The organism is Brevibacillus sp. MER 51, assembly GCF_023714195.1.
Classification (GTDB): domain Bacteria; phylum Bacillota; class Bacilli; order Brevibacillales; family Brevibacillaceae; genus Brevibacillus.
In genome coordinates, this window is the sequence record NZ_JAMAUS010000011.1 from 115,166 (window position 1) to 172,581 (window position 57,416).

Sequence of the window (57,416 nt, forward strand, 5' to 3'; positions counted from 1 at the left end):
TCATGAGCAGTGCTACCTCAACTTGCTCGTAGCTTAGCTGCCGTACCGTATACTCTTCTATCGCATCAGACGAGGCAATGACAGCCCGACGGATGAAATCAGGAAAGACCGATATCCATCGCGCTTCGTGTTCATGGCGAAAAACAAACAGATCATCTGCCCTGCCCTCAATCGATTCCAGTGCCATAAACACCGAGCCACATGGACAAGGCGTACGCTTTTCCGTCAAAATGTCGTTCAATCGATAACGGATAATCGGCTGTGTCGTCCGGGAAAAGTCTGTGATGATCGGAAAGAATCGCTCCTTTTGCTCATCGAGATATTCCTTTTCCACCACCACGAGGTCTTCATTGACATGCAACGTCCCGTGTGAGCAGCTCACCGCAAGCAGCCCTTCTGTGCATTGATAAATTTGATGCACGATCTGCCCGAACACTTCTGCGATGTACGCTTGATCCAACGGGTCCAGCACTTCAGCCACCGAGATCACCTTGATCGGAGATATCCGCAGCTTCCCTTGACGCTGGGCGGTCGCGAGCATTCTCAACATCGAGGCTGGCGCAACCAACACCGTCGGCTGATACTGATTCAGGTGATCAAGATGCTGATCGAGCGGTATTTGCAGATCAAAGAACGAAAATTGAATGCGACGCCTGTTGACCGCCGTATACAGATTGCTATTCGCTCGCAAGAAAAAAGCAATCCGATGTGTCGACCATAGCTGGCCAGGCAATGCTTTCGCCAAAATCACACCTGCCCATTTCGCCTGCTCCTGCGGTCCCACGAGAAAAAGCCCGCGATTGCCAGATGTCCCAGAAGATAAACCCACGGTCACGCCGTTTAATTGGGGAGTGAAATCGCGTGTCGTTTCTGCTTTCAGTGCAATCGCAAATGCTTCTTCTTTCTTGACCCCGCACGTATTCAGCTCGTCAAAATGGTCCATCATGCGCTTTTTATCAATCGGCTCCATCTGTCTCCATTGTTCTGGCATTCCCAATCTCTTTCGGTAAAAAGGTGAGGCTGGCAAAATGCGTGACAGCATCGCTCTGACCTGCGCGTCTTGCCATTTCACCAGCTGCTCGCGCGAGGAAAACCGACGGGCAAGCAGCTTCGTTTTTACATACTGCTTCAAGAGCGTCATGATCTCCATGTGAATGCTCCTCTGCTGGCCTGCCAGACTTCCCCGCAGTGTGTCGGCATGATTTTTATGTCGGGACATTGGCGGGACAGTAGATGCAGCTTGTGTAAATGCTCGCGATATGCCTGTCGATCCGCCATAATCAACATAGCCAACGGATGAGGCAACAGGTTGCCGCGGTAGGCTTCACTCGACCAAGCCGCATCCGCGCACAACAATACATCCCCATGATCCTGATCGCGCAGGAACACACCAAACTGCCCGATTGCATGTCCGTTCAGATCGACGATGTACAGACTCTGATCGGCAAACAAATCGTAGCCTTCCGTGTAAGGCGCGTAAGCTTCAGGCAATGCCACCAGCGCTCCTCGATCAATGAAAGTCACCCGTTCTTCAAAATCGTCCGGCATCAAATCAGGCAAATACGCCTCCCGCAGCGCGGCCCAACCCGTCTTTCCCTTTACGTGGTTGTAGGCACTCTCGAAGCAGTATAGTCGCGCATGCGGAAAATCACCCAAACCGCCGATATGGTCGGCATGAAAATGGGAAATGAGAATACCCGCAATGTCTGTCGTTTTGATTCCGCGTGCCGCGAGCTGCTCAGCAATACTCTCATGTGCTTCTGAGAATACGGGCGTTATTTTGCCATACAGCGAATAAGGAAGCTTGCTCGTGGCTTCAAAAAAGCGCTGTGAATAGCCCGTATCAAAGAGGAGCAAGCCGTGGACGGGATGCTCGATAAGCCCTGCGATGGCGTGAAACGGAATATTTTTCATCCGACCGCCCTTTCGTGAAAACATCTCGAGCTGCTGGCAGTAGCCTGTGTCCATCAGCGTCAGTTTAACGTCCTTCATGCGTTCTCCACCAATCTGTAAACGTCTCGATGCCCTCGGCAATGCTCACCCGGGGTTCATAGCCCAGATCGCGCTTCGCCTTAGAGATATCCAAGGTTTGTGATTTGGCGAGCACACCGACCGAGTAACGCGTCAAAATCGGCTCGCGATAGCCCAAAACGGTCTTGGAGAGTGTCTCAAGTACCCATGCTGCCGCATACGCCTTCCAATATGGCAACTCGCGCGTTTTCAGAGGAACTCCCAAGCGACGAAACACATCTGACAACACCTCGATCATCGTCACTGGCTCCCCATTTGTAATGTTGTAAGCCTGTCCCAATGTGTGCGCTGGAGAATCCATACACAAGATCAGCGCGTCCACGACATTTTCCACATAGGTCAAATCAATGATCGCCTTGCCTCCATTGATCAGCGGAACGAACTTCTTTTCATTGGCGCGGATCAATCTGGGAAGGATTGCATTGTCCCCAGGACCAAACAAGGCACGAGGACGAATCGTAATCGTCGGAAGCCCTGCAAGATACGCCTTGTCGACCTCCAGCTCCGCCTGGTATTTGGTCTGTGCGTATGTATTGGCAAACCGTACGGGCATCGGCTCATCTTCGCGGATTCCCAGCTTGTCTTCAAAAGCAAAATAAATACTCGGCGTCGATACATGGATCAGACGCCGGATACCGTGCTGCTTGCAACCCTCGATGACATGAATGGTTCCTGTCACATTCGTCTGGTACATGTCATGGTACGTCCCCCACGGGGATGAAAAAGCAGCCGCGTGATGCACGATATCCTGATGGCGGCAAGCCTTCACCATGGCTTCTCTGTCTCTTAGGTCTGCCCGAAGGAATCGAATGCCTCGATCCTGCAATTGTCGGCCGACTCGCTCATCTCGTCCTTGCGCTGTTACGTCATAGCCCATTTCATGCAGTCGTGTAGCCAGCTTCTGTCCGAGAAACCCCGTCGCCCCTGTTACTAGAACCCGCTTGTTCATTTCTTCCTCACTTCCTTACGCCTCTTCTCCGTTCCATTCGATATCGCTCGTACTGCAAGCGATCATGCTCTTTCCCGTTCGAAAACTTTGCCAAGCCAAATCAGCCAGCATGGAAAACTGATCAAAAAAAGGCCGTGGATCCTCCCATCTAAACAGAACATCCCTTGCAGAAAGCAAGTCGCTCACCCAACGCTTTGCCTTCATTCCATTCTTCATGCCAAGAAGGCCGTATGTCAGCATCGCCATCCCTAGCATGCTCGCTTGTTTTCCAGCAGGAACAATGGTTTTTCCCCGATCAGACAAATAGGCAGTAGCAGCTTCCTCCTGTCCTGCAAACAAATGCACACCGCTTGTCAGGCGTGGATTGCACTCGAGCACGTACAGCTCTCCCTGCTCATTCTCAATGAAATCAAATGCGATTTGTCCGCTAAACGCATGCCGTTGCACGAAACGACTAACAAAATCTCTTACTTGTGGATGATCCGAATAGGCGAAGTAAATCGAGGCACCCTGTCCTGCTGTATGTGTTGTTTCGTAATCGGCGTACAAGGTGAGCTGTCCCTCCCGAGCAACCGCGTAGCTGCACACCTGTTTCCCTTTTATAAACTGTTGGACTAGCCATGGTTCCCTGACTGTCGGCTCGGACAGCATGGACTGCCCTGCCGCTGATAATGGGTCTGCGACGATTTTTACATGAGCGGCGAAACGAGAATAGACGGGCTTCAGCACCACAGGTCCCCTTGCTTGCAGCATGGCCTCCCGCAACTGAGCAGGAGATTGTACCTGAACCGTCTGTGGGACCAGTGCTCCCACCTCGCGCGCCATTTCGGCAAAAAGCCATTTGTCATGCAGCGAACGCAGTACCTCGATCCCTTCCACGAGCACTTCACCATAGTCAACCAATTGATCCCGCCCCCGCGATACGTAAAAGATCTCCTCGCAAGTCGGGATCAACAGATCGATGCGTTCACGCTGCATGATTTCACACAGCTTTTCGATATAAGCACCGGACTGCTGTCGGGGAGAAGGTACTTGGTAGGAGAGCTCTACATAACGAGAGTGCTGGCATAAATGTCGCCGCGCACTCTCCGCTACAATGACTCGATGTCCCGCAGAACCCAGCAAGCGCGCCAACTCCAACGTAGCTGGCGCTCGTCCTCCTGTCAGCAAGACTGATTGTTTAGTATTCAAGCACAATTCCTCCGAGAGACAAGCCAGCAGATGTGCCAAGCAGCATCAGGTAGTCGCCTCGCTGTACCCGCTTTTGCCCAATCGCTTCATGCAGCGCCATCGGGATTGAAGCTGCAATGACATTGCCGTGCTCTGCCAAAATGTTCACCATTTGCTGGTCGCTAAACCCGAGCTTGCCTGCCATGATCCGCATCGCCATCCCACTGGCCTGATGAGGAATGACTGTACGGATTTGCTCCTTGGTTACGGAGGCAGAGGACAGCAAACGATCCACAAATCCGGTAATCAACTGCGAGGTCAGGCGAAAAATTTTCCGTCCGTCCATATCAAATGCAAAGTCTGCTTCTCTTCCTTGCGCAAATTGGCTTGGGTGGATCAGCGTACCGCCACCCCTTATTTCGGAATAGTGCGCGCCTTCACTGTATGTTTTCATGCTTGAACCCAAGATACGGGAGCTTTCTGTTTCGGGCGTCCTGCCGATGACAACAGCCGCAGCCCCATCTCCGAACAGCACGCAGCTCTCTTTCTGCTCCCAATTCAAACCTGCCGAGGATATCTCTGATGAAATGATCACGACTCGCTCGTAAATACCAACTGCCATTTGGCACGACATCACATCCAGCGCAGTGACAAAGCTGAGGCATGTCGCATTTATATCAAAGCAGGGAATACCTGATTTGCTTAGTTGAAGCTCTTCTTGTATCAAAGCAGCCGTGCATGGGATTTCCTGCTGGGCCGTCCCGCTTGCACATACGATACAATCGATATCGTGAAGGGACAGTCCCGCCGCTTCCAAGGCACGCCTAGCAGCGATGGCTCCCATCTGTGCTGCCGTTTCGTTCGTCACAAAATGCCTGACGCTAACCCCGGACTTTTTCTCTACCCATCCTGCCGCAAGTCCCAGCTTTTCTTCCAGTTCTGCCGCTGTCACTTGCCGAGTGGGCAAGTATTTCCCTGTTCCGAGGATTTTGATTTTTCTCTCCATAATCTGTGTCTCCCTTAGCTCGCTCGCATTACTCACACACTTTTCGACATCTGCCATTTATTTTACCTAAGTTTGTCGATTTATGGTAAACAGAATAAACACTTGGTACGAAATACCCAAGTGTTTATGTATGCCGCATTTCTTCTGTTCGTTTCCACCTGTTATAGTAAAAAGCGATAACCGACACCCCACACCGTCTCGATGTATTGCGGCTTAGCCGGATCACTTTCTATTTTTTCCCGCAGCTTGCTGATATGCACGGTCACCGTCGCGATATCCCCGTACGAATCGAGACCCCAAATTTTTTCAAACAGCTCTGTTTTGCTAAATACCCAGTTGGGATGGGTCACCAAAAAGAGCAGGAGGTCGTATTCCTTGGAAGTGAACGCCACTTCGTTTCCGTTGATATAAACTCTCCTCGCCAGCTTGTCGATGCGAATCCCACGAAGCCTGATCTCCTCTTTTGCCGTATGCGGTTTGGAATCGGAGACAAGACGGTCGTAACGGGCCAAATGGGCTTTGACCCTCGCTACCAGTTCTCCCAAACTAAAAGGCTTGCTTATATGATCATCGGCGCCCAGACCCAGTCCACGGATCTTGTCGATGTCTTCCTTTTTCGCGGAGACGAGCAGGATCGGAATATTTTTGGCTTTCCGTACTTGCTTGCAGATTTCGAAGCCATCCACGATCGGGAGCATCAGGTCAAGAATCAGGAGGTCATACTCCTCTTGCAGCGCCTTTTCCAAGCCCATATCGCCGGAAGTAGCAACATCGACCGAGTAGCCGTTTGCCTCCAAGTAATCCTTTTGCACCTCTGCAATCACCGTGTCATCTTCAATGATTAAAATGTGCTTCATTTCGTGTCACCCCCGACTCTCTTCAAATCTGGCAAGGTAAAACAAATGCGGGTCCCGCGTCCGCTCTCACTCTCCGCCCATACACGACCACCGTGCCCCTCCACAATTTGTTTGACGATGGCGAGTCCGAGACCGGTGCCGCCCATGGCCGAATTACGTGAAGGGTCCGCCCGATAAAAGCGGTCAAAAATATGGGGAATTGCTTCTTTTTCAATCCCGGTCCCATTGTCGGAGATCGCCACGATCACTTCACCGTCGGCTTTCTCCACCTCCAATCGGATCAGCTTCTCGTCCTTGTTCAAGTACTTCAGGCTATTGTCTACCATATTCATGAGCACGCGATGGAGTTTTTCCTGATCAGCCATGACTGGAATCGGACTCGTATTCTCCTCGTCATAGCGAATAGAAACGTCGTTCATCCGCGGGTCTAGCCGCAGCTCATCGGCAAACTGAGCCATATATGCTCGCACATCGACTTCTTCAAAGTGAAAGGGAAGCTTGTTCAAATCCAGTCTCGAGAATAAAAACAGCTCATCAATCAGGCGGTCCATCTGTTCTGATTTGATGGCAATCATCTTCATATATTTTTCCCGCTTCGCTTCCGTATCCGCAATCCCTTCCTGCACCGCTTCCACACATGCTTTGATTCCTGTTATGGGTGTTTTTAGATCATGCGAAATACTGGAAATCAGTTGTTTACGATTTTCCTCATACTGAAGCTGCAAGTGGATAGAAGCATGCAATCTGCCGCGCATTTCTTCAAATGCTTCTCCCAGCTCCCCCAGCTCATCCTTGCGATGGAGTTGAACAGGACGCTCCAGATTGCCTTCTTTGATTTCGTTCGCTGCCTGCTTTAAAGCGTACAAAGGTCGAATGATACTGCGTGAAACAAGAAACGTTAATACACCGTTCGTCAGCGCCACAATCGTTAGAAGACTGAGAATCAATGCGATGAAAAAATAAATGCCAGTCTGCATAAAGGGGAAAGAATTCGCAAGGAAGTAAAGCTTTCCTTTACTTTGATCAGCAAAAGTGAACTCGTACGTATCAAACGTGTAGCCGTCCTGTTTAAACTGCTTCCAGCTATGCATGCGCCCCTGATCCGGCTGATCTTGCAAATAATCAGGCACGTCAGCGCTATCAATCGACGGGGAAACAAATAGCACATGATCGCCCTTTGTCAGAATCAATGCTCCGCCAACTGCTTGTAGCTGCTCATCCGTCTCTGTCAGCATCTTCTGGTTCGTCAATTCGTTGGGAGCGTATTTGGCCATAAATGAGACACCAGCAAACAACTCGTCTCGTTTATTGAGCGTATCACGAATGAATGGTTTGCCTGCCTCCCGTTCCTCCCAAAAGTAATTCGCCAATCCCGATGCCACCAATCCAAACAAAACAAGGGGGATGATAATCATGGCAATATAGGAGAGCAAAAGTCTTGTTTTGATCGACATGGTTCATTCCCCCCTTGCAGTCATGGTTTACTCGGAATCGGAATACTTCGCCCAGCCTTTTCTCCATTTGTTCTTCATGTCCTCACGGGAAACCTTCTCGACTTGCTTGCCAGTAAGTTCGATGCGGTCAGGTGTGGTCGTACCCAAATCAGACAGGCGGATATCCAAAGAAAGCTGGAGCTTGTGCTCTTTTCCAGACGCATCCGTTCCCGAGAGGTGTACCACAGAGGTTTGCTGTTCGATTTGATTTTTTTCGTTGATCTCGGCGTTCAACAAAACTTGGTCCACTTGAAAATCCTCTTGCAAGCGAGGAAGCTTGACAGCTAGATGGTTTTCAGAGGAAGCAGCTTCTTGACTATGTTCGGCGAGCTTATCGTAGAAAATAGGCCCCGCTGCCTGAATAAATGCCGGAATTTGCTCTTTGGAGAGCTGAAGCGACGTACGCTTGCCTCCGTCCGGTAGATTTTCAACGGTCGCGTTTTTTCCGAGATCGCCGAATACCGTAGCAAACAGCTTATGCATCATGGCCCCGCGTTTGTTATCCGCATTATTTTCTGGTTGTTGTCTACTATCCATTTTTTCCATGACCCGATAAACGTTACTATCCCCTTTTTTAACCACAACTTTATCCTTTTCCAAAAAGGCTTGCATGCTTTTCTCGCCCAGCGAGTCTATAAAAGTCGCATTCACATTTCCGATGTGCTGGTTGTGATCGATCTTTGCGACTCCCTCGAATGTGAGCAGCTTCGCTCCGTTGTCTGTGAGCGCTAGCTGCGCGTGGGCCGTCATGCTCTTCGCTTCCTTCGTTTGATGCAGGGCTGATTCATACACGTCCATCGTCGTGCTATCCGCACTCGCTGAAGCCCCGTATCCCCATATCAATGCCCCTGTGATTCCAACCGACAAGCCGATACCCAGCCATTTTTTTCGCATGATGATCCCTCCTATTTCATCGAAAGCAACTGTCATCGCTTTCTATACTCGTGATGATAAAGAGAGGGTCTAAACACGCTCTAAATCAATTCTAAAAAAAGTGTAAAAACGATTCCATATGCTATATTGAAAGGAAGAAAAATCAGTCTGAACCTGAAGTGGAGGCATTATCGATGAGTATGCAAGAAGGCTATATTGACGTTCCTGGTGGAAGAGTATGGTACAGTCGCGTCGGCGAGGGGAAGAAAACGCCTCTGATCGTCCTTCACGGCGGACCTGGCAATACGCATGATCCACTCAAATCAACGCTCCATGTCTTAGGCAACGACAGACCCGTCATTTTCTACGATCAGCTGGGTTCAGGAAATTCCGATCGCCCGACTGATCTGACTCTTTGGAAAACCGAACGCTTTGTGGAGGAGCTCGCTTGCATCAGACAAGCCCTTGACTTAAAAGAGGTTCACATTCTGGGGCATTCGTGGGGTACGATGCTAGCAGCAGCTTATTTGGTAGATGCCAAGCCGGAAGGGGTACAAAGTATCATCTTCTCCAGCCCATGCCTGAGCGCAGAGCGTTGGAAACAGGACGCAGATCGTTTAATCGAGCAATTGCCAGTGGATGTGCAACAAACCATCGCCACACACGAGGAGCAGGGTACAACTGATTCACAAGAATATCAGGATGCCATGAAGGAATACTACAAGCGCCATGTGTGCCGCCTTGATCCAATGCCAACAGTCATGACAGAAAGCCGTCCAAAAGCGAACAAAGAAGTGTACATGACGATGTGGGGACCGTCTGAGTTTTGTCCAACAGGGAATCTGAAAACATTCGACTACACACCCCAGCTGCATCAAATCAACATCCCTTCCCTGTTCGTTTGCGGCCGTTATGATGAAGCGACACCTGAATCGACAGGTTATTATCAGTCTCTGGTGCCAAACGCCGAGCTCCATGTCTTTGAAAACAGCTCGCATGTCGGCTATTTGGAAGAGACAGACGAATACGTGAAAGTGATCCGCCGTTTTTTGCAAAAAGCAGATACAAAATAAAAAAACGGAAAAACTTCGTATCGCCGACGATGCGAGTTTTTCCGAACCCTCATTCTTTTTTTAAGTAAAGAAGGAAATTAAGGATGTTTAGCCCTACAATGATTAAAAACATATAGGTAGACATAGCGTCTCCACCTAGGTTCAATTCATCAGCTATATAACCCATCATCATAAGATTCGTTCCAGAAACGGTTACTGAAATTGCTGAAATCATGCTCAGTGTGAATCCATTGACAAGATTACCTTGTTTCTTTTGAAGCAACAAAGCAACGGAAATAACTGCTAAACTTATGATAAAAGTAATCAAAACGAATCTTAATAAATCGTTTATCTCCACCCCGGCCATAATCATCCCCCTAGTCTGTCAAATGGAAAAACGCAGCTGTCCGAAGTAGATCCTCGGCAGAATCACTTCGAACAGCCTATTTTTCTCCCTATCTATCCTGTTATTTCAATCCAATATACTTGTCATACACATCGTACACGGAACGTGAGATGATCGCAGCCGATCTTCCCCCATAACCACCCTCTGGAACGATTACGGCTACTGCCAGGACCGGATTGTCGACAGGCGCATACGAAATGCTGACACCATTCGTAATGCGGGCATGCATTTTCCACTTTGTCTTTTTCTGTCCTGTTTTCTCATCTGTCACCGTTACCGGTACATAAATGTCTTGCTCAGATGTACCCGTTTTTGCAGCTACCTGAAACGGCATTCCCGCATACGCGCGGACTGCTGTTCCCCCTGGCTTCGCCACCATCACCATGCCTTGCTCCAAAATGTCCCAATATTTATCTGAGTGAGGAAAGGTACTCATCGTTTTTGGCGTGTGCGTTTTCACCAGTTTTCCTTTTGCATCTGTAATCTTATCTACCATCTGCGGCTGCAAACGTACCCCTTTATTTGCAAGTGTCGCTGCATACTGAGCCAATTGCATCGTCGTCGCCCGAACTTGTTGCCCAAAGGAAGCCTGCACCATCGCGGCTAATGGTCCGTAGTTTTCATCCATCACCAAATAGTCTTCTTTGCCTTTGTTTTCATTCGGCAAATCCACGCCAGTCTGAACGCCTAATCCGAACGCATGATAGTACGATTGCAGTACAGACGCTGACTCTTTTCCTTTTCGACGGGACAGCTCCTCCCCAATTCTCGCCATGTACGTATTCGATGATTTTTGCAGGGAAATCGGAGGGGTAATGATGCCATGCGCTTTGGAATTGTCGTTCTTAATCCGATCTGTACCACGTCCATAGTGATACACACCTCCATCATTCCAACGGTCGGAGGGAGTAATGATGCCTTCCTGCAAACCGAGCAAAACTGTAATGGGCTTGAGGACAGACCCTGATGGCACGATTGAGCCCGGGTGCTTGTAGCCCTCCTGGATCGCCGACTCGCCATTTAATGGCCGCGTGTCGTAAGGTGCTTCCCGAATCGTCCCATTCGTCACCGCCAGCTTGATCTGGTCATACATTTTTTGATCGGGTCCCTCAATCCATACGTTTGGATCGTATTCAGGATAGCTGACCATCGCGACGACCTTGCCTGTCTTAACCTCGACCGCCACGACGTATGCTCCCTTTGCCCCCCTCGCCTCAGGGATGGTTGCACGCATCTTCGGAAGAAACTCTCGGATCGAATCCCGGATACCTAGCTGTACCCGTTGATCAATGGTGAGATACACATGATTGCCCGGAATAGATGGAACTTCCTCCACTTGCTTCACTACCGTTTGATCTGCTGCGACCTCATACATCCGGTAACCGTTACTCCCGCGAAGCTCTTTTTCGTAAGACAATTCAATCCCATCCAGCCCGACTAACTGGTTCGGTAAATACTGCGTACTCTCATCCTTGTAGGAGGCGAGCTTCACATTTTCAGCAATGTGAAAGGGCCGGACATACCCAACCGCCTGTACAGCGATTTGCTTCGGATCATATTTTCTGATCGGTTTTGTCACGACTTCAATCCCCGGCAAATCGCCGCGATGCTCACCCAATACCGCGATTTCTTTATTCGTCAAATCCACCTTCAGCTCTTTCTCCAAATAGCGCGGCAATTGTCGCGCCGCTTCCACATACTTGCCTTTCTCGTAGGCATAGCCGACATCCATCTTTTTTAACAGCGTGGCCTTGTCGAGGCTCAGTATTTTCTCCAGCTTTTCCACCAGGTCAACGTACGCTTTCTGCTCCATGATCTCTTGTTCACGGAAGACGGCGAGATGGGAAGGCCGACTTTCGGCAATGACATATCCGTTGCGGTCATAAATGTTTCCACGCATAGCGGGAATGTAATCTTTTTTATACGATCTGTCTGCCAGCTCATTTGCATAACTGCTCCCTTGCTGGATTTGGATTTGCGCCAATCTCAAAATGATAACCACAAACATCAGAAATACGACGATATAGACGATTTGCAGCCGTTTCACACGATCGTTTTTTTCTTCCTTCATACTTGCTCTCCCTAATTTTTCAGTACCTTCGTGAAAATCCGTTTGATACGTGCATCGAGTACATGACTGCCACCCCGACCACGAACATCTTCTATCATCATGGTAACCAGCAAACGCGGATCATCTACATTAAAAACGGCGTACCAACCGTTTTCCAGCCCAAGCTCGCCTTTTTTCTGCTTTAGCTCAGCAGTTCCAGTCTTGCCTGCCATGCGAATACCAGGCACGCGTGCTCCTCGTCCTGTGCCGCGCGGATCTTCCATAACCTGTATCAAATGCTGCTTCACCGTACTCGCCACATCTGCAGGTATGACATTCGTCTTCCAATACCCGTCTTTTTTGTCTTCCTGCAACAGTGATGGATGAACGATATTCCCGTCATTTGCAAAAGCGCTGTATACCAACGCGAGGTGAAGCGGCGTCATCGTTACCTCGCCCTGACCGTAACCGGAGTCTGCCAATTGAATCTCGTTTTTGAAACCATCGTTATACAGCTTCGACTTTTCCAGTGGATATGGAATCGGGAGAGCTTCATGGAATCCAAGCAGCTCGCTCTTTTTCACGAATTGCCCCTCCCCCATGGAGAGCGCCGCTTTCGCGAAATAAATATTGTCGGAGTACACCAATGCTTTTTCCAAATTGACAGGTCCCCCGTAATCGCTGACCCGCGTTACCTCGTATCCACCCCAGGACGCATCCTTTTGCCAATGCAGTCCGCGGACGTGGATACTGTCCGCAGAGGTAATTGCACCCGACTCAAGGCCAATCGCTGCCGTAATCGGCTTGAAGGTGGAGCCCGGCGCAAACCCGCGCGCGAATCGATTGAGAAACGGCTTTTGCGGGTTTTCATTCAGTTGCTTCCACTCTGTAGCCGACATCCCAAGCACAAACGCATTCGGATCAAAGGAAGGAGAATTGACGAGCGCCAGTATTTCCCCGGTCTTTGGTGAGATGGCCGCAGCCGTGCCTGCTTCGTTTTTCAGCTCCTGGTAAATCGTTTTCTGTACTTCAGCATCTATGGTTAATGCCAGTGGCTGTCCATGCTTGGCAAAGCGTTCCGCCACGGTCTTTTTTTCCGTTCCATCTGCATCCGTGATGATAATGCGCCCACCTGTACTCCCTCTTAGCTTCTCCTCAAAAATCTGTTCCAGTCCTGATTTTCCAATCACATCGGACGTTTTATAGCCCTGATTCTTTCGCTTCTCGTACTCTTCCTGATTGATCGCTCCTACATAGCCAACCAGATGGGCCGTCGCGTCCTGATAGGGATAGTAACGGACCTTCTTTTTGTGCAATTTGAGCCCTTCTGTTTTTTCTAATTGTTTGAGGCGTTCATCGTCCTGTGGCAGCGTGGCGATCCGGATAAACTTTGCCGACTTGCTTGTCGTAGCTTGTACCTTCGAGGTGAGGTCATCCAACGGAATTTGCAAAAGCTTGCTGACCGCCATTTTCCCGGTCTGTGACGTCTGGCTCCATTCTCCCGGATTTATCCCGATATCTACCACGATACGCTCTGTTGCCAATGGCCGCCCTGCCCGATCCGTGATTTCACCTCGTCTGGGATACACCGTATTGGCTCTTACTTTGTCCCCTTCTTTCATTTCTGGAAAAATAAAAGAAGGATTCCAATGAATGTACCAATCCTCCAAGTCGTTCTGCGTTTCTTTGACTAGCGTCGCTTTTCCCGTAAAGGAAATCGGTTCAATGAAAGTTTCCATCGTCAGCCGGTAATGAAAGTTGATCTGCCCATCCTCACCTGGCAAAACGTCGCCATTGTACATCGGCTCGACCACAATCGCTTTGGCCTCGATTCCTCCGTAAATGTTTTGATAACGTGAAACGAATTCTTCTTTATTAATGGTCCTTTTTGTATGTAAAGAAAGCTGCTCGTACATGTCAGAGAATTTCTGTTCTCCCCATTTTGTCGTATACGCGGTGAATGCGGCCTTTGCTCTCTCGCCTTCCGACTGCGTAGTGTCCTTCCAAAAGTCCCAGAAAAGATAGAAAAAACCTGAAAGAACAACGACAAAAACCGTCCAAAATACTATCCATGTCTTTTTCACTAGTCATTCACCTTCCCTATCACACGATATTACAGTCGGATACCATAATATATGGAAAAAAGATGATGACATGATGAGACTATTCTCATAGTACGATGATAAGTGTCAGATAGTTACATCAAATGCAAAAAAACACAGGAAATTTATCCTGTGTCTGTCGTACTGCCTACTATTCTTCCCACATGTAACCAAAGCGCGGGATCGTGGTGACATTCTCGCCATATCTGCCCAGCCGCTTACGCAAGCGATAAACGAGAGCGTTGATCTCGGCTCGTCCAACATCGGGAACACTGCTCTCAGCATTCAGCAACCGCTCCGGCCAGACGAGTACCATGATTTCCTCATAGCTAACCGCCTGATTCGCACGTTGGTACAAAAGCATGAGCAAGTCCATATCTTTTCCGGTCAAATGGATTCTCGCACCATCGAGACGGATTTCTCTGCGTTCCAGATTGATGACCAAGCCGGAAGTAGAGGTAGTTTCTTTTGGATACGTCAAAGGGAATGAGAACTCCCGTGTCACATCCATCTCGCTACCCTCTGCGAAAAATATCATTTCTACCACGCCTTTGGCCAGCGTAATATGATCACCATGATAAAGAAAATGGGGTGCCTGCTGTATCGGCATTCCGTTCACTTCTGTCCCATGCTTGCTTTGCAAATCAGAAATCGTATATTGGTTATTGATTTTCCGTATCACTGCATGCCTTCTGGATATATACGGACTGGAAAAAGCAATGTCTGGTTGTAATTGATTGCCCCGTCTCCCAATCGTACACTCTTCCTTATGTAGAAACTGACGCTTTTGAAGCTGTTCGGGGTCTCCCTTTTTGATCAATACATATATGCCGTCGTCCAACATTCATCACCTCGAAAAGAGTTGGAGCTATCAGTATTTATTACAGTACAAATTACGTATAAGTCAACACTTTTTTGAACATATATTAATAGCAAAAAAGCCGCCAATTGTCCAGCCAACGAAAGTGACCGGTCAATTGACAGCTCTATATCATCGCTATCCACAAACGAATAGCGCTTGATTTTCTATGTTGATCGTCTTAGGAGCAGCGCTTGAGAGCAGCGAATTTTTTCGGTTCAATCGCCAGTAGATGACAATCGCCGTTCGGGATAAACAGTTTATAGGAAACTCCCTTTGGCACAATGATAAACTCTCCGGCTTCCACCCATATATTACGCTCGTGGTACATCAGCAGCAGTCTGCCTTTGACGACAAACAGCAGTTCATCTTTCTGGTCATTTTGTTGCCAAGGATACTCACCTTGCAGCTTCTCTAGCTTAATAGACGTATCATTCATCTCTCCGACAACCAGAGAGCCCCAGGAATCTTGCAAGCGTGATAAATGTTGTGCGACGTTCACCTTTTCCATGATGATCCTCTCCCCTTTGCCTTCTACGATAATATAATTCGCAGGAGAGAGACATAGTAGCGAAATGATAAATCATCTCATAAGACGATGATAAGATACTGAAATTTCTGATACAGAAAACAAAAACAGGCAGTCACCTTGAAGGCCTGCCCGTTAAATAGTCTGTTACTCTTTATCGTCTCCTACTCTGTCGTGCCAAACCGTTTGGCGTTTCTCGCGCGAGCACGCTCGATCTCGACTTCTCGATTGCGTGGCTCTGCATTCGTCACGAGCGAATCCAGGAGGTTTTTCGCAACAACGGAGACCTCTTGGACCGCGCGGTTAAAAGCCTCTTCATTGGCCTTCGAAGGCGTGTTGAAGCCCGAGAGTTTGCGCACGAATTGCAGGGCTGCTGCTTGAACCTCATCTTCTGTCGCAGGTGGGTCGAAGTTGAATAAGGTTTTGATGTTTCTGCACATCGCTTACACCTTCTGTTCCCTTTTTTGTATCATTCTACTATATGTGATCGATGAATCGCTAGGTTGTGCTGTACAATGTCGTGGATGAGAGGAAACGGAGGGTAGAAGAGTTACCTTTTCATCCACAGGAAGCAGCGTCTAATTAACTAAATCTCCCCCGCTTCACTTCGGAAGGATTGAGTCCATACTGCTTGCGAAACGCCTCGGAAAAATGACTGAAGTTGGAGAATCCGACGATGAGTGCAACCTCACTGACATTCAGATCGCCCTCCCGCAGCAAGCCAAGCGCTTTTTCCAAACGCCTTTCCCGCAAATAGGCAAATGCACTTGTCCCAAACTCTTCTTTGAAGCCGATCTTCAGCTTGTATTCATTGAGCTGCGCCAAACGCGCCAATTCGATTAGAGAAGGGGGAGACTCCATATTTTCGAGTAAAATGTCACGAGCGTTGTGTATCTTTTCCCGATCACTCCGAGATAACTGTGATCTCGGTCGATTTACTTCCCGTTCGTACAAAAACGCATCCAGCGCCGACGACACAATCTCAAGAATCTTGCTTTCTGTATACAATCTCCGCAGCTTCTGATGGGAGGATGTAAAATCGTTCAACTGCTGGAGCATCCGAGCCATATATGGTTGCAACGGCATACGAAACAGACGATAGGCTTGATTGCCTAGCAGCCCTTGAAAAGAATAGGCTGCTCCCACATCGCTCTCGGCCACCCAATCATTAAATTGCTCCACGGATATACCGATGCCGACAGATTGATGAGAACCATCCGCCCGGTACATAAAATGCGCATGAAAGTCGTTCATCAATTGAAGAGAACAGCTCCCAGGCAAAAACTCGTGCTGACTTCCCGAAACGACGAACTCCCCGCTCCCCTCCAAACAAAAGCTAAGCTCCACCATGGCTGCCTGCGACTGTATATCCATGACGCGGTTTTCCTGGAGGGAATAGTTGGATTCGACCAGCTCCAATCCCGGTCGGGGAATCACTCTCCGAAAGTAGCCGTCATTATTCGTCCGTGTATACCGATTCGCTTCGGACACAATGCAATCACTCTTCGTAGAAGGCAATGCATTGATGTAGCTATCATATATGGAATGTACAGATGCTTGCTCCATGACCTTCTCCCTGCCTAACCATATGTAGGATAATTTCGCAAATGATTCTTATTCTCATAATAGTTACACAGGCGCATCCCTGCAACTACAAAAGCTGCCCTATAGCATTGGGCAGCTTCCTTTTCCACGATACTATTAATACTCAAAAAAGCACGGATAAGAATAGGCGAGAAATTCAAAGCCTTTTTTCTCCAAGATCGGTCGACTCATCGGGCTCGCATCCACCATCAATAACGGATACCCGCGTTCCTGTGCGGCTTGTACCCGCACTGCCACGAGAGCCGTATAATAGCCTTTATTTCGAAATTCAGGCAAAGTAGAGCCTCCCCACAGACTGCCAAAGGACGTATCCTCATGCAAGTACATCCAAGCTGCACTCACTGCCTGATCGCCACTGTACGCAGCGTACACGAGCAGGTGTTCAGGATCTTCCGCCAAATCCCGTTTTAATCTCGCAGCAAGCTCAGCACTCACACTCCCCCATAGCTGCTCCTTCAACTGCATGATATCATCAATGCCCGCCGCGTCTGTGATTTGCCGTATCTCTGGCGGAATGACAAGGCTTCGCAACTCCTTTGCCTGGGCCACCTCCAACACAAGCGTCGCTTCCTCCTCATCAACCGTAAAACCATGACCTTTCAGCCTCTCAAGCAAATTAACGGGTTGGTCATAGTCAAACAGCTTCCACTCAAAGGATTGCTGAAGACTTGAGAAATATTCAAGTTCCTGCTTGATAACTTCCTCTGCATTTTCTTCAGACAGCCTAGAATACAAAACGACTCCTGAATCATCCGAGGTGGGTGAGACGTGGCGAACGAGGTGCTCTGTCTCCTCCCGCCGGAGTGGCGGATAGGTGATTTTCACCCTCATCTCCTTGTCAAAAAGCCGCAATACTTCTGCCTTGTTCAAGTTTTCTTCCTCCCTTGTCTACATCAGGACTAGTGCAAAATGTTCAGCAAAAACGTTAATGTACCTATACTGATCACCGTCGTAACCAACACGCTGCTGGAGACGAATTGTGGTCGCATGTTGAATTGGATCGCATAGATCGCAGTCGTTGCTGCAGAAGGCATGGCTGCCAGAACGACCAGCACCTTTTGCAGCAGCGGATCAATCGGGAATAACAGACAGATGAGGTACGCCAAAAGTGGTGACGCCACGAGTCGAATGACACTCGCAGCACTGAGTCCCTGCCACTCTAGCGCTTTGGTAGATACATTGGCGAGCTGCATGCCCAAGATGAGCATCACGACTGGAATCGCCGCCTGTGCAACGAGATCAATTGCCTGGTAGTAGCTTTGCGGGATGACGATTTGCAGCTGTTGCAGCAAAATCGCGAGAACCACTGCGTAATTCGATGGCTGCTTGAAAATCGCCTTGATGGCCGTCCCCATCCCATTCCCGCCTCGGGAGGCAAAATACACGCCGAATACGCCCATCATGATCGAGTGGAAAACCATGATTTGCACCGCATACGTAAAGCCAGCGTCTCCAAAGGCAAACAAGATAATCGGCGTCCCGTAGTTGCCACTGTTCATGAAGGCGGTCGCGAGCATCAGTGCGCTTTCCTGTTGCTTGTCGTATTTGAACATGCGTGCCGTCAACTGCGTGATCACAACGAGAGCTGCCAGCAAAAGCAGAGAAATCACCACGATATAAAATAATTGCAAGTCGAGCTGTGTTTTGTAAAAGGTACGAAAGACGAGCGCCGTCGACAAGATGTAAATAGCCAGGGAAGAAATCGGCTTCAAATCCATTTTGAAAATGCGCTGCAAAATGTAGCCGCTGAGAAAAATGAGCAGGACAGGCAGGATGACCTCCACAAAAATCATGACTCTTCCCTCCTACCGTGCTGCTTCCATGAAGCTTTTGACCTCAGACAGTGTAGGCATGGCGGGAATGGCACCAGATCTTGTTGTCGCGAGTGCACCTGCGGCATTCGCAAAACGCATCATGTCCTCTAACGTGGCTTGTGAGATATCCAGCATACTTTCCCCCACCTTAAGAAGCTGATACAGCAGCGCGCCCACAAACGCATCTCCCGCGCCAGTCGTATCAATCGCGGTTACTGGAAATCCACCGACTGTACCGAACTGATTTCGTGTGCGGTAAAAACACCCTTTTTCCCCCAAGGTGACAAAAACAGCCTGCAGCTCATATTGCGCAAGCATCCACGCTGTCGCTTCCACGACATCCTCGCTCCCAATGAGAAAAGCCAGCTCTTCTTCGGACAGCTTGACGATATCGGCCTGCGTCATTCCTTTAAGGGCCATAGCCTTTGCTTCCTCCAGATCCCCCCATAAGGACGCTCGAATATTCGGGTCAAATGAAAGGAGCCGCTGATGCTTTTTCGCGTACTGGACGGCTGTCCAGGTTGCTGATCGGGCTGGCTCATGCGTCAAGGACAGCGTACCGAAATGAAAAATCGCTGCCTGTGCAATCAGCGCCTCGTTCACGTCCTGCTCCCGTAGCATAATGTCTGCACCCGGATTGCGGTAAAAGTGAAAAGCACGATCGCCTGTCTCATCGAGATGGACAAAAGCCAACGTTGTAGGTGCTTCCTCCGTGAATACAAGTCCTTCTGTGCCAATATTCTGTCTGATCAAGGTTTGCTGCAAAAAACGCCCAAACATATCGTTTCCCACCGCACCGATAAAGGTAGTCCGCTTCCCAAAGCGCGACAGGGCGGCAAGCACATTGGCAGGCGCTCCTCCAGGGTTTTGCTCAAATGCAATGCTGCCCGGCTTTTCCTTCTGCTGTACAGGTGTAAAATCAATCAATAGCTCACCACATGCAACCACATCTATCATGTTGATTTCCTCCGATGACCGTGATAGCTCCAGTATGTCACAGGTTCTTTTTTTTGCCAATGAAAGCCAGCGGCTGTATGTTGATTGTCGATTCCGAAGAGCAAAAAATGGCTGACGATCCAGACATGATCTGTGATCTCTAGCCATTAGGAAGGGATAACATTGGTGAAAGGCGAATAACTCCGGATTCCCTACCGAAAGGAGTCGTACCATGAATTTTAATCTGGATGAAGCGATTGAGGTTCTAGCGCGTACACCACAAGCATTGGAATCCTTGTTAACGGGCTTATCGGATGGGTGGTTGCTGCACAACGAAGGCGACGACACCTGGAATGCCACCGAAGTGATCGAGCACCTTATTGAAGCTGAGAAAACGAATTGGCTCCCACGTCTGGAAATCATTCTGCAAGAGGGAGAGAGTAAACCGTTTCCTCCCTTTGATCGGTACGCTCACTTACAGGACAACTCGGTTAGACCGTTCGAACAAAAGCTGCTGGAATTCAAAACGCTTCGTGCCCAAAATATCGCCAAGCTGCGAACACTCGTGGAACCGGAAAAGCATCTGGAATTAACCGGACTCCATCCTGCTTTTGGCGTCGTAAAAGTACGGGAATTGCTCTCTACGTGGGTCGTTCACGATTTAACGCACACGGCGCAAATCGTACGGGTCATGGCCAAAAGATACACGGATGATGTTGGACCATGACGGGAATATTTGGGTATCTTGAATAAGTAACGCTTGTTCTCCATCTTGCTGACTTAAGAAAAAAGTGATACGATTTATGGTATAAGATTTCATAAAAGAGCTCTCGGAACTTCCCGGAGCCTGATTATTGATGAAGGGCGACCCTCGTGAATAATCAGGCTCCTTTATGTTTGTAATAGGGCTGCTCATCTGCCCTATTAACGAAAAGGGAGTGACGAGAGTGAACGAGATTTTTCGCATTCGCAATTTTCGCAAGCTGTTTCTTTCCAATTTGTTTTCAGGCTTTGGCCAGGGGATGACCATGATCGGGATATCTTGGTATTTGGTAGAATCCACAGGCTCAGCCAGCCTACTTGGTTCCACCATGCTTCTCTCCTCGATAATGACACTGCTCCTCGGACCTTATTTTGGTACATTGATTGACCGCTTTTCCCGCAAGACTATTCTACAGCTGGAACAGCTAGGAGGCTTCTCGGTCCTCGCTCTTGTAACAGCTTGGGGATTTTGGGGGACTTATCAAGAGTGGATGATGGTTCTCGTTTTTTTGGCGTCGATGTTCATGTTTCAGATTCACGAACCTACACAGTCAGCCTTCATACAGGAAACCTTTGAGCAAAAGGATTACAATGTGATCAATTCTACCATGGAAATTCAAAACCAGACCGCTTTGGTCCTCGCAGGAGCTTTCGCAGGTTTTCTATTGGGGAAATACGGATTACATATCGTGCTGATCCTTAACACTTTGACCTATCTGATCGCTTTTCTCTCCTTAACCGGAATCGACTATGTGTTTACACAAGAAAAACAAGTAGAAAAATACCTCCGAACATCCTGGCTGTCACAATTTCAGCAAAGCTGGGTCTATATCAAAGAAAAACGAGGGTTTATCGTATTCGGAATTGCTGCGCTGATACCATTCCTCGCCGTTATGCTGACGAACCTGCTTAACCCTATCTTTGTTAGCCAAGTTTTGGGGGAGGATGTGGCGATCTATTCCATGGGAGAGGTTACGTATTCCATCGGTGCAGTGCTGGCGGGATTTCTTCTTACCTGGTTTCGTGGAAAAATCGGTGCTTTTCCTTATATGGTAGGGAACTTCATCTTGATGGCGATTGCTCTTGTAATGACCGTTGTGATCCCAATGGGCTCGGTTTTTGTGTTGCTCTCTGCGTTTATGGGCTGGTGCAATGTATCAACCAGACTGATCCGACAGACCATCTATATGGAACTGCTACCCAATCGTTTTATGGGCAGGGTCCTGAGCTTTTTTCGGTCGATTGGTACATGCATGCGACTGTTATTGCTCGCTCTATTTACGCTCATGTTAGATTCAACAGGCGCATCAGTCGGTTACCTTGTATTGGCAGGTCTTCTGGTAACGGCCACACTAGGAATCGTCTTTTCCATGCGTATGCTGATGCAGCAGGTAGACACCACCGATGTTGTGACTGACCAAGGCACTGTGAAGCACTAAGTCTGTCAGCTTTCCTCTAAAAAGACAGCGGTAGCTATGGAACTGAAAGTACATCCTAGACTACCGCTGCCTGCTCCGTTATTTGGATGGCAAAAACAAATGCGGAACGGTATACAGCGCCGGGGCACCACCCGTATGCAGGAACAGCACGTGATCGTTCCGATTAAAACGCCCTTCGCGAATCAAGCCGATCAAGCCTGCCATTGCCTTACCCGTATAGACCGGATCTAACAAAATCCCCTCTGTCCGAGCGACCAACTGAACAGCTTCGATCATGCCATCCGTCGGAATCGCATAGCCTGGCCCGACAAATCTGTCGTCGCAGAGCACAGCTTCTGCTCGTATGTCCCCTTGCAAATCAATCAATGCAGCTGTACTGCGCAGCAACCCCATTACCTTTGCTTCTTGTGCAGCCCGATCGCGGCTGACATTGATCCCGAGTACTTTTGTGTTGGACTGGCGCGCCATAAAGCCGGCAAGCAGACCAGCTTGCGTACCGCCACTTCCCGTTGCCGTCACGACATAATCGTACGGTGTCGTCGTTTCCCAAGCCTGCTGCTCGATTTCTTCCGCGCACGCCATATACCCCAAGGAGCCGACTTCATTGGAGCCTCCTACAGGGATCAGATATGGTTTTCTGCCTTGTTTTCGCAGACCTACAGCGAGCTCTTCCATAGCTGCAAGCAAATCTGCCTCTGCGGGAATAACCTCGATTTTTTCTGCTCCGAGCAAATGGAACAACAGATGATTGCCACTCGCTTGCGGTTGGTAGTCCCCCGTCCCAGGCGCGGACAGCACGAGCTGGCAGTGCAGACCTTCGCGAACTGCCGCCGCCAGAGTCAACCGGCAGTGATTGGATTGGACAGCTCCGCATGTAATCAACGTATCTGCCCCTTGCTCAATTGCCTCCGCCACCAAATACTCCAGCTTTCGCGTCTTGTTTCCCCCTGCTGTCAAGCCGAGCATGTCGTCTCGCTTGATAGAAATATTCGGTCCGCCTAACTCCTTGGACAAACGCTCCAGTCTTTCGATCGGTGTATGACCCTGCGTATATTTTCTGCGATGGTAACGGATTTGGTTCATGCTTTTCTTCCCTTCTACTTGACGTTTGTATGGGGTGGAAAAATCTTCGCGTTATGTGACTTTGTTACATGCAACCCAAAAGTACTCCGGTACAATAAGTCTCATCAATCACAAACACCGTAACCGGAGGAATCAGAATGAAAAACGTCGGTCGTTTTGATCAAATGTTTCGTATTGTTGCTGGGTTAGCCTTTCTTTCCTTGTTCTTCTTTCTGGACGGAGGCTATCAATACCTTTCGTTGCTGGGCATTCCGCTCCTGTATACAGCCTTGACCAAACAATGCTTCTTCTATCGTATCTTTGGGATTAACTCTTGCCAACTTCCTTCGCAAAAATCGTAATTTTTGCATTTGACCTTACCTCTTTTATTTTGTACCATTATTTGGTATCCATTTCATTACGATCAGAGAGGTAAGAAAACACGAATGAATGTCCAAACAGAAGCAAATCTAAATAAGCCAAAAGGGTTGGGCGGTTGGTTAATCTGGCCGACCATTATGGTCGTTCTCAGCCCATTTTCCGCGCTTGCATCCATTATCGGCATTTTTCAAGATCATGCTGAAGCAATGGAAGAACTCCAACCGTTTATGGAGCAGAGTCTGTCGTTCACTTTGTATTACTACGGCAACATTTTGTTAGAGATAGGTTTGCTCGCATTTTCACTGACCCTTCTCGTTTTTTATTTCCAGAAAAAGAAACGTGCTCCCCATTTATTTGTTGGCCTGATTCTTTTTTATCTCATCTTGAACATGATCGATTTGCTGGCCTGGGCGAGCTTTGATAGTCTTTTCGGAGACACAAGTCAGCTTGTCAAGCAATCAGGACTAAGATTGCTCCAGACTGGCATTACGGCAATGATCTGGATTCCCTATTTCCGCTTGTCCATACGAGTAAAGAATACATTTGTGAATGAATGAGAAATGGAAATCCCCTCTTCTTGAACGATAGAAAATGCCATTGTAAAAATAAGTAAATAATTAGATAATGTACTAAGTTTGGAAAATTACTATTTTGTTTAGGGGTGGAAAGATGAAGACTTTTTTACGTTTTGCAATGGCAATTGTTCTGCTATTTACCTTGTCTGGCAACGCCTTCGCTTCTCAACCGATCGACCCAAAAGGATATGTAACCAAGTTTACCAGTTTGAAAGAAAGCTATAGCATTGGGGAGCGTGTGAAATTAACGGTGAACACGCAAACAGGTGGTGAGCTAACGAATGTAGTATTTAAAGTGGCCTCTGTCGGAGGCGATAGTATAAACAATGCGATCACCAGTGTTCAGACTACATACCGAAAGTCTAATGCAACGTATACAACAACAGGTAACTTGACACTATCCTCGGAAGGTGTGTACTTTGTTCAGTTCCAAGCAAAACTAAAATTGAAAGATGGAGAAATAACAATTAAAGAAACCGCCACTATCGAAATACTAAATCCAAATAAAATTACAATGACTGTCACTCCCGGTTCCGTACATGTAAAAAAAGGGACTGAGGTTCCCATTCTGATCAATTACTCTTCGAAGTACACACCTAAATTTACTTACAACACAAAAGTTACAGAGCTTTCAACAACCCGAACCAGCAATGGAAACAAAAAAGTAATCTTATTCAGTGCGGATCAAGCTGGTGAATACATGCTTACCATCGAAGCAAAAAACAAATACGACGCTGTCTCTGACACTGTCAAAATCATTGTCGAATAAGCTGCTTCTACCAACGAAATCCCGTTCCCTTTTTGACAGGGCAACGGGATTTTGTTGGTTTACACCTGCCCCAATGCTTCCCTCAACCGCTCCCGATGCACCCATAACGGCTTTCGCAGTCCCGCCTTCTTCACGATACCTTCTACTGTTAGCTCATGGAGTGTCTCTGTTACTGTTTCACGAATACACCCCATCATCGTCGCCAGCTCCTGATGCGTCAGGATCACTGCCAGCTCGATCCATTCTGGTGCGTCAGCCTGGCGCTCTCCTCCGTATTTCTCGCACAGCCTGCCGAGCAAATATACTAGACGCTGTCGCACACTTCCATACGCCATGAGCTCCATCATTTCTTCTACCTCTTGCAAGCGATTCGAGACAATCTCGATAAAATGCAAGGCAAGCCTCGGCTTCTCCAGCATCAGCTCTTCAAATTGTCCTTTATCAATCGAACAAATCACCGAATCTTCCCACGCTTCGGCGTACATATTGGTTGAACTAATCGTAAACGAGCCGATCTCGCCAAACACATGGCCCGTGCCGAGCAAATCAATCGTCAGCTCTTTGCCGTCAGCCGAAAGCTTGTATAGACGAACCTTCCCAGCCTTGATCAAAAACAGCCTTTTTAGCTCCAGGTGAGGAGAGGAAATTATCGTTCCTTTTTTGACTACTTCCATAGGAGTCGCCGGTTCCAATTGGGCTAGCTCTGCTTCACTTAACGACTGAAACAAATTGATGCGGGATAAAAACTTCTCCTTTTCGATCACCGTGCACTTCCTCCTGCTCACTGTAGGCTGGACTACATATTGTATGGATCACACCCATTATACTCCTTGTTAAGCAATGGATTTCGAATGAACAAAGGAGTGTAAATCGTTGAACACATTCATCATGATTCTTTCACTGATTTTGGCTTTGATGTTTTCCATCTCTGTGTTAATGAAATTTTTACGCGCAAACTCTATGCTTCAGCACTGGAAGGAATATGGGTACCCCCTTTGGTTTATGGACGTGATTGCCTCACTTGAGCTGGTCGGAGTCATCGGAGTAGTTAGCTCCTTTTGGATTCCTGGAGTATTAACATTCGCTTGTATCCTGTTCGCCATCCTCATGCTCGGTGCTATCCATGCCCATCTTTTTCGGGCAAAGCATAAACCCGTCATGGCGATAAATGCAGGAATTATGCTTATTTGTTCGTTGCTTCTCCTTTGGCTTTAATCGTTTCCGGGCGCTTTCCAGTACGTTTTTTGTCCGTTACTGATCAAGATTGCTTGTCTCGGAACTTGCTTCATCACCAGGAAAAGATTCAGCATATCGACCGAAGAAGCGATTGCGTTTATCAAAATCATAAATTTTAATACAGTAGTGAACAGCCCCAATAACCCTAGAAGAACAGGCAACATAATCGAAACGAGAATGAATGGAGCGATGGTAATCAGGATGTATCTTGCTTTTGGAATCTTTTCTTCCGTTGCTACAAACCCGCCAAACAACGTTAGCCCCATCCATGTTTTTTCTGATCTCAAGAAATTCGGGATAAAAATCAAATGCAAGCATTCATGAATAATGACCAAGGCGAGTAGAGAGAATATCGCACTGAAGTCAATGGATATGGATAGCGAATCTGATGTCAGCCCCAATTCCTCCAAGGTTATTGGCGAAAAAATATGGATGATCCCAAAAACGATGAGTGCGTTAATCAGCATGAAAGGAATCGATAAAAGAGTTGCCCTGCCCAAACTCTGTGGTTCATTCAGTGGAACCCATTCATTTTTCATCAACTCAACATGTACATTTTCATGATACTGTGGCAATTTGGTTGTGATTCTCATAAAAAAACCTCCCCTTTCTAGTAAGACGTTCACCCTATGTAATCAGTTTCTTTAATGGGGAGATAAATAAAAAAAGGCTATCTCCTGAGCTTGCTTGGAGAATAGCCTTTTTCTCATGATCATTATGCTTGCTTAAGCAAAAACTGCTTGCCATATTCCCCGTGATCCAGAATCGTCGGGTGCTCGATCTGAATCGTCGAATGGTCAATTCCGTACTTCGTTTGCAAAATGTGATTAATCGCCAGAATGACACAATACGGCTGGATGCCTTCACGAACGAACACATGCGCTGTCAGGGAGTAATGTTCCGTGGATACTGCCCACAGGTGCAGCTCATGAACATCCTCCACGCCCTCTACTTCACCAAGGTCCTGACGAATTTGATCAAGATCAAACTGCTCTGGAACAGATTCCATCAACACGAGTAGCGACTCACGAATGATTTTGGCACCACCTGTAAAAATAATGCCCCCAATCACCAAGCTAATCAACGGGTCGAACAAGTAGTAGCCGGTCATGTAAATGAGAATCGCCGACGTAATCACACCGACGGAGCTGAGCAAGTCCCCAATAAAGTGCCATAACGCGCTCTTTACATTGAGGTTGTCTTCTTCCTTCATACTGCGGGAAAGTACGATGGTCAGCACGATGTTTACAACCAAACCGATGGATGCAATAGTCAGCATCAACTGCAAATCAACGTCTTGCGGATTGATCATCCGTTTGATCCCTTCAATGACAATCCCGATCGAAATCACGGCAAGAGCCAAGCCATTCAAAAACGAAGCAATAATTTCAAAACGGAGAAATCCAAACGTATACTTCTTAGTCGGCTTACGTGTCGCCATATAAATAGCGGTCATACTCAACCCTAAAGCAAAGACGTCAGAAATCATATGGGCGGAGTCAGACAGGAGCGCGAGTGAATTGGACATCAAGCCCCCCACAACCTCCACGATCGTAAAAAACAACGTCAATAGGAGCGTAATCCACAATGTTTTCTTCGATGTTTGCTGTTCTTTCACATGATCAAGATGGTGAAAATCACCCTTTTTCATACCTATCACCTCTGTCCATTTAAATTATAAAAATTATAATGTAAGAATTAATGTAATCATATCCTCTTTTTCGTCAATATTCAAATGAACATTTTATGGATCATACAAGTGATTTTCATTACCAGTCATGTCGTACCAAGACAAAAAAAGCCTCATCCAAAAGGATTAGGCTGGTCATTCCTGAGTGTGATTCGCTTCCAAAATTCGCCGGATATTGCCCTTGTACTGGGTGAGCAAGCGGCTTGCGTCCTCTGCTTGCAGCCCTGTCTTTTGCATCACGATTGCCAGTTTGGCGTCACCGTCTGCCTTTTGCAACAGTACCTCTGCCTCATCGGTAGAGACGTTGGTCGCTTCTGCCACGATTTGTTTTGCCCGTTCCTTCAGTTTCTCATTGGTTACCTGCACATTGACCATCAAATTTTTGTACACTTTCCCCAACCGTACCATGCATCCGGTCGTAATCATATTGAGAACCATCTTCTGCGCCGTCGCTGCTTTTAAGCGGGTCGATCCGGTCACTACCTCTGGCCCTACTACCACATTAATCGCCACATCCACACCTTGGCTGATCTGCGCCGCCTGGTTGCAGGACAACGAAATGATTTTTGCCTGCTGCCTTCTTGCTTCCGCCAATGCTCCGATGACATAGGGTGTCCGACCACTCGCTGCAATTCCCACCACGGCATCCCCTGCCTTTACGTCATAGGCAATCACATCTTCCCTGCCGTTCTGCTCCACGTCTTCGGCTCCTTCGACGGCTCTGACGATAGCTTTTTCCCCGCCTGCTATGACTCCCTGCACCAATGTGGGGTCCGTCCCAAAGGTTGGGGGGCATTCAGCAGCATCGAGCAAGCCCAATCTCCCGCTCGTTCCCGCTCCAAAATAAAAGAGTCTTCCGCCGTTTTCCAGACATTCTGCGATCAAATCAACGGCCGCTGCAATCGAAGCCAGCTCCTTTTCAACGGCAAACGCAACTGTTTTATCCTCTTCATTCATAATCTGGACAATTTCCATCGTAGAGAATTTATCCAGCTCTTCCGTATTTCGATTTCTTGTTTCTGTCGTTAAATCACGAAGGTGAAACTTCATCCAGTTACCTCCCACCCATTTGCACTCATCTTCTCTTTCTACCCCACACCATGCTGCTTTTTCTCCGACGGAAACAGGCTGACCGGAAGATGTCCAACGGCCTTTCGTTCCCCGAACAAAATGTCTGCCACAAGCTCTATGGCATGATACGTATGGTCGTAAACGGCGAGATACGCATCGACCTCTGGCATTGCCAAGAGATCATACGGGTTTCGCAGGGCGACAGCTACGACCTTTTTCCCCTGTTGAACTAGCCGATTCACCAGCAGCGATTGGCCTTTAAAGATATGGGCATTGTACGTAAAAACGACGATTTGCTCCGTGGCTGACATCACGTTCGCCACCATCTCCACTTCATCCTCTGTCGGGTTGAGCGTCGACATCATATGGTATTCAACTTCACGGTATTTTCTCAATGGTTCGACCAAATCACCAGAAGCTGCTTGCCCATCCTCTGCCAAAGTAAGGTTGGAAATCCCCGGAAAAATCGCGCCTAGCGGTTGCGTGCCTCTCTGTAAAGGAAGCAGCTGATGTTCATTTTTCACCAAGGTTATGGCTTGGGCGAGCGCACTTCTCGCCATGTCTGCATGCAGGAGACGGTCAAAGGAAGGGCCTTTTGTTCGCAAGCAATGCTCCCAGGACAGAAATCGTTTCTTTAATTGAAGCACGCGATTTACGGCTTCGTTGACCCGCTCTTCTGACAGCTCCCCCGAATGAATGGCCGCAACGAGTCGTTCGTACGTTTTTAGCTGAACTTCATGCGTGTGGGAAACCAGAACAAGATCGATCCCAGCCTGCACACAACGCACCGCCGCTTCCGCAACCCCGATGGTATCCGCAATGGCAGCCATCTCCATGCAATCCGTAATCGCAACCCCATCAAAGCCGAGGGACTCGCGCAATATTCCCGTCACGATCTCCTTGGAATACGTAGCAGGAGAGCCTGACTCATCCATACTGGGCAAACTGATATGTCCAACCATCACCATGGGGACACCTGCCGAAATACTGCGCTGGAATGGAACCAGCTCGACCTGATCCAGCCTCGTCCGATCATGTCCAAGCACAGGAATGGCTTCATGAGAATCGGTGCTCGTATCACCATGACCGGGGAAGTGCTTGATAGAGGGAATGACACCACTCTCAAGCAAGCCTTGAATGGCGGCCTCACCAAACCGCGCTACCTGCTCTGGCGCTTCTCCAAAAGACCGCACCCCAATGACTGGATTGTCCGCATTGTTGTTCACATCGACCGTCGGAGCGAAATTGACTGAAATCCCTGCTGCACGCAGCTCCTCACCTGTTGCCTGGTAGATGCGCTTGGCTTGATCGAGATTGCCTGTGGCCCCCAAAGCCATCGCTCCGGGAAAGCGCGTCGCCCCTTTTTGCAGACGGGAAACCACGCCATTCTCCTGATCAGTCCCGACCAACAGCGGATAGGGATGCCAAGACTCATACGCCCAGCTCTGGAGTTTCTGTACACGTTGATAAGTCTCTTCCGGTGTCCCGATATTGCGGCTAAAAAGAATCACGTTGCCAATCTTTTTTTGTTTGATCCACACTTCCATTTCTTCGGGAATGTCCAGCGTAGGGTAACCGATCATCAGCAGTTGCCCGACCTTCTGTTCCACCGTCATATGTTCGGCTTGCATGGAATCCTCCTCCCTACCGAATTGCTCTTGTTAAGAGAATGCTTTGCCGTACTTCGCATACTGCTTCCAGCTGTGATACCCGAGCCTCCCATAGAAATCGACCAGCGTCGTCCAATCGATGACAATGTTTGAAATACCGCGATTCCGCAAAGCCACAATGCCCGCTTCCACAATCGCCAGTCCCAAACCCCGTCCTCTATATTCTGCATCTACGCCCAACGGACCGATGCCGCCAAGCCCATCTGCAAACAAAGGTGCCCAGTAGACGTTTTGAGCAATAAACGGAGAATCGGCATCATTGATCCGGCAAAAACCGACGATCTCTCCGTGCAGCTCCACCACGACGAATTCGCGTCCGGTTCCTCCCCGCTTAAAATAGTGAATGGCTTCATACTCCCAGCGTCCGGGAAAGCATCGATGCAAGAAGGCCAAAAAGACAGCTTGGTCCGCCTTCGTCAACAGTCGAAAGCGACCATCTGGTACCTCTGGCAATTCCAGCTCGGCTGGTTCGAGATACCGGCCTAACAGATCGTTTTCCAACCGATCCTCCGAGTGATACCCTTGTCGCTCAAACCACGCTTTTACATCCGTAGATTCATCGGGTATGCCCGGGAAATAATGATACGGATCGCGTCCCAGCAAGACTTTTTCCACCCCTTGCTCTCGCAACGCATTTTCTGCCCTTGCCAGCAATTCACGCCCGACCCCCTGCCCGCGATGTACGCTAGCCACGAGCAAGACCTGTATCCAGCCAATGTCTTTTCCCAACTGAATGTCGAGCCTTTCCTGCCAGCATTTGGCCACCACAAAGCCGACGGGACGCTGCGTCACAGCATCGATCGCAATCCACGACCCGGCTTTGACTACATTCTGATCCTCGAAGCTGTTTTGCCGCATCAGTTCCGTCCGCATGGGAAAGCGATCACCCAACTCCTGATTCCACAGCTCGCACAGAGCGTCCGCATATTGATCGTCCCAAGGTACGTATTGCATCGGATGCTTCCCCCCTTACGTCCTATTTCAATCCGGAAGTTTTGGAGCCTTCCACAAAATATTTCTCCGCAAACAAAAAAACGATCAAAATCGGGATCAAGCTGATCAATGCCCCTGCTACTAGCAGTTGATCCTCTGTCTTGTACTGACCGCTCAAAGACAAAATCCCGATCGGCAGCGTAAAGTTCTCGTCCGAAATAAGATAAATGACTGGCGCCAAAATCTCATTCCACTTCCCCATAAACGTAAAGACCGCCAGTGTTGCCAAGGAAGGCTTGCACATCGGCAAAAACACCCGCCAATAAATTTGGAACGGATTGCAGCCATCCAGCTTTGCCGCTTCCTCGTAATCCTTCGGGATATTTAAAAATGCTTGCCTCATTAAAAAAATGGCAAACGGCTGTCCGAGCCACTCCAAAATCCAAAGTGGAGCCAACGTGTCGAGCAGTCCCAAATTTTTAAAGATAATAAACTGCGGTACAATCGTGACGATCCCCGGGATCATCATCGTTCCGAGCACAATCATGAACAGCGTGTCGCGAAAAGGAAAACGCAGCCTGGCAAAAGCAAAGGCAATCATCGAGCTGGACAATAAGGCCCCGATAACCGAAAGAATCGCGACAATCAGACTGTTGATCGTATAGCTGCTAAAATTCGCCTGTTCCCACACCGTTGTATAATTGCTCCACTGTGCAGGATTGGGCAGCCATTCCGGCGGAAATTGCATGTACTGCTTGTAGGTTTTCAGCGAGTTAAACACAGTCGTCAAAAACGGCACCAGCATAATCAACGCACTGGCTATGACAAACAGGTATCCGACGATTTTATTGAGAGGAAAACGCTTTTGCATGGCTACCTCCTTGCCTCTTAATCATAATGAACCCATTTCTTTTGCAGCTTGAATTGGATGAGCGTAATGGCAAGCAGGATGAGGAACAACACCCACGCGATAGCAGAGGCATAGCCCATTTTGAAAAAGCTGAATGCTTGGCGGAACATGAACAGCATCAGGACGAGGCTGGCGTTGTTCGCACCACCTGTCGAGCCTGCTTCCGTAGATCCCCCGGTCATGACAAAAATCTGCTCGAAGTTTTGGAAGGAGTAAATCGTATTCAAGATGATGACCAGAAACGTCGTGCCGGAAATCATCGGGACCGTCACCCGCCAAAACTTTTGCCAAGCGTTCGCTCCATCAATCGAGGCTGCCTCGTACATGTCAGAAGAAATTCCTTGCAGCCCGGCGAGAAAAATAATCATCATGTAGCCGACTGACTTCCAGATGGCGATGAGAACCAAGACAGGGATGACCCAAAATTCATCAATCAGCCAGTTTTGCGGGGCGATGCCCAGTTTGGACAGAAAAGCATTGGCAAAACCGATCCGCTGGTTAAATACCGCATCCGCTACATACGCAATCACCGTCCACGAGGAGATGACCGGCAAAAAGTGAACCATCCTGAAAAATTTCAGGCCCTTCAGCTTTTGATTCAGGGCAACGGCTAACAGCAACGCCAAAAACGTTTTGGCCGGGACGTACAGGATCGTAAAATAGACCGTATTCCATAACGAGCGATAAAACAGCGGGTCTTCAAACAGCTTTTCATAGTTGTCCAAGCCCGTCCATTTAGGCGGATTTAAAATATCGTAGTCCGAAAAGCTGAAGTACAATGACGCGACCGATGTTCCCACGACGAATACGAGAAAGTGGATGAGATAAGGGGAGACCAGGAGCAGTCCCCATCTCCCCTCGCTATCCAACCATTTTCTCTTTTTCACAGCAGGCTTCGCCTGTTGCTTGGTTTGCAGCTCTAGCATGGTTGGCACACATCCTCACTGATAGATGACTACTGCTTCTTGAAGAAATCATCCAGAACTTTTTGAATGCCTTGGTCTGTTTTCGTAATGAATTCATCTGTTCCGTATTTATCCATGAACAGCTCCGCCAGATTATCCGTGAACACCTTCACCCACTCGGTAAAGACAGCGTTGGTATCAATCGTGCCTGCGAACTCCAGGGTGTCGAGGAACACTTTTTTGTTTTCCGGTTTCGTGGCTGGGTTTAGAAACATTTCGGAATTCGCCACTGATTTTTTCACCGGAATGGCTTCTCCTACTTCTGTCCATTCCTTTTGTGCTTCATCAGATGTCGTCCAGTAGGTGATCCATTCTTTAGCAGCCTTGACTTTCTGTTCCTCTGCTTTTTTGTTGATGACCCATGAGTTGGCGATGACGGGTGCGAAGCGTTTTCCATCCGGTCCTTTTGGCATAGGAGCGACATCGTAATTCAACCCTGCACCATTCATCGAGGTTGTTGCTGCATAAATATCGATTTGCATCGCCACAGCCCCGCTCAAAAATGCTTTGAAGTTGCTTTGGAACGCCTTTAGATCGGCCGGATTCGGGAATAGCTTGCGCTGCATACCGTCGACCATCCACTCGACCGCTTTTTTGTTCTCAGGGCTGTTGATAATCGATTTTGTCAAGGTCGGGTCCAATACCCCGCCACCATACGCTTTCAAGATGTTAAACGCCCCGCGTGAGCTACCGAAAAACGCGAAGCCGTACTGCTTTACTGATTTTTTGTCAAAGGCAGGATCGTCTGCATTTTTCCCGTTGGCATCGAGGGTCAGCTTGACGGAAGCCGCTTTCAAATCATCCCAGGTCCAGTCAGCCGTTGGGTATGCCACGCCCGCTTTGTCGAACAAATCCTTGTTGTAGAAAAGGGCTCCGACTTGAATGCCCTGTGGCACGCCCCAATACTTCCCGTCTGAGTCTTTGTTGAACTCCAGACCGTTGAGCTCCTCTTTGCTGATTTCTTTTGTGACGTAGTCGGTGATGTCGAGAATCGCGCCACGTTGGGCGTAACCAAATACTTTTGTCCCGTCGCTCTGCCATAGATCAGGCGCATTCCCGGCCGCGATCTGAGTCGTCAGCTTTTGATAAAAGTCATCATAAGGTGCTGTCATCGTTTTGATTTTGATATGAGGATGCGATTGTTCGAATTTTGCAATAATTTCTTCCATCTTTTTCTTCGTGGGTGGATCAGAGCTGTAGCCCATATACAATTCGACTTTGTCCCCCTGCTGTGTGGAAGACTGGCTGCTACATCCAGAAATAAGCAATGCCGCTGCTAAGCCAATCATACCGAGTACTGAGAGAAACCTTCTCTTTTTCATGGAAAACCTCCCCAATTGCAATAAGTAGAAAACTTGCATAGCTAACGATATCTCTAAAAGCCTCACGTACATCTAGCTCCATGTAGATACTTTGAAGATAGGGACTCTTTATTGACTGATAAGGATAAAAGGATAAAGGCAGGAGTTTGTGTAGTCTAAGGAGGATTTGCTTATTTGTATTGCTCTCGAACAGCTTTACGCGTCTGGCGCAAGTACGCAGCAGAGACGTCGTAATTTTTGGCAGCAACACCTCTAAACAAGATGTCGATCACATTGAGTTGTGCGATCCGTGAGGAAGTGGCGGCACTGCGTTCATCCGCTTCTGTTGAAAACGTGGTTAAGTGAATATCCACGCATTCCGCCAAGGAGTTTGTGCCGTATTTGGTCATGCCAATGGTCACAGCTCCCGATTTGCGGGCTTGTTTCATCGTGGTTATAATCTGCGAGGTTTCCCCGGAATTCGAGATGCCGACTGCCACATCTCCAGCCGTCAAGGTGACTGCCGAAGTAAGCTGCAAGTGGGAATCCGAATGGGCCGTGCACATTTTATTGATGCGCAAAAATTTATGCTGGGCATCCTGGGCAACCAATTGCGAAGCACCCACCCCGTAAAAATCAATCCGGGTGGCTCGGAACAGCTCACCAATCGCCCGCTCTACTGTTTCTGTATCCAAAATTTTAATCGTTTCCCGCAAGGAGAGGATGTTGTTGAGCGAAACGGATTCAATCAAGGTATACATATCAGCATCGGGAAGAATCTCTTTGTATTCATCCTGAGCGGTAGACGATTGCAAATCACCCGCTATTCTGATCTTCAACTCCTGAAAACCATCCACACCGATACTTTTGCACATGCGTATGATGGCAGCTTGGCTGGATTCGCTTCTTTCCGCGAGTTCCTTGATGGAAAGACGAATCACCTCATCCGGATTGGCTAAAATGTAATGCGCTGCGTTTTGTTCAGAACGCTTGATATTGTGCAACGATTCGCGGATGCGCAGCAACCCGCCATTCAACACGATACCACCCCTTTAGTCCATAAAGTTATTAAGCGCTTACATTCTAGTGTGACTTTGGTAATTGATTACATATTTTGTATTATAGACACTTGAAATAAAATATCAAGCTTAATTGTCAGATTTGAAATAAAATTTCAAATCTATTTTTCGACACTTTCTCCTTTTCTTCGTTCTGTTATAAATTTTTCACAATTTTTACCGTTACTAATACGAATCTCTTTTCGTATTAATCCATGTACACCCGACTGACAAATAATGGGGATGATCAAAATGACCAAGCGTAAGGCACTCGTATTCACCCTGATAGCGGCACTCCTTTTGCCAATCACACCTGTTCTGTTAAACGAAGCCGCAGCAGCCTCTTCCTACAAAGCGAAAGCAACTGTAACTGCAACCAAGTTGGAGGAGCTTTCCATAAACGATCTGAATAAAAAAACAAAAGCGACTCTGAATCACGTCAAAGAAGTCATCCCAGACCTGAAGAACTATCCCGTCACCTCCATCGTAAAGGAGAATGTCGACACCACTTCTGGTCCGATCGAACGTCTGGAAGTGATCTTGTCGAGCACACCAGAGGGTACTACCCCAGACTTTGGAGTTGTCCATGTAAACGCAAGTACAGGAGAGCTGATCAGCATCGACATTCAAAACAGACTCTCGTCTTCGAAAGAAGTGTTAGGTGATGAGGAAGCGATCAAAAAAGGCAAGGAGCTTCTCAAACTTCTGTTTGGAAAGCAAGCAGAAAAATACAAGTTCTCACAAATTAACTCCTCTACCGTTCAGGATAACAAGACACAGATTCTCGTGATTTACACTTCCCCGGATCATTCCATCAACGTGACCATGGATCGTGTCGGAAAATTAAAGGCTGTCAAAAAAGACATCTACCCCAAAGCAGCGGGCAAAAGAAAATAGCGTGAACCTTTGGTCCAATGAAAAAGAGACGGTTCTGCCGTCTCTTTTTGGATGCTGCGAAACCAACCTTACAACCCTGTAATATTTCGTAAGGTAAATCAATTTCCCATTTTTCTCTTATCGTTTACGATTCTCCTGTTACATGTAAAGGAGGATCACCAAAAATGAATGGCATGGAAATCAACATTCACTATTTTCGCTTGATTAATGACTTGGGAAAAGAGTATCCGGCTCTCAATCCCGTATCTTTTTACGTAGCGGAATATACGGTGTTTATTTTGACTTTGAGTGCTTTGGTGTATTGGTTTACGAGAAAACATGAGAATCGCATCATGGTCATTTGTGCGACGTTTACGTTTGTCATCGCTGAGCTTTTCGGGAAAGTAGCTGGAAGCCTTCATGCGAATAATCAGCCATTCGCTGAGCTTGCGAACGTCAATCAATTGGTACAAAAAGCGGTCGACAATTCATTTCCCAGCGACCATACGATCCTGTTTTTTTCCTTTTGCATGACCTACTGGCTTTTTAGAAAGACGACGGGGCCACTCTGGATGCTGCTTGCTGCTTGTGTCGGGCTTTCTCGCATTTTAGTAGGCGTTCATTATCCGGCAGATGTCATTGTAGGTGCCCTGATCAGCATTGGGTCTGCATTGGCCGTCTATATAATCGTGCCGAGATTGAGTTTTGTCCATACTCTACTTGCTCTCTATGAAAAAGGAGAGCAAGCGATCTTGCCTACGAAATCGAAAACGAGAGACTTTTGATTACCGCTACGTCTCTGTCATCGTTCCACCATTGACATGCAATACCTGGCCCGTGACATATCCCGAATCATCCGAGGCCAGGTAAACATAGGTCGGAGCCAGCTCGAACGGCTGTCCTGCACGACGCATCGGCGTGTCGACACCCAAAGTCGTGATGTATTCTGCCGAATAGCTGGATACTTGCAGCGGTGTCCAGATTGGTCCAGGAGCCACTGCATTCACCCTGATGCCTTGCTTGACCAATTGAAGGGACAAGGAGCGGGTAAAGGAGACGATGGCTCCTTTGGTTGCTGAATAATCGACTAATTGCGGATGACCAGCATAGGCAGTAACCGATGCCGTACTAATGATGGAACTGCCTGGCTGCAAATATGGCAACGCCTCTTGTGTGATGTAAAATAAGGGGAAAAGGTTGGTCCGAAACGTGTCTTCCAGTTGCTCGCGGCTTATCTGGAGGATGCTTTCTTGTGGAAACTGTACGCCTTGATTCAAAACGAGTATATCTAACTTGCCAAAACAGCCAATCGTCTGGCGTACAACCTCCCGACACCAAGCCTCGTCGCGCAAGTCTCCCGGCAGCAGCAAACATTGCCCTCCGTAATACTCAACAACTTGCTTGGTCTCCTCGGCGTCGATGTGCTCATCGAAATAAGGAATCGCTACAGATGCCCCCTCCTTCGCAAAAGCAACCGCTACAGCACGGCCAATCCCGCTGTCTCCACCAGTTATAATCGCTACCTTTCCCCGAAGCTTGCCGCTCCCTATATAGTCAGGATTATCGAAAATCGGTCGCGGGACCATCAAGTATTCCATCCCCGGTTGTCGATCCTGATGCTGTGGCGGAAACGTAAGGGGCGTCTCTTCGCAAGTAGTCTTGTAACTGTAATATGGGTATCTCGGATACATGGAAAATACCTCCTGTACAGATTCAGTCGATATCGCCATGATATTCGCCTACCCTTCTTGGTGTGCGCTGTGTACGCCATCAAGGGCACAACGTAGAAGGAAAATGACATGTATGTATGACATGACCTTTTCCCAAGGTGGAAGCTACCATTTATGAGGTAATCATCTTGATGAACTGAAGAATAAGAGGAACTCCTTGTACAGGAATGTCACTCAGAATCAAAACTCCCGGCTGGACAGCGTATACATTGGGAGGTTGTAGCATTCCATTGATGAAAAGATTCACAATAGAAACTTCATTCGGGTCCAGAATCCCTGAAGTACTGAATAGCATGACAGCATCACTGTTGGTATACATGTTTTTGACTCCATCTGAAATTGCTGTATACTGATAGGTTTCTGTTCGTATTAAACCAGGCGTACATGGGCATGGGGGGCAGGGCGGCACGATTTGCAGACTCTGTCTCCTCACTGTGTATGACTGTGTGACATAGTGCCTCATGAAATCACTCGTCCTTTCTCGAAATGCTTCGACCGTTCACTCTCATTTACACATATGAGTAACCCCAGACACATTTCATCCACCTGGGGCCACCATCCTATTCATCTTAGTTAACGACAAACTCTACAACTATGGGTGTACCACCGTTTTCGACATCTCCATCTGGAATCGTGATCGCTGTCGCTGTGATTGTGGAAGTATTACCTGCCTGAAGCACCCCATTGATGTAGAGATTGTAAAAAGCAAACGAACCAGGAAATGCTGTCGCAGCAGCACCAGCGTCAGTGGTAAATGCAGTTGCCGCAATGGCAAACGTTGCACCAGTACCAGTTCCAGCACCCATGGTGGACGTAAATCTCAATGAGGTTAGATACGGTTTAACAATCGGCACTTCGAATCTCCTCCTCTAATTAATCCCTACTAGTAAATGATTGGATTCATCCGATTGAAACCGACAAATGACAGGAGAAGCACGCACATTTTCCCTCAAAAGAAGCTATTTGGAAAATAAAATCACCCCCCTACTTTTACCAGTAGGAGGGCTACATGATTTCTAATCTTGAAACAGTACTCGCAACTGCTCTTTCTCTGCGTCACTCAATACGTATTCTGCCATCGGGAACAGTACACTCTCTTCTTTAAAGAAATGTTCCATGAGTATTTCTATTGATTTCAGCAAATGGGTGTGGACAGCTTCTACTTCAACAGGTTCAGATTTTTCCTTTTCTACGATTCGCATGAACGACATCAGACTTTCATGAATAAGATCATGTTCTTCCTCCATGACAGCAATCGGTCCCATTTCCCGTTCGATATAGTTAGCCATCAGGGGATACAGGTCTTCTTCCTCACGTCTGGAGTGTTTCTCCAGTTCCGCCCGAAACGAGGACGCCAGCTCATGAAGCTTTGTTAAGCCTTTCTTTCTTTTCGTAGGTTCGGCAGTAGATTTCAGGTTATTTGCTAGATGTACGAGCTCATTCATCTGCTCAGCTAATGATAGGTGTTCTTCTTTCAGTTTTTCCAGGGCCGGACACAGCTTCCTTCTCCCTTCAAACTCCTGCATCATCCCCATACATCCTATAGGCGGTGGTCCCATTACAATCCCTCCATCTACTAGTGGGAGTCAGTTACCAAAAGAAATATGATATGCTAGCTGTCCCCGGTTGTCCCTAGCAACCATTCGAATACAGTCATCGTCTTGCGAAAAAACAACCGGTCCATTCTGGATGGGAATCGCTACAAACTGACAAGGATTAAAATAGAGTCGCAGATGCTCCTCATCCTCCGTGATCTCCCATTTTGCCAGCTGCCTTTCCAAGAGAGCCGGACTATGTGGTTCGGCATCATCCGCCAAATCTTGAATGAGTATCCCCATTTTTTTATCCACTAAGGCAGGCAGCTCCTGGTGAAGCTCGGCAATCGTTCGCTTACTAGGATTCATGGCAACTGATCACACTTCCTTCCCCGGATTATTTCCCTTGTTCTCTTCGGTCTCGCTGATCTTTTCTCAATACCATCCATGCCAGTGGGAACAACACTACCGTTGCACCGCTGAGCAAAAGCACCTCCATATATCGCTGGGCAAAATACATATTGACTGTGTACTGGGTGCAAACAATGCTGGCGAACAAGATCAATGCTAATAGGATGACACCTCTATAGCTGCTCTTCATAACTCTTCACCCCTACAGCGTATACGGCTCCATCTTTCTCTTGAAGCACAATTTCCGGAAGTGGTCTTCTAGGGGGACCAGCGAGCGGCTTACCTGTAGCGATATCAAATTTCCCATGATGGCAAGGACATAGCAGCTCTTTCTCATCTCGATCCCAAAATACCGGACAACGCAGATGGGTACACGCATTTTGATACGCCTTGTATTCCTTTTCCTTCACATATACGAACAACGCGCTGTCATGCTCTCCTGGATAAGCAAACTCGATCGCATCTCCGGGTTTTATATCGCTGAGATTCGCAATTTTTTGTGTGGGATACGACTTGCTGGATGAACTCATCAGCTCTTTGGCAGCTAACGCCCCCCATGGCAGAGTAGATGCCGCGAAAAGACCTGCTGCTCCTACCATTGTTTTCATAAAACTCCGTCGATCCAGACTGCGCTCATTGGAACGATTGATGTTATGGGTATAATTGTCATCCTTCAACGGAATGGGGCGGGTTTTCTCGTTCTCCATAAGGTATATCTCCCCTCTAAAATAGCTTCTGTTTGCCCTGCAGAATGCCAGGCAGGCTAATTTTCACATTGGTTTCGCCTTCCAGCACATCCGGGTCGTGGCTGGCAGTCCATTTGCCATTGGCCAAAGGAATCTGTGCCCGTTTTTCTTCCAGCTCTGCTTCCTCAATCCACTGCAAGGTGTTTGTCGGGCAAACCGAAGCGCACATCGGCGGGATTCCCTCTTTCGTACGGTCGTAGCATAAATCGCATTTGTACATGAGATTCTGTTCTTCATCAAATTTAGGAATCCCATAGGGGCAAGCAATCGTGCAATTTTGACAACCGATGCATTTCTCTACCAAGGCTGACAATACGGCCCCATTATCTGCGATTTGAATCGCCTGAGCAGGACAGCTGCGGGCGCAAGCAGGATTGACACAATGGAAGCACATGAGCGGAATCGTTTGTCTGCTGATAAACGGGTCCACATCCAGTACGTAGTTTCGGTTTCGGTTGTCATGACCTCCACACTGTGTACACGCCGCCAAGCAGCTTCGACAACCGATGCAATTATCCATTTCGATGTATAAGACTTGTTTACCCATGGCGAACTCCTCCATGTTTGTGCTTGATGATTTTCGCGGCGCACGCTTTAAACTCAGGCATTTTGCTGTAAGGGTCCAATGCCGGGTTGGTCAACAGATTGATAGACTGCTCTTTTCCCCAGTGGTATGGAACAAACACCGTATCCTCTCGAATCGCCTCGATAACTTTCACACGGTACTGCGCCTCGCCTCTTCTCGTTTTCAGAGTGACCAGCTCATCGTGTTCAATACCGTAACGTGTCGCTGTTTTTGGGTGAACCTCCAGCAGAGGATCAGGATACATGTCCTTCAAAAACGGGATTCGTCTTGTCTGGTTCCCGGACAAATAATGGAACACAACTCGTCCCGTCGTTAACCGCAAAGGATATTCTTCATCCGGCTCCTCCGCTGGCGGGCGGTAAGGCAGCGCACATATTTTGGCTTTTCCATCCGGGTGATAAAATTTTTTATCCAGGAATAAATGCGGCTGCCCCTCGTCGCCTTCCTCGCGGCACGGCCAGAAAACACCATTGTTTTGATCAATTTTCTCGTAGGTGACCCCATAATAATCAGCTATTCCGCCTTTGGAGACCTGACGTATTTCATTGAAAATATCCTGGGGAGACTTCAAGTGAGTAAAGAATTGTCCGCGCCCCATTCTTTTGGCGATTTCTATCTGAATCCACCAGTCAGGCTTGGATTCGGCAAACCATTCCTGTGCCTGACGGTGACGAATGATGCGTCCTTCGAGATTGGTTGTCGTTCCATCGTCCTCTGCCCAAGTCGTAACGGGAAGAACGACATCGGCGTATTCAGCCGATTCGGACAAGTAAAAGTCGCAGCAAACCATAAAATCCAGACTTTTCAGGGACTCCCGGACATGGTTTAGATTTGGCGCACTTACAACCGGATTGGAGCAGAGTAAGTATAAGCTGCGAATCGTTTTGTCCTTCATCAACTGGAACATCTCATAAGCAGAAACACCTTTCTGCGGCATCTCTTCCACGGATATGCCCCAGGCACATGCTATTTCACGCACATGTTCAGGATTGTCGAGCTTGCGGTAGCCAGGCAATTGATCGGCTTTTTGCCCGTGTTCCCGCCCCCCTTGACCGTTTCCTTGACCAGTAAGGGTTGCCACACCTGATTTTGGTCGGCCAATCTTGCCTGTGACGAGCGACATGTTGGTATAGGCCGATACGTTGTCTGTGCCTTTCGACTGCTGTTCCACACCACGGCAGAACATCACAATCGCATCGGGGGCCCTACCGAAAATGTCGGCAGCCCGCACAATCTTCTCCACCGAAACCCCTGTTATTTCGCTGACATACTCCGGTGTGAAGGTAGCAACCACTTCTTTTGTTTCTTCAAAACCATTCGTATGATTTTGAATAAAATCTTCATCTATATGTCCATTCTCGATCAGGAGATGAACGATTCCGTTTGCCAGGGCCAAATCTGTACCGGGCCGCAAATCCAGATGAATATCAGCTCGACGTGCCAAAGGTGTTTCCCTTGGATCGGCTACGATCAGATAGCCGCCCCGATTTTGCACTTCCCAAATACGAAACATGCTGGTTGGATGACACTCAGCCGCGTTTGATCCAGCCAAAAACAAGCAGTCTGTTTGGTGAATGTCCGTCCAGGGAATGGTAGAACCTCGGTCAATCCCCAAGCTTCGATTCAATCCTGCCGCAGCCGAGGACATGCAGAAGCGGCCATTGTAGTCGATATAGCGGGTTTGCAAGGCGACCCGCGCAAACTTACCCGTGAGGTAGCATTTTTCGTTCGTCATGGAAACGCCAGAGTAAACAGACAAGGTATCTTTGCCATAGTTGTGCTGCAACTCCTTGAACTTGGAAACGATCAAGTCAAGCGCTTCCTCCCAAGACGCTTCCCGAAAACCTTCCGCCGTTCCTTTTAATGAAGCATCTGTTCGAATCAACGGCCGCTGTATCCGATCCGGATGATTCACTTGCTGATAAGCCGTTACCCCTTTTGGGCACATCTTCCCCAGATTGACAGGGAAATCGTACCGTGGCTCCACTCCGATAATCTTGTTCGTCGTTGTATCTACACGCAGGTTCATCCCGCATTGCATACCGCAGTAGCTGCAGTGTGTACTGACCAATTTCTCATTGGGATGTACCTTGTTTTCAATTACTTTAAAAAATTTATCCTTTGGCATGTTGATTTGCCTCCCTGGCATTGATCTCGTGCGTAGGAACTCCTGTGAAGCGGAACATCCGGTATTTTCTGCGGCACGGCAAGCAAAGTTCAGCCAAGTGGAAACCTTCTTCCATTTGAAAAGCCATTTCGTTTTTACCCAGCACGTTGATTACATCTGCCGACTGTTCCGCAGAAACAAACTCTTTGCTGCACACTTTGCACTTTTTCATTTCCTGCTCGCCATAGTGCTCGCGATAATTGCGAGCGAACACACTCATGGGACGGAACGGTATGTGAGCCAGTTTTCCGAATGGCAGATAAATCAATGTCACAATCACTGCAAATTGATGAGTGACGGATATGACCGGGTGCCCAAAGCCCCCTAAGAACATGTTGCTTGCAGTTAGCATCAAGCCTGTCACGCTGATAAACAGTAGCAGATATAATGGCAAAAAGTCGTAGACAAAGGATTGTTCAGCCCGTGCCTGCATGTTCTTCATTCTGCGATACAATGCCATGACTGCTCCACCGATGACCATAAAAGCCGTAATGTTCAACGCGTTGTAAAAGAGAAAGGCAACCCAGCCATCCGCTTGTACGGTCAGAATATCCACACCCATGAACACGACCTGATAGTAGCCATTGTCTGTCATCGTGAAATACATCCAGCCAAACACTAACGGAAAGGTGACAAACGCGGCCAAGATGCATCCCCATCCCAGCAAAATGTGCTGTGTCCAGCGATACCATCCCCGATTCCAAATAAAGCGATAGATAGCCAGTTGATCCACTGCTGTATTCGCCGTGCTTTTACGAAAGAGAAGACGTAACCCCTTTTTCAAAATGACATTCGTTGGCGGGCGGTCTGCCCAGGCAGAAAATCGATAAAGGAAACCTCCGATAAAGACAAGAGTCCCCACCATATAGCCGTAAAGCGCCAAATCAATATGCGTGAAAAAACGTGTTCCCACGTAACTTAGGACGAACAAGCAAGCAATGATGATAAAAGCACGCTTCGCCACTTTGGAAGCAAATAGATAGTTCATACAACACCCTCCCTGCTGCTGCTCATTTTTTCCTTTCGCTCGAGACCATTGTAGCAACGGCTCGTAATCCGGGTTGTGATTTACCTCACACCCTTGCCACAATCAGGACGATTTTCCTACCCCCAACCATCGATTTCGAATGATATAATGAGTTACCTATGTATCCTTGGAGTAAGGGGGTCCCACATGACCGGAAATGGCACAACCTTTGTCGAACAGATTTCTTCCGATTTTGTGAATAGCCTTGAAACGTTTTCTGTTCGGAAAAGCTTTGTTCCCGGAGCCGTTCTGTTTTTGGATGGCGAAAGAGCCGATCAGCTATTCTTAATTTCGTCTGGCCAAATCAAGCTCACAAAAAACACGAACGATGGAAAAGAACTGACTCTGCAAGTATTTGGTGCAGGAGAGCTAGTCGGCGTCTCCGGTCTCTTCGAACAGGAATTGACATACACCTCCACCGGCACCATGTTGATGGAGGGTGAGGTATGGATCATCCCGCGACAAGCGTTGGAAAAAATGCTCATCAAAAACGGTCAATTTTGCGTAGACTTCCTGCGTTGGATGGGATTGATGAACAGGCGAATGCAGTCCAAATTTCGCGATTTGCTTCTCAATGGCAAAATCGGCGCCTTGTATTCAACGCTCATCCGCATGAGTAACACGTACGGCAAGCCACACCCCGACGGAATCCTCATCGACCTTTCCCTTACCAATCGTGATTTAGCACAATTCATTGGTCTGACACGAGAAAGTGTCAATCGTATGCTTTCCGATCTAAAAAAACAGGATTCCATCGATTTGCTTCCGCACGGGCATATCTTGATTAAAGACCTTGCCTATTTAAAAGAGGCGATTTATTGTGATGACTGCCCTCCAGATATTTGCCAAATGTGAGCAAAGTCTTCATACCTCCTGTATAAAAAAAGTCCTGGACTTGTCTGTCCAAGACTTTTTTTCATGAGTGATTCAAGCTTCCTTATCCATGTCTTTGCTCTGCGAGCTCGCTGAACATGCCAGCATAGTACTCGACGTCTCCTGCATCGTCCAGTATCGCACTGATCGTTAGCCATTGGCGATACTGATCTCCATTCTTCCGGCGATTCCAGATCTCTCCTTGCCAATAGCCATTCTTCTTGATCGAGTCCCACATCTTTTGATAGAAATCGGCATTCTGCCTGCCAGACTTTAAAATATTGGGGGACTTGCCAATCACTTCATTCATTTCATAACCAGTCACTTTCGTAAAAGCATGGTTCGCACTTTTAATGACTCCTCGTGTATCAGTAATCAGTATCGCCTCTCCCGTCTTTTCCATAATGGTTGCGGCGAGCTGCAGCTTCTCTTGATAAAACATCCACATTACCAAGACCAAGCTTACCAGCGCAAACTGAGATAACGCCATGAAACCAATCGCGTAATGCCCGGTCAGATTAAACAGCATCGTTAAGATCAACGGCGGGAAAAATCCTCCTAATCCCCCCATGGCAGATACGATCCCGTTCACAATCCCCGCTTGTCGTGAGAAATACATCGGCACTAATTTGAACACGGCACCGTTACCAATTCCGGCACATAGCGCTACCAACAAGCATCCTACCGTATACATCAAGATCGATGGCGAAAACGATAAGACAATACCAGACAAGGCGAGCCCGGCAAACACAATCATCAATGCCTTGAAGGGGTTCCACTTATCACCTAGCCAGCCTCCCACTGGTCTCGCAAGTGTCGCCAAAAGAATGAACCCTGCCGTTCTCATACCTGCATCTACTTTATCCAGTTGGAAATGGCTCACTAAAAAATTCGGGAGATACACGGTGAAAGCGACGAAGCAACCAAACGTAATAAAGTAGAACAAGCTGATTAACCACAGCTTTTCGTTTTTGTAGACACTCTTTATCTGCTGACCGAGAGGAGTCACTACCTTAGGTTCGTTTTTATCCCCCATCAAGAAGGTTAGAACAGCGAATCCCACAAGCAATAACATGAACATCTGTACAGTAGTTGCCCATCCAAACGATTTAGCCAGAACGGGCGCTGAAAAAGTGGTGATTGCTGTACCAATATTCCCCATACCGTAGATTCCGTTTACAGAACCATGCTTTTCTTTCGGATAGTATTTAGGTAGAGACGTGACACCAACAGAAAACACCGCTCCGCCTATCCCTATAAATAACCCGCCGATTAACAAATCTGTATAAGTGGTCGCCTGGCTAATATAAAAAACAGGAGCCAGCAGCAAGAGAAAGCTTATGCTAAATAATATCCTCGCCCCAAATCGGTTACTCCAATATCCAACAGGGATTCTCAGCAACGATCCTAAAAGAACAGGAATCGCTGTCACCCACGCCACTTCGCTTGCACTCATGGGTACGGTTTCTTTGATAAAAGGCATGAGCGATGACAGAATGACCCATACCATAAAACCGACCGTAAGACTCAACGTCTGTAATGGCAACTGCCATTTTCGTACCATAAACAACACCCCTCACTTGGGAAATCTTCTTCATCCACTATGATAAGAGGCAAAGTTTGGTTTCGTTGTGATTTTAATCACAGCTCCTTCCAGGCAATCCGCTTATAATCAAAGCGAAATCTTGAATCGAAGGAGTGAATTATACATGTTTTGTTATCAATGTGAACAGACTCCATCAGGTGGTTGTAAGGTCATCGGCGTTTGCGGAAAGAATGAAGATCTTGCGAGTATTCAGGATACAATTATTTTTGCTTTAAAAGGAATTGCAGCTTATGCCACACATGCTCGACAACTGGGATATATCGATCCTGAAGTGGATGGGATTACACAGGAAGCTCTTTATTTTACATTGACGAATGTGAATTTTAACTTGGATGAACATTTGCAAATGGCTATGAAAGTAGGGAGTGCCGCGATAAAAGTCATGGAGCTTTTGGATCGGGCCCATACAGACCATTTCGGAGTCCCACAGCCAATCACCGTCTCGCAAAATAAAATAGAAGGAAAATGCATCGTTGTTACGGGGCACAATCTGTTTGCTCTCGAAGAGCTGTTAAAACAGACAGAAGGCAAAGGAATCAATGTGTATACGCATTCCGAAATGCTGCCTGCACATGGCTATCCCGCACTGAAGAAATATCCTCATTTGAAAGGGAACATCGGGAAAGCATGGTACGATCAACGCCAGTTGTTTGAGAAATTTCCCGGCGCCATCCTGGCTACAACAAACTGTGTGATGCCTATTCGAGGCAGCTACGCTGATCGTTTCTTTTCGTATGATATAACCGGTTTGGAAAATGTGACGAAAATTGTAGAAAACGATTTTGCACCGCTCATTGAAAAAGCATTGTCTCTTCCTGAGGTTTCCATCGAATCGGAACTGACATTGACAACCGGGTATCATCATAAAACTGTCCTTGGCATCGCCCCTGAAATCATTCAGGCAGTCAAGGAAGGAAAGATCAAACGCTTCTTCGTCATCGCTGGTTGTGACGCTCCTGGCAAGGGAGGCGAGTATTACCGTGAATTGGCTACGTCCTTACCGCCAGAAACAGTCATCCTTACGACCTCCTGCGGAAAATTCCGTTTTAACGATGTAGATTTCGGCACCGTGCCAGGTACCGACATCCCACGATATATCGATTTGGGACAGTGCAATAACTCGGTTTCTACCATTACGATTGCGGCTGCATTAGCCGATGCCTTCGAGTGTGAAGTGAACGAGCTGCCGGTAAGTATCGTTCTTTCCTGGTTTGAACAAAAAGCGGTTGCCATTCTGCTCGGTCTGTTTAGCCTGGGAATCCAAGATATACGGATCGGTCCAAAATTGCCTGAGTTCATTCAACCGGGTGTTCTGCAAGTATTGCAAGACTTGTTCCATATTCAGTTGATTGGCGATGCCCAAGAAGATATGAAGCAAATGCTCGGAATCACGCAATAGGCTGTCGCCTGTCGCTGCAACTCACAAAATGAGGCACCTTCTTCTAACAGGAAGGTGCCTCATTCTTATGGAATTTTAAAAAGGCCCTATCCATCGGTAGATAAGACCCTCCTATTTCCTTACAGGGGCAAATTCGTAACAGCTGTCCATGTTCCCACTTCTCCTGCCCGCACAGATGGGGGGTTCATTCGAACCGTTCCTCGTAATACATAATGTCGCAACCCAAGTGTTGGTTCGTCTTTGTAAGCAAAGGTGCCAACAAAATTGGCATAAGGTGATTCAATCGTGATTCGTCTGGACCTCTCATCCCAACTTCCTTGTATGGGAATCGGAGTACCACGGAAATTAACGGTACCAATGACCCTGCCATTTACGACATTGGAAATCACCAATGTACCCAAAGTGGTGGGTCTTCCACCGAAGCTCGCTTGAATTTCCCATGTAGATGGGTACGGCAAGCTGACCCGAGTCGTCTGTCCAATTGCCACGGTCGACCTCTCCTTTCGATTGACTTGAGCGTGAAGTCAAAATAGTACGTTACAGTATACGTAGCCATCATGAATCTTCCCGTAGGCGGACGCACAACTTTATTTTTGCTGAAAAAAGAGACGGTTTCCCGCCTCTCTTTCTTCCAAACAATTCTTAGCAAACTACTACCATTCCGTTTCCGTTTTGTGTTCAATGATGTGTACGACTTTTGGTTCAACTTCTTTCATCATTGGTTTCAGTAAATCATCGCTGATCGTTACTTTATTTTTTCCATCTTGAAGTTGTCGTTCAGCTTGTGTTTTTGCGATCACATCGATTACTTGTTGTTTCGAGATATTTTTCGATGCTGCAATCTCTACAACAGATTTCCCTTTTGCTATTTCTTCTTTTAACTCTGTCGGACTCATTTTTAGTAGAGCAAACAGTTTTTCATCGTTTAAGAAGCTATCAGCAGTATAATCCGGCTTACCATTTAATGAGAAGTAACCTTCTACTCCCGTGTTTGGTTCAGGAGCTACCGGAGAAAGACTAATTGAATTACCCTGAACAAATACTTGGTAACCCCCTCCTTCAAATCCTTCTGATCCCTTCTTCGTGTAATTCAAGATAAATGTTTTTTGATCAGGATTGTCCATTTGCTCCATGGCAACCTCGTAATCTTTGATGCTGCCGTACAATTTATCAATAAGCTGATCTACCTTCCCCTTGATTTCCTGATCGGGTAAAGTATTGAGTGGTTTCTCCTTAGGCTCCCAATTCTCTTGCGTCAGGTCTTGAATCTCATCCGTAATACCGTTTGTATGGAGAGTAAGCTTTTTGCCAGTTCCCCCTTTTTCCTGCAAGACGATGCTTAGTTGGACCTTTTTGGTTGAATCATTGGGGTCTCCAAGGTAGCTTACATTCATAATCTCAAACGATTTTGTTTCAGGAATGGCCAGATACAGCTTCTCAAGTGTTGCTTTGCCAGCCTCATCCAGCTTGACTTGTTCAGAATTCATTGGTGCTCGAGTAAACATGTCAATCACTACAGGGGCCGCAAATGCTGCGGTTGGAATCAAAATCGCAGCAGCAACAATTCCACCAATTAATCGTTTTTTCATGGTTATTTCGCTCCTTGTTCTTTGCAAATAGTGAGAATAGGATTGTTCGATTCGTTTGGAAATGGCCGGCGGGCACTCCATCGTTTCTGCCTCTTCGTGCAAATGTTCACGGATTTTGCGTTCAATAGTCATTGATCTTTTCCATCCTTTCCAGGGGGAGATTCCCTAAGTATTTTCGAAGCGCCTGGAGGCCAGCATGATATCTGGACTTGACTGTACCCAGCGGAATATCAAGCAAAGTCGCAATTTCCTCAAGAGTATAGTCGTGATAAAAGCGGAAGATAATCACTGCCCGCTGTTTGTCCGTCAGCTTTCGTATGGACTGGGATATCATTTGGTTTGTGGCATCCATCGACGCGGTATGTTCATCCCAATAAGACTCTTCGTGGGAGAAGGCACGGATGCGTTCAAATATGCGGAATCTCCTCCAGCTCTTGACCCGAAATCTCTGTACTTGACGGATTACCAGGCCATGCAGCCAGAACTGGAAAGGACGGTTCGTATCGTAATTAGGAAGTGAGGTCCACATTTGCATATAGATTTCATTCATGACATCTTCCCGATCCTGCTTGTGATCCACCAGAAAGGAGACGGTCCGGTATACGTCCTGAAAGGTGGCATCATACATCGTATGAAACGCCTGTTGATCACCCTCTTTCATTTTTATAAGCAATTGGTATATCTCTTCATTTTCCATTCAGAGGGCCCTCCTGAGTAAGCAGCTTACACCCTATATTGTCTCTCACTCGAAAAAAGGTTCGGTTTTCTTCGTATTTTTTTTGCAAAAGGCGACGACCCCTATGGCGAAGCACGAAAAAGAGGCGGTAGTTTCCGCCTCTTAATCATTTAATCCCTTTCCCTCGAGAATTTGCTGCATGCATTTTTCAACCCTTGCCCCGCGCGTTTTGGCTTGTTTGGGTGCCGAAAAATGAAGAAGGTAGGCTCTTTGCCGTCCCGGAGTCAATGCTTCAAAAGCAGTTTTCAAGGCAGGCATTTCATCCAATTTATTTTGAAATTCTTCAGGAATGCTGTATTCTTCATGCTTTTTAAAGTTAACTTCCAAACCGGCTTTTTCAACTTCAACGGCTTCTTGAATATAGGCCTTCAAAATAGATTCCATTTCCATGATTTCTTCCACATTGGTGAACCGGATTTGGCGGGCAGCCTGTACATTCTCCGTTTGTTGAATGAGAATCCCGTGTGGATCTTTTAACAAGGCACCTTTTTGAAACAGTAGCGCACAATATTCTTTAAATCCATGTATTAAAACGATGTTTTTTTTCTCAAACGTGTAACAGGGATGCATCCACTTAAAATCTTCGGTCAGCTCACAGTCAAGCACAATACTTCTCAACTTCTCGTATTCTGCCTTCCACTTTTTCGCCTTGCTTAAAAATTCATCAACCTTCGGATTCGTTTTACTTGTTGTCATCAGGAACACCCCTCATCCAGTTGGTGTCATGTCAATTTTTAGTTTTGACATTATGGTATTTGAATTATTCGATCATCAAGTATACAAGTTCCTTCTGATTAGGTTGAGTAATTTTATTGCGGGAGAGGGAAAACTAACGGGAAATGGCAGATAGGGGAATACACATGATCTCAGAATTCAAGCGATTTTTACTCGGTAGACCTATGAAATCAAGTGAACTTGCTGCAGAAAAGTTAAATAAAGTAAAAGCTTTGGCGGTTCTTTCATCTGATGCTCTATCTTCTGTCGCTTACGGAACAGAACAGATTCTCCTCGTGTTAATTACTCTGGGTGCAGTAGCAATGTGGTACTCAATTCCCATCTCCATTGCGGTTGTTGGTCTGTTAACCATCCTCATTATGTCTTACCGCCAAACCATCTTTGCTTATACAACTGGTGGTGGAGCATACATTGTCGCAAAGGACAACTTAGGAACCACTACGGGACTGGTTGCTGGTGGCTCGTTGCTCGTGGACTACATTCTAACGGTTGCTGTTAGTACTTCTGCTTCTACAGACGCTATTACTTCGGCATTCCCAGTCCTACATGAACATCGCGTTCTTATTGCTCTGTTCATGATTGCCATCGTAACGGTATTGAATTTACGTGGAATCACAGAATCGGCAACGATTTTAATGTATCCGGTTTATTTGTTTGTTGTCGCAATTCTCGTCTTAATTATTGGCGGCGGATATCAATGGATGGTGGGAAATGTTCAAGCTCATCCCCCAGAATATGGGGCGGTTGTTCCAGGAATAACTTTATTCCTTCTATTGAGAGCATTTAGTTCAGGGTGTTCGGCATTAACAGGGGTAGAAGCCGTATCCAATGCCATTCCCAACTTTCGGGACCCCGCACCGAAAAATGCTGCATTAACGCTTATCATGATGGGACTTATCCTCGGAGTTATGTTCATGGGCATTAGCCTTTTGGCTTATTTGTATGGTATTTCACCGACTCCAAAGGAAACAGTAGTATCTCAAATTGCTTCTACTGTTTTTGGACGAGGAATTATGTATTACGCGATTCAGGCTGTTACAGCGCTTATTTTATTCCTGGCGGCTAATACCGCTTTTGCAGCCTTTCCTTTACTCGCCTTTATGTTAGCCAAGGACAGATTCATGCCAAATATGTTCATGGTTCGAGGAGATCGTCTTGGGTTTTCAAACGGGATTATTTTCTTGGCCATTCTTTCAGCACTATTAGTGATTGCGTTTAAAGGAGAAACGGAAAACTTAATCCCTTTATATGCGCTTGGTGTTTTTATCCCGTTTACCTTGTCACAAGCAGGAATGATGAAACGCTGGATTTCCAAAAAGCCCCGCGGGTGGTTCACACCTTTTGTTATTAATACGTTAGGAATGCTAACGACCCTTACGATTTGCCTGATCTTTTTCATTACAAAACTCTCGCAGGTATGGCCGATTTTTGTGTTCCTTCCTATCGTCATTTTCATTTTTAGGAAGATAAATCAGCATTATAGAGATTTGGCAAATGAGCTACGACTTGATATGGAAACAGACAAACCCGAACCCAAAGGGAGTGTCATCGTTATTCCTGTGGCAGGGATTTCGCAGGTGGTGAAAAACACCATTAGTTATGCGCAATCCTTGTCAGACGACATTGTCGCAGTCTACATCGGGTTCAATGATGAAGACATGAAAAAAATGGAGGAAAAATGGGAGATCTGGAATCCCGGAGTACGTTTGATCGTCTTGCGTTCCCATTATCGCAGTATTATAAGACCTTTGTTTAAGTTTATAGACACGGTTGAGTGGAAAAAAGCAGAAACGGATCATGTTACCGTCATGATACCGCAGTTTATTACCAAGCGCTGGTGGCATAACTTACTTCATAACCAAACGAGTTTATTAATCCGGGCATATTTATTCGCCCGCCAAGATGTAAAAATTGCTACGGTTCCATACCGCTTAAAGAAATGAATCAGGATCCAGTAAGCCATAAACAACGAAGAAAACCCGTCCCTTTGTAAGGAGACGGGTTCCATCATTTTTGATTACCTTGATCATCACGACTGTTATTTAAATCCAGTATGAGTCTAAAATTAGATTGAATGACTACCCAATCATACACCTTTTTTACGCGAATGATTTCTGGCTGAATACTATTGGAGACTCCAGAAGTGACGGTAACCACAAAGCTGCAAGAGGCCGTATTTCCTGACTGATCCCTTGCTGTACAGGTGAGCATCGTCATCCCTACAGGAAAGTCCATGGTAAAAGTGGCAACTGCAATTGGGGCTGGAGGGGAAAAAGACTGTGTCATCCCATGGCAAGTAATTGAGGTTACCCCACAAGTATCAGTGGCAGTGACTTCATAGGTAACAGTAGCGGAAGTTTGCCCAGGTAAAACAGGGACTGTGATATCCTCAGGGCAAGTGATGGTTGGAGGTTCGTCAATCACCGTGATGGTAAATGAACAAACTTCTGTATTCCCAAATATATCTTGTGCCGTACAGGTGACAACAGTATCTCCCACTGGAAAAAGCGATCCGGAAGGCGGAGAACAGGTAACAGTGACGCCGGGGCAGGTGGCAACAGGTGTTGGATAGTTAACAATAGGGCAGGGTACTACCATGTCAGGTGGGCAGGTTGGTGGCTGCACGCAGCCATTGAGCAAAACAGAAACATTGCTCGAATCCTCGTTTGCAGTAGCGATGTCAACTCTTCCGTCTCCGTTAAAATCAGCTACTGTAATGCTGAGCGGACCTGCTCCTGTAGGGAACTGAAAGGGAGGCGAGAACCCTCCCGTCCCGTTGTTTATGAGAATAGAGACGTTATCAGAACCTGCATTTGGGGTAGCCAAATCAATGGCTCCATCACAATTAAAGTCAGCCGCTGTTATATCAAAAGGAAATGCATCAGTGCCCAAGGAAAAGGGACTTCCTGCTGCTTCTGTAAAAGAACCTAATCCATTGTTTAGAAAAACGGTTACATTACTCGTTGCGTTATTTGCGACAGCAATATCAATAAACCCATCACCATTTAAGTCAGCAGATATAAGGCTACTGGGGGATGAGCCACCGGGAAGTACAGAGAAACTCACTCCAGGAGTTTGGAACGTACCGTTTCCAATCCCATTAAAAATAGTTATATCATTCGTGTCTCGATTGGCAGTCGCCAGATCAAGGATCCCATCTCCGTTAAAGTCAGCTGCTACAATATCGAAAGGGGCCAAACCAGGGGTAGTGGCAAAAGGACTTCCTGGCGCCATGGTAAATACACCTGATCCATTATTTAACAACACAGTAATGAAACTAGTTCCTGTAATTTGGCCTACATTTGCTATAGCTAAATCCACACCGTTTACACCATCAAAGTCACCTGTAGCAATAGCAAAAGATTGCGAAACAGCAGGAAACACACCTGTACTATAAGCTACAGGTGCAGCAAAGGTGCCATCCCCGTTATTCAAAAGGATAAAAACGCGGTCATTGGGAGTTTGATCCGTTACAGCCAAATCAATGTTGCCATCTCCATTAAAATCTGCTGCTGTAATTTGCCCTAATAAAGACCCAGGGAACAAAGTACTGAAGGGGATCGTTTGTGATACGGAAAACACGCCGGACCCATTGTTAAGAAGAATGGAAACATCATTAGACCCAATATCCACTACGGCCAAATCTATGCGACCGTCTTTGTTAAAATCGGCAGAAGTAATGCTGGAAGGAGATGTTCCTCCCGTATTATATTCGACTGAGGGCTGAAAAAATGGGCAGGCCAAATTGGATTCACCCTTTCTTACAGAGATACAGGCAGTCATTCCTGATCGAAATGCTTCACTCCAGACACCAATAAAGGCTAAAAAATGTACGTGGTGCATTCTATGCTAATGCCTTTGATCATGATATGGATGTTTAGGCATGAATGTGAATGAAGATTATGTAGCATTTAGCAAGATTCAATCCTTTGAAGTTATGGAATATACCAAATAACACGCTGAGGCACCTCCTGTAAAACAGGAAGGTGCCTTGCACTTTATACCGCTTGTTTATACTGTTGGAAAACGAGATAGTGGCTTGAATCTTCCGTGGACACGGGTTTCCACAGCCAGGGGTGCTCCATTACATGTATTGATTTACTGAAACCGAAACATCTGCCGGATCACTTGAGAGATTTCTGAAGTTCACATAGTACTCGCCGGGTGGGAGCCAAAATGTCTGTTTACCTATGACTTCTCCTTTTATCTGAAAAGTCTTTGGTTCCTTGCCAGGGCAAACCACTACGTATTCTATATCAGCGTTCTGTCCTGTATGGTGAGTGGTAATCTCAACGATTCTGTAGTAATTAACAGTGAACTTGGTATAATCCTCCCAAGCTATCCAACCATCAGTATTTCTTAATCCGAGCTTTCTAAAAAAGATGTTTTCATTTGATTGTTGCTGAACATTTTTGATTTGAAAGTTTTTTTGCTGTTCTTTCCCAATGACACTTCCCCCTTGTAACCAAGCCTTTTCTTGGCCTAATTTCTCAGTTTGTGGAATGTCATTTGCAAACACAGCCTGCGAACCAAAAGTTAATGCAGAAACAACTGCACCCAAAGTCATTAGCTTTTTAATCATAATCCACACTCCTATTTCCGCTTAATTTTTTCGAGCACACCCTTCGTCTACTAACGAGGTGTGTACGATGGGTCACAAATTAAAATAATACATTTTTTCCAACTATTTACATTCTCAAAACTATCATACCACACACCTTTTAACAGTACAATCGTATTATTTAAAGTTTTGCAAAAGAAAAAGCTACTCAGCAGAAGCCAAGTAGCTCATTCCCAATATTTTATGCTCTCACACTCTTTCAAAAGTTGATCAAACTCATAACCAGTTGTTAAGGGTAACAAATCAAGAAGTCATCGATATCGCAACTACTACTGTAAAAGAAAATTGGGGACATTTTGAACTCGAACAAAAAAACTTATTATGTATACCCTGATTTCTGAAATAGTTGGTGAAGCCGTAGGTGGACCAGAACAACGAGTATCTTGGTAAATAAATCCTCTAGTATAAAAAAAGAGGCGGATAATCACCGCCTCTTTCCCTGATCTATCCCAAGAAAACCCGTCTCCTTAAAATAGGTTTCCTAGAAGGGTGTTTGTACGTTTCGAGAAGAAAACATTACGCATTAAATAAAAAGTGTAAGGTTTTTCCTTACATTACCATTTTTTAGGAGTTGGTTGAATGCCGATTACCAAACCATTTATGACGTCGCTCAGGTTCACTTCGACGATGGGGGCTGGAACAGGGACTGGAGCAACATTTGCCATTGCGGCAACAGCATTTGTGAATGACGCGGGCACAGCTGCTACAGCATTCCCTGGTTCGTTTGCTTTTTACAATCTCTACATCAATGGGGTACTTCAGTCAGGGAACACTTCCACTGTCACAACAACGGCGATTACAATTCCCGACGGTGATGTCGAAAACGGCGGAACACCATTGATCGTAGAATTCGTCATCAACTGACAACCAGAAAGTAAATAAGAATTTCCCCAGGAGAGGATAACGCCTGGGGAATATTCCATAAAAGAGTAACATGTCAAGAACATGTTGTAGCCTCAGATTCTTGTACATCTTCATCACTATGAGAAAGGGCTGGAGACCATGCAGCAAAAAACCAGTAAAAGAATAGTAGTGACTCGATCTAATAATCTGAGCACCTGTTACCCAGTAATGCCGCCACTCGGGTGCCCTGATATCTTTCCCGGGCAACCTTGCCCGACCTGTCCACCCTGTCTTCCCTGCCCGCCGTGCCCCTGTACGCCTGGACTGCTAACGACAGTAATTTCGCAATACACGACTTTTTCAGATGGTCAAAAAAATGTAT

The 57,416-nt window shown here is 47.0% G+C and carries 60 protein-coding genes (2 of these 60 running past the window's edge); 14 read left to right on the plus strand and 46 right to left on the minus strand.

The annotated features are described in order from the left end of the window. The 8 genes from M3630_RS22035 to M3630_RS22070 form a co-directional block, all read right to left on the minus strand. Nucleotides 1-1,150, minus strand: the 5' portion of a protein-coding gene (locus M3630_RS22035) for a F390 synthetase-related protein (RefSeq protein ID WP_251253529.1). It extends 185 nt beyond the left edge of the window; only the first 1,150 of its 1,335 coding nucleotides appear in the window; the start codon lies at nt 1,148-1,150; the stop codon falls past the left edge of the window. Beyond that, on the minus strand, nt 1,138-1,992 hold the full coding sequence (locus M3630_RS22040) for an MBL fold metallo-hydrolase (protein ID WP_251253530.1): 855 nt from the start codon (nt 1,990-1,992) through the stop codon (nt 1,138-1,140). Before M3630_RS22040 ends, M3630_RS22035 begins: the two co-directional genes overlap by 13 nt. After that, nucleotides 1,979-2,980: an NAD-dependent epimerase/dehydratase family protein gene (locus M3630_RS22045; RefSeq protein ID WP_251253531.1), complete on the minus strand. Its 1,002-nt coding sequence runs from the start codon at nt 2,978-2,980 to the stop codon at nt 1,979-1,981. Before M3630_RS22045 ends, M3630_RS22040 begins: the two co-directional genes overlap by 14 nt. Nucleotides 2,981-2,995: 15 nt before the next feature. After that, the gene (locus tag M3630_RS22050) at nt 2,996-4,171 is read right to left on the minus strand and encodes an ATP-grasp domain-containing protein (RefSeq protein WP_251253532.1); all 1,176 of its coding nucleotides are present in this window, start codon (nt 4,169-4,171) and stop codon (nt 2,996-2,998) included. Next, nucleotides 4,161-5,156 carry a beta-ketoacyl-ACP synthase III gene (locus tag M3630_RS22055; protein ID WP_251253533.1) on the minus strand — a complete coding sequence of 332 codons (996 nt, stop codon included), beginning with the start codon at nt 5,154-5,156 and terminating at the stop codon, nt 4,161-4,163. The genes M3630_RS22050 and M3630_RS22055 overlap by 11 nt, the downstream gene beginning before the upstream one ends. A 161-nt stretch (nt 5,157-5,317) precedes the next feature. Continuing rightward, nucleotides 5,318-6,013, minus strand: a complete 696-nt coding sequence (locus tag M3630_RS22060; RefSeq protein ID WP_221867941.1) for a response regulator transcription factor — start codon at nt 6,011-6,013, stop codon at nt 5,318-5,320. Next, entirely contained in the window at nt 6,010-7,467 is a 1,458-nt protein-coding gene (locus M3630_RS22065; protein WP_251253534.1) for a sensor histidine kinase, read from the minus strand. Before M3630_RS22065 ends, M3630_RS22060 begins: the two co-directional genes overlap by 4 nt. A 27-nt stretch (nt 7,468-7,494) precedes the next feature. Continuing rightward, complete coding sequence (locus M3630_RS22070; protein ID WP_251253535.1) at nt 7,495-8,400, minus strand: hypothetical protein; 906 nt, start codon at nt 8,398-8,400, stop codon at nt 7,495-7,497. Between the two features lie 173 nt (nt 8,401-8,573). On the opposite strand from M3630_RS22070, the gene M3630_RS22075 reads away from it, so the two are divergent. Beyond that, complete coding sequence (locus M3630_RS22075) at nt 8,574-9,452, plus strand: proline iminopeptidase-family hydrolase (protein WP_251253536.1); 879 nt, start codon at nt 8,574-8,576, stop codon at nt 9,450-9,452. Nucleotides 9,453-9,501: 49 nt separating this feature from the next. On the opposite strand, the gene M3630_RS22080 is transcribed toward M3630_RS22075, so the two are convergent. The 10 genes from M3630_RS22080 to M3630_RS22125 all read right to left on the minus strand — a co-directional run bounded on the left by M3630_RS22080 (nt 9,502) and on the right by M3630_RS22125 (nt 19,753). Then, the gene (locus tag M3630_RS22080; RefSeq protein WP_173610134.1) at nt 9,502-9,798 is read right to left on the minus strand and encodes a hypothetical protein; all 297 of its coding nucleotides are present in this window, start codon (nt 9,796-9,798) and stop codon (nt 9,502-9,504) included. Between the two features lie 100 nt (nt 9,799-9,898). Then, nucleotides 9,899-11,908: a peptidoglycan D,D-transpeptidase FtsI family protein gene (locus M3630_RS22085; protein ID WP_237899179.1), complete on the minus strand. Its 2,010-nt coding sequence runs from the start codon at nt 11,906-11,908 to the stop codon at nt 9,899-9,901. Nucleotides 11,909-11,919: 11 nt separating this feature from the next. After that, nucleotides 11,920-13,971: a penicillin-binding transpeptidase domain-containing protein gene (locus M3630_RS22090; RefSeq protein WP_251253537.1), complete on the minus strand. Its 2,052-nt coding sequence runs from the start codon at nt 13,969-13,971 to the stop codon at nt 11,920-11,922. Nucleotides 13,972-14,140: 169 nt separating this feature from the next. Beyond that, nucleotides 14,141-14,833 carry an FHA domain-containing protein gene (locus tag M3630_RS22095; protein WP_232773540.1) on the minus strand — a complete coding sequence of 231 codons (693 nt, stop codon included), beginning with the start codon at nt 14,831-14,833 and terminating at the stop codon, nt 14,141-14,143. A gap of 196 nt (nt 14,834-15,029) precedes the next feature. After that, nucleotides 15,030-15,359, minus strand: coding sequence for a cupin domain-containing protein (locus tag M3630_RS22100; RefSeq protein ID WP_251253538.1), 330 nt, complete (start codon nt 15,357-15,359; stop codon nt 15,030-15,032). A 182-nt stretch (nt 15,360-15,541) separates the two neighbouring features. Continuing rightward, nucleotides 15,542-15,817, minus strand: coding sequence for a DUF2277 domain-containing protein (locus M3630_RS22105; protein ID WP_232773539.1), 276 nt, complete (start codon nt 15,815-15,817; stop codon nt 15,542-15,544). Nucleotides 15,818-15,959: 142 nt separating this feature from the next. Next, complete coding sequence (locus M3630_RS22110) at nt 15,960-16,943, minus strand: helix-turn-helix domain-containing protein (protein WP_251253539.1); 984 nt, start codon at nt 16,941-16,943, stop codon at nt 15,960-15,962. A gap of 135 nt (nt 16,944-17,078) precedes the next feature. Beyond that, entirely contained in the window at nt 17,079-17,852 is a 774-nt protein-coding gene (locus tag M3630_RS22115; RefSeq protein ID WP_251253540.1) for a GNAT family N-acetyltransferase, read from the minus strand. 29 nt (nt 17,853-17,881) lie between these two features. Next, nucleotides 17,882-18,775, minus strand: coding sequence for an AEC family transporter (locus tag M3630_RS22120; protein WP_173610125.1), 894 nt, complete (start codon nt 18,773-18,775; stop codon nt 17,882-17,884). Nucleotides 18,776-18,787: 12 nt separating this feature from the next. Beyond that, nucleotides 18,788-19,753, minus strand: coding sequence for a PfkB family carbohydrate kinase (locus M3630_RS22125; RefSeq protein ID WP_251253541.1), 966 nt, complete (start codon nt 19,751-19,753; stop codon nt 18,788-18,790). Between the two features lie 211 nt (nt 19,754-19,964). Here M3630_RS22125 and M3630_RS22130 point away from each other — a divergent pair, with 211 nt between their 5' ends. Together M3630_RS22130 and M3630_RS22135 are read left to right on the plus strand one after the other, a co-directional pair. Further along, nucleotides 19,965-20,459 carry a DinB family protein gene (locus M3630_RS22130; protein ID WP_251253542.1) on the plus strand — a complete coding sequence of 165 codons (495 nt, stop codon included), beginning with the start codon at nt 19,965-19,967 and terminating at the stop codon, nt 20,457-20,459. A gap of 220 nt (nt 20,460-20,679) precedes the next feature. Further along, nucleotides 20,680-21,933, plus strand: coding sequence for an MFS transporter (locus M3630_RS22135; RefSeq protein WP_251253543.1), 1,254 nt, complete (start codon nt 20,680-20,682; stop codon nt 21,931-21,933). 78 nt (nt 21,934-22,011) lie between these two features. Here M3630_RS22135 and cuyA read toward each other — a convergent pair whose 3' ends face one another. Next, nucleotides 22,012-23,016 (minus strand): D-cysteate sulfo-lyase, encoded by a 1,005-nt coding sequence (gene cuyA, locus M3630_RS22140; RefSeq protein ID WP_251253544.1) that lies wholly within the window; start codon nt 23,014-23,016, stop codon nt 22,012-22,014. Between the two features lie 137 nt (nt 23,017-23,153). On the opposite strand from cuyA, the gene M3630_RS22145 reads away from it, so the two are divergent. The 3 genes from M3630_RS22145 to M3630_RS22155 all read left to right on the plus strand — a co-directional run bounded on the left by M3630_RS22145 (nt 23,154) and on the right by M3630_RS22155 (nt 24,720). Further along, entirely contained in the window at nt 23,154-23,357 is a 204-nt protein-coding gene (locus tag M3630_RS22145; protein WP_251253545.1) for a YgaP family membrane protein, read from the plus strand. A gap of 84 nt (nt 23,358-23,441) precedes the next feature. Further along, nucleotides 23,442-23,933: a DUF2569 domain-containing protein gene (locus M3630_RS22150; protein ID WP_251253546.1), complete on the plus strand. Its 492-nt coding sequence runs from the start codon at nt 23,442-23,444 to the stop codon at nt 23,931-23,933. Between the two features lie 112 nt (nt 23,934-24,045). Beyond that, on the plus strand, nt 24,046-24,720 hold the full coding sequence (locus tag M3630_RS22155) for a hypothetical protein (RefSeq protein ID WP_251253547.1): 675 nt from the start codon (nt 24,046-24,048) through the stop codon (nt 24,718-24,720). A 59-nt stretch (nt 24,721-24,779) separates the two neighbouring features. Here the strand turns inward: M3630_RS22155 and M3630_RS22160 are convergent, their stop codons facing one another. Continuing rightward, on the minus strand, nt 24,780-25,484 hold the full coding sequence (locus tag M3630_RS22160; protein WP_251253548.1) for a Crp/Fnr family transcriptional regulator: 705 nt from the start codon (nt 25,482-25,484) through the stop codon (nt 24,780-24,782). 109 nt (nt 25,485-25,593) lie between these two features. Between M3630_RS22160 and M3630_RS22165 the strand changes: the two genes are divergently transcribed. Then, the gene (locus M3630_RS22165; RefSeq protein ID WP_173610112.1) at nt 25,594-25,935 is read left to right on the plus strand and encodes a DoxX family protein; all 342 of its coding nucleotides are present in this window, start codon (nt 25,594-25,596) and stop codon (nt 25,933-25,935) included. Here the strand turns inward: M3630_RS22165 and M3630_RS22170 are convergent. The 9 genes from M3630_RS22170 to M3630_RS22210 all read right to left on the minus strand — a co-directional run bounded on the left by M3630_RS22170 (nt 25,932) and on the right by M3630_RS22210 (nt 35,533). Next, complete coding sequence (locus M3630_RS22170) at nt 25,932-26,549, minus strand: DUF3267 domain-containing protein (protein ID WP_251253549.1); 618 nt, start codon at nt 26,547-26,549, stop codon at nt 25,932-25,934. The two genes, M3630_RS22165 and M3630_RS22170, sit on opposite strands and share 4 nt — an antisense overlap. A gap of 122 nt (nt 26,550-26,671) precedes the next feature. Next, complete coding sequence (locus M3630_RS22175; RefSeq protein WP_173610110.1) at nt 26,672-27,607, minus strand: cation diffusion facilitator family transporter; 936 nt, start codon at nt 27,605-27,607, stop codon at nt 26,672-26,674. Nucleotides 27,608-27,781: 174 nt separating this feature from the next. Further along, a complete protein-coding gene (gene murQ / locus M3630_RS22180; RefSeq protein ID WP_251253550.1) occupies nt 27,782-28,696 on the minus strand; it encodes an N-acetylmuramic acid 6-phosphate etherase in 915 nt (304 codons plus the stop codon). A gap of 38 nt (nt 28,697-28,734) precedes the next feature. Beyond that, entirely contained in the window at nt 28,735-30,348 is a 1,614-nt protein-coding gene (locus M3630_RS22185; protein WP_251253551.1) for a glycoside hydrolase family 3 protein, read from the minus strand. Between the two features lie 30 nt (nt 30,349-30,378). Continuing rightward, a complete protein-coding gene (locus M3630_RS22190) occupies nt 30,379-31,341 on the minus strand; it encodes a GNAT family N-acetyltransferase (RefSeq protein WP_251253552.1) in 963 nt (320 codons plus the stop codon). Between the two features lie 22 nt (nt 31,342-31,363). After that, a complete protein-coding gene (locus M3630_RS22195; RefSeq protein WP_048034482.1) occupies nt 31,364-32,191 on the minus strand; it encodes a carbohydrate ABC transporter permease in 828 nt (275 codons plus the stop codon). A 17-nt stretch (nt 32,192-32,208) separates the two neighbouring features. After that, a complete protein-coding gene (locus tag M3630_RS22200) occupies nt 32,209-33,156 on the minus strand; it encodes a carbohydrate ABC transporter permease (protein WP_251253553.1) in 948 nt (315 codons plus the stop codon). Nucleotides 33,157-33,185: 29 nt separating this feature from the next. Then, complete coding sequence (locus M3630_RS22205) at nt 33,186-34,517, minus strand: ABC transporter substrate-binding protein (RefSeq protein WP_251253554.1); 1,332 nt, start codon at nt 34,515-34,517, stop codon at nt 33,186-33,188. A 170-nt stretch (nt 34,518-34,687) separates the two neighbouring features. Continuing rightward, nucleotides 34,688-35,533, minus strand: a complete 846-nt coding sequence (locus M3630_RS22210; protein WP_173610253.1) for a MurR/RpiR family transcriptional regulator — start codon at nt 35,531-35,533, stop codon at nt 34,688-34,690. 273 nt (nt 35,534-35,806) lie between these two features. Between M3630_RS22210 and M3630_RS22215 the strand changes: the two genes are divergently transcribed. Further along, on the plus strand, nt 35,807-36,451 hold the full coding sequence (locus M3630_RS22215; RefSeq protein ID WP_251253555.1) for a hypothetical protein: 645 nt from the start codon (nt 35,807-35,809) through the stop codon (nt 36,449-36,451). A gap of 164 nt (nt 36,452-36,615) precedes the next feature. Beyond that, nucleotides 36,616-37,215, plus strand: a complete 600-nt coding sequence (locus tag M3630_RS22220) for an undecaprenyl-diphosphatase (RefSeq protein ID WP_251253556.1) — start codon at nt 36,616-36,618, stop codon at nt 37,213-37,215. Nucleotides 37,216-37,221: 6 nt separating this feature from the next. Here M3630_RS22220 and M3630_RS22225 read toward each other — a convergent pair whose 3' ends face one another. From M3630_RS22225 to M3630_RS22270, 10 genes are all read right to left on the minus strand, one after another. Then, the gene (locus M3630_RS22225; protein ID WP_251253557.1) at nt 37,222-38,121 is read right to left on the minus strand and encodes an SDR family oxidoreductase; all 900 of its coding nucleotides are present in this window, start codon (nt 38,119-38,121) and stop codon (nt 37,222-37,224) included. 151 nt (nt 38,122-38,272) lie between these two features. Then, nucleotides 38,273-38,623 carry a DUF4183 domain-containing protein gene (locus M3630_RS31005; protein WP_173610101.1) on the minus strand — a complete coding sequence of 117 codons (351 nt, stop codon included), beginning with the start codon at nt 38,621-38,623 and terminating at the stop codon, nt 38,273-38,275. Nucleotides 38,624-38,729: 106 nt separating this feature from the next. After that, nucleotides 38,730-39,014 (minus strand): DUF4183 domain-containing protein, encoded by a 285-nt coding sequence (locus tag M3630_RS22235; RefSeq protein WP_251253558.1) that lies wholly within the window; start codon nt 39,012-39,014, stop codon nt 38,730-38,732. A 162-nt stretch (nt 39,015-39,176) separates the two neighbouring features. Beyond that, nucleotides 39,177-39,689 (minus strand): hemerythrin domain-containing protein, encoded by a 513-nt coding sequence (locus tag M3630_RS22240; RefSeq protein ID WP_229088150.1) that lies wholly within the window; start codon nt 39,687-39,689, stop codon nt 39,177-39,179. A 57-nt stretch (nt 39,690-39,746) separates the two neighbouring features. Then, entirely contained in the window at nt 39,747-40,064 is a 318-nt protein-coding gene (locus M3630_RS22245; protein ID WP_251253559.1) for a hypothetical protein, read from the minus strand. A gap of 28 nt (nt 40,065-40,092) precedes the next feature. Then, the gene (locus M3630_RS22250; RefSeq protein WP_048034491.1) at nt 40,093-40,296 is read right to left on the minus strand and encodes a hypothetical protein; all 204 of its coding nucleotides are present in this window, start codon (nt 40,294-40,296) and stop codon (nt 40,093-40,095) included. Then, the gene (locus M3630_RS22255; protein WP_173610097.1) at nt 40,280-40,813 is read right to left on the minus strand and encodes a Rieske (2Fe-2S) protein; all 534 of its coding nucleotides are present in this window, start codon (nt 40,811-40,813) and stop codon (nt 40,280-40,282) included. Before M3630_RS22255 ends, M3630_RS22250 begins: the two co-directional genes overlap by 17 nt. A gap of 16 nt (nt 40,814-40,829) precedes the next feature. Next, a complete protein-coding gene (locus M3630_RS22260) occupies nt 40,830-41,399 on the minus strand; it encodes a 4Fe-4S dicluster domain-containing protein (protein ID WP_088909171.1) in 570 nt (189 codons plus the stop codon). Further along, nucleotides 41,392-43,566 (minus strand): molybdopterin oxidoreductase family protein, encoded by a 2,175-nt coding sequence (locus M3630_RS22265; protein WP_251253560.1) that lies wholly within the window; start codon nt 43,564-43,566, stop codon nt 41,392-41,394. Before M3630_RS22265 ends, M3630_RS22260 begins: the two co-directional genes overlap by 8 nt. Beyond that, complete coding sequence (locus tag M3630_RS22270) at nt 43,553-44,593, minus strand: hypothetical protein (protein ID WP_251253561.1); 1,041 nt, start codon at nt 44,591-44,593, stop codon at nt 43,553-43,555. The genes M3630_RS22265 and M3630_RS22270 overlap by 14 nt, the downstream gene beginning before the upstream one ends. A 186-nt stretch (nt 44,594-44,779) precedes the next feature. Here M3630_RS22270 and M3630_RS22275 point away from each other — a divergent pair, with 186 nt between their 5' ends. Further along, complete coding sequence (locus tag M3630_RS22275) at nt 44,780-45,487, plus strand: Crp/Fnr family transcriptional regulator (protein ID WP_047074289.1); 708 nt, start codon at nt 44,780-44,782, stop codon at nt 45,485-45,487. A gap of 82 nt (nt 45,488-45,569) precedes the next feature. On the opposite strand, the gene M3630_RS22280 is transcribed toward M3630_RS22275, so the two are convergent. Next, complete coding sequence (locus tag M3630_RS22280) at nt 45,570-47,069, minus strand: nitrate/nitrite transporter (protein WP_251253562.1); 1,500 nt, start codon at nt 47,067-47,069, stop codon at nt 45,570-45,572. 145 nt (nt 47,070-47,214) lie between these two features. Here M3630_RS22280 and hcp point away from each other — a divergent pair, with 145 nt between their 5' ends. Beyond that, nucleotides 47,215-48,510, plus strand: a complete 1,296-nt coding sequence (hcp, locus tag M3630_RS22285; protein WP_251253563.1) for a hydroxylamine reductase — start codon at nt 47,215-47,217, stop codon at nt 48,508-48,510. A gap of 119 nt (nt 48,511-48,629) precedes the next feature. Here hcp and M3630_RS22290 read toward each other — a convergent pair whose 3' ends face one another. The 4 genes from M3630_RS22290 to M3630_RS22305 all read right to left on the minus strand — a co-directional run bounded on the left by M3630_RS22290 (nt 48,630) and on the right by M3630_RS22305 (nt 51,531). Beyond that, the gene (locus tag M3630_RS22290) at nt 48,630-48,998 is read right to left on the minus strand and encodes a hypothetical protein (protein ID WP_251253564.1); all 369 of its coding nucleotides are present in this window, start codon (nt 48,996-48,998) and stop codon (nt 48,630-48,632) included. A gap of 165 nt (nt 48,999-49,163) precedes the next feature. Next, complete coding sequence (locus tag M3630_RS22295; RefSeq protein WP_251253565.1) at nt 49,164-50,231, minus strand: hypothetical protein; 1,068 nt, start codon at nt 50,229-50,231, stop codon at nt 49,164-49,166. Next, nucleotides 50,221-50,796, minus strand: coding sequence for a sigma-70 family RNA polymerase sigma factor (locus M3630_RS22300; protein ID WP_251253566.1), 576 nt, complete (start codon nt 50,794-50,796; stop codon nt 50,221-50,223). The genes M3630_RS22295 and M3630_RS22300 overlap by 11 nt, the downstream gene beginning before the upstream one ends. Nucleotides 50,797-50,937: 141 nt before the next feature. Beyond that, entirely contained in the window at nt 50,938-51,531 is a 594-nt protein-coding gene (locus tag M3630_RS22305) for a YdeI/OmpD-associated family protein (RefSeq protein WP_251253567.1), read from the minus strand. Between the two features lie 164 nt (nt 51,532-51,695). On the opposite strand from M3630_RS22305, the gene M3630_RS22310 reads away from it, so the two are divergent. Continuing rightward, nucleotides 51,696-53,513 (plus strand): APC family permease, encoded by a 1,818-nt coding sequence (locus M3630_RS22310; RefSeq protein ID WP_237899212.1) that lies wholly within the window; start codon nt 51,696-51,698, stop codon nt 53,511-53,513. A 64-nt stretch (nt 53,514-53,577) separates the two neighbouring features. On the opposite strand, the gene M3630_RS22315 is transcribed toward M3630_RS22310, so the two are convergent. Next, on the minus strand, nt 53,578-55,314 hold the full coding sequence (locus tag M3630_RS22315) for an FG-GAP-like repeat-containing protein (protein ID WP_251253568.1): 1,737 nt from the start codon (nt 55,312-55,314) through the stop codon (nt 53,578-53,580). A gap of 340 nt (nt 55,315-55,654) precedes the next feature. Further along, nucleotides 55,655-56,152: a hypothetical protein gene (locus M3630_RS22320; RefSeq protein ID WP_251253569.1), complete on the minus strand. Its 498-nt coding sequence runs from the start codon at nt 56,150-56,152 to the stop codon at nt 55,655-55,657. Nucleotides 56,153-56,770: 618 nt separating this feature from the next. On the opposite strand from M3630_RS22320, the gene M3630_RS22325 reads away from it, so the two are divergent. Together M3630_RS22325 and M3630_RS22330 are read left to right on the plus strand one after the other, a co-directional pair. Next, nucleotides 56,771-57,055 (plus strand): DUF4183 domain-containing protein, encoded by a 285-nt coding sequence (locus M3630_RS22325; protein WP_251253570.1) that lies wholly within the window; start codon nt 56,771-56,773, stop codon nt 57,053-57,055. 207 nt (nt 57,056-57,262) lie between these two features. Continuing rightward, nucleotides 57,263-57,416, plus strand: partial view of a DUF4183 domain-containing protein gene (locus M3630_RS22330; protein WP_251253601.1) — the beginning only. 203 nt of this gene lie beyond the right edge of the window; the window shows 154 of its 357 coding nt (coding positions 1-154); it begins with the start codon at nt 57,263-57,265; its stop codon lies off the right edge, out of view.

What these genes read in the sequence shown, in the direction of transcription:
- M3630_RS22040 (WP_251253530.1), bottom strand. Translation starts at nt 1,992, where the DNA reads ATGAAGGACGTTAAACTGACGCTGATGGACACAGGCTACTGCCAGCAG.
- M3630_RS22045 (WP_251253531.1), bottom strand. Translation starts at nt 2,980, where the DNA reads ATGAACAAGCGGGTTCTAGTAACAGGGGCGACGGGGTTTCTCGGACAG.
- M3630_RS22055 (WP_251253533.1), bottom strand. Translation starts at nt 5,156, where the DNA reads ATGGAGAGAAAAATCAAAATCCTCGGAACAGGGAAATACTTGCCCACT.
- M3630_RS22060 (WP_221867941.1), bottom strand. Translation starts at nt 6,013, where the DNA reads ATGAAGCACATTTTAATCATTGAAGATGACACGGTGATTGCAGAGGTG.
- M3630_RS22065 (WP_251253534.1), bottom strand. Translation starts at nt 7,467, where the DNA reads ATGTCGATCAAAACAAGACTTTTGCTCTCCTATATTGCCATGATTATC.
- M3630_RS22070 (WP_251253535.1), bottom strand. Translation starts at nt 8,400, where the DNA reads ATGCGAAAAAAATGGCTGGGTATCGGCTTGTCGGTTGGAATCACAGGG.
- M3630_RS22075 (WP_251253536.1), top strand. Translation starts at nt 8,574, where the DNA reads ATGAGTATGCAAGAAGGCTATATTGACGTTCCTGGTGGAAGAGTATGG.
- M3630_RS22080 (WP_173610134.1), bottom strand. Translation starts at nt 9,798, where the DNA reads ATGGCCGGGGTGGAGATAAACGATTTATTAAGATTCGTTTTGATTACT.
- M3630_RS22085 (WP_237899179.1), bottom strand. Translation starts at nt 11,908, where the DNA reads ATGAAGGAAGAAAAAAACGATCGTGTGAAACGGCTGCAAATCGTCTAT.
- M3630_RS22095 (WP_232773540.1), bottom strand. Translation starts at nt 14,833, where the DNA reads ATGTTGGACGACGGCATATATGTATTGATCAAAAAGGGAGACCCCGAA.
- M3630_RS22100 (WP_251253538.1), bottom strand. Translation starts at nt 15,359, where the DNA reads ATGGAAAAGGTGAACGTCGCACAACATTTATCACGCTTGCAAGATTCC.
- M3630_RS22105 (WP_232773539.1), bottom strand. Translation starts at nt 15,817, where the DNA reads ATGTGCAGAAACATCAAAACCTTATTCAACTTCGACCCACCTGCGACA.
- M3630_RS22110 (WP_251253539.1), bottom strand. Translation starts at nt 16,943, where the DNA reads ATGGAGCAAGCATCTGTACATTCCATATATGATAGCTACATCAATGCA.
- M3630_RS22120 (WP_173610125.1), bottom strand. Translation starts at nt 18,775, where the DNA reads ATGATTTTTGTGGAGGTCATCCTGCCTGTCCTGCTCATTTTTCTCAGC.
- M3630_RS22125 (WP_251253541.1), bottom strand. Translation starts at nt 19,753, where the DNA reads ATGATAGATGTGGTTGCATGTGGTGAGCTATTGATTGATTTTACACCT.
- M3630_RS22130 (WP_251253542.1), top strand. Translation starts at nt 19,965, where the DNA reads ATGAATTTTAATCTGGATGAAGCGATTGAGGTTCTAGCGCGTACACCA.
- cuyA (WP_251253544.1), bottom strand. Translation starts at nt 23,016, where the DNA reads ATGAACCAAATCCGTTACCATCGCAGAAAATATACGCAGGGTCATACA.
- M3630_RS22145 (WP_251253545.1), top strand. Translation starts at nt 23,154, where the DNA reads ATGAAAAACGTCGGTCGTTTTGATCAAATGTTTCGTATTGTTGCTGGG.
- M3630_RS22150 (WP_251253546.1), top strand. Translation starts at nt 23,442, where the DNA reads ATGAATGTCCAAACAGAAGCAAATCTAAATAAGCCAAAAGGGTTGGGC.
- M3630_RS22155 (WP_251253547.1), top strand. Translation starts at nt 24,046, where the DNA reads ATGAAGACTTTTTTACGTTTTGCAATGGCAATTGTTCTGCTATTTACC.
- M3630_RS22170 (WP_251253549.1), bottom strand. Translation starts at nt 26,549, where the DNA reads ATGAGAATCACAACCAAATTGCCACAGTATCATGAAAATGTACATGTT.
- M3630_RS22175 (WP_173610110.1), bottom strand. Translation starts at nt 27,607, where the DNA reads ATGAAAAAGGGTGATTTTCACCATCTTGATCATGTGAAAGAACAGCAA.
- murQ (WP_251253550.1), bottom strand. Translation starts at nt 28,696, where the DNA reads ATGAAGTTTCACCTTCGTGATTTAACGACAGAAACAAGAAATCGAAAT.
- M3630_RS22185 (WP_251253551.1), bottom strand. Translation starts at nt 30,348, where the DNA reads ATGCAAGCCGAACATATGACGGTGGAACAGAAGGTCGGGCAACTGCTG.
- M3630_RS22190 (WP_251253552.1), bottom strand. Translation starts at nt 31,341, where the DNA reads ATGCAATACGTACCTTGGGACGATCAATATGCGGACGCTCTGTGCGAG.
- M3630_RS22195 (WP_048034482.1), bottom strand. Translation starts at nt 32,191, where the DNA reads ATGCAAAAGCGTTTTCCTCTCAATAAAATCGTCGGATACCTGTTTGTC.
- M3630_RS22200 (WP_251253553.1), bottom strand. Translation starts at nt 33,156, where the DNA reads ATGCTAGAGCTGCAAACCAAGCAACAGGCGAAGCCTGCTGTGAAAAAG.
- M3630_RS22205 (WP_251253554.1), bottom strand. Translation starts at nt 34,517, where the DNA reads ATGAAAAAGAGAAGGTTTCTCTCAGTACTCGGTATGATTGGCTTAGCA.
- M3630_RS22215 (WP_251253555.1), top strand. Translation starts at nt 35,807, where the DNA reads ATGACCAAGCGTAAGGCACTCGTATTCACCCTGATAGCGGCACTCCTT.
- M3630_RS22220 (WP_251253556.1), top strand. Translation starts at nt 36,616, where the DNA reads ATGAATGGCATGGAAATCAACATTCACTATTTTCGCTTGATTAATGAC.
- M3630_RS22225 (WP_251253557.1), bottom strand. Translation starts at nt 38,121, where the DNA reads ATGTATCCGAGATACCCATATTACAGTTACAAGACTACTTGCGAAGAG.
- M3630_RS31005 (WP_173610101.1), bottom strand. Translation starts at nt 38,623, where the DNA reads ATGAGGCACTATGTCACACAGTCATACACAGTGAGGAGACAGAGTCTG.
- M3630_RS22240 (WP_229088150.1), bottom strand. Translation starts at nt 39,689, where the DNA reads ATGATGCAGGAGTTTGAAGGGAGAAGGAAGCTGTGTCCGGCCCTGGAA.
- M3630_RS22245 (WP_251253559.1), bottom strand. Translation starts at nt 40,064, where the DNA reads ATGAATCCTAGTAAGCGAACGATTGCCGAGCTTCACCAGGAGCTGCCT.
- M3630_RS22250 (WP_048034491.1), bottom strand. Translation starts at nt 40,296, where the DNA reads ATGAAGAGCAGCTATAGAGGTGTCATCCTATTAGCATTGATCTTGTTC.
- M3630_RS22255 (WP_173610097.1), bottom strand. Translation starts at nt 40,813, where the DNA reads ATGGAGAACGAGAAAACCCGCCCCATTCCGTTGAAGGATGACAATTAT.
- M3630_RS22260 (WP_088909171.1), bottom strand. Translation starts at nt 41,399, where the DNA reads ATGGGTAAACAAGTCTTATACATCGAAATGGATAATTGCATCGGTTGT.
- M3630_RS22265 (WP_251253560.1), bottom strand. Translation starts at nt 43,566, where the DNA reads ATGCCAAAGGATAAATTTTTTAAAGTAATTGAAAACAAGGTACATCCC.
- M3630_RS22270 (WP_251253561.1), bottom strand. Translation starts at nt 44,593, where the DNA reads ATGAACTATCTATTTGCTTCCAAAGTGGCGAAGCGTGCTTTTATCATC.
- M3630_RS22275 (WP_047074289.1), top strand. Translation starts at nt 44,780, where the DNA reads ATGACCGGAAATGGCACAACCTTTGTCGAACAGATTTCTTCCGATTTT.
- M3630_RS22280 (WP_251253562.1), bottom strand. Translation starts at nt 47,069, where the DNA reads ATGGTACGAAAATGGCAGTTGCCATTACAGACGTTGAGTCTTACGGTC.
- hcp (WP_251253563.1), top strand. Translation starts at nt 47,215, where the DNA reads ATGTTTTGTTATCAATGTGAACAGACTCCATCAGGTGGTTGTAAGGTC.
- M3630_RS22295 (WP_251253565.1), bottom strand. Translation starts at nt 50,231, where the DNA reads ATGACTATTGAACGCAAAATCCGTGAACATTTGCACGAAGAGGCAGAA.
- M3630_RS22300 (WP_251253566.1), bottom strand. Translation starts at nt 50,796, where the DNA reads ATGGAAAATGAAGAGATATACCAATTGCTTATAAAAATGAAAGAGGGT.
- M3630_RS22305 (WP_251253567.1), bottom strand. Translation starts at nt 51,531, where the DNA reads ATGACAACAAGTAAAACGAATCCGAAGGTTGATGAATTTTTAAGCAAG.
- M3630_RS22310 (WP_237899212.1), top strand. Translation starts at nt 51,696, where the DNA reads ATGATCTCAGAATTCAAGCGATTTTTACTCGGTAGACCTATGAAATCA.
- M3630_RS22320 (WP_251253569.1), bottom strand. Translation starts at nt 56,152, where the DNA reads ATGATTAAAAAGCTAATGACTTTGGGTGCAGTTGTTTCTGCATTAACT.
- M3630_RS22325 (WP_251253570.1), top strand. Translation starts at nt 56,771, where the DNA reads ATGCCGATTACCAAACCATTTATGACGTCGCTCAGGTTCACTTCGACG.